At 49.0% G+C, this 55,580-nt stretch carries 66 protein-coding genes (2 of these 66 cut by a window edge); 10 read left to right on the top strand and 56 right to left on the bottom strand.

Going from position 1 to position 55,580, the window contains the following annotated elements; all coding sequences use genetic code 11:
- The 28 genes in view from cobS to ACRYI5_RS09125 are tightly spaced (at most 29 nt apart) and all read right to left on the bottom strand, a layout consistent with a single transcriptional unit that may run on beyond the window.
- A protein-coding gene (gene cobS / locus ACRYI5_RS08990; protein WP_448225029.1) for an adenosylcobinamide-GDP ribazoletransferase crosses the window boundary here: on the bottom strand, window positions 1-103 show its 5' portion. The gene continues 662 nt to the left of window position 1, outside the view; only the first 103 of its 765 coding nucleotides appear in the window; it begins with the start codon at window positions 101-103; the stop codon falls past the left edge of the window.
- 11 nt (window positions 104-114) lie between these two features.
- On the bottom strand, window positions 115-708 hold the full coding sequence (locus ACRYI5_RS08995; protein WP_448225030.1) for a bifunctional adenosylcobinamide kinase/adenosylcobinamide-phosphate guanylyltransferase: 594 nt from the start codon (window positions 706-708) through the stop codon (window positions 115-117).
- Window positions 705-1,454, bottom strand: a complete 750-nt coding sequence (locus tag ACRYI5_RS09000; protein ID WP_448225031.1) for a hypothetical protein — start codon at window positions 1,452-1,454, stop codon at window positions 705-707. Before ACRYI5_RS09000 ends, ACRYI5_RS08995 begins: the two co-directional genes overlap by 4 nt.
- Window positions 1,451-2,752 (bottom strand): glutamate-1-semialdehyde 2,1-aminomutase, encoded by a 1,302-nt coding sequence (gene hemL / locus ACRYI5_RS09005; protein WP_448225032.1) that lies wholly within the window; start codon window positions 2,750-2,752, stop codon window positions 1,451-1,453. The genes ACRYI5_RS09000 and hemL overlap by 4 nt, the downstream gene beginning before the upstream one ends.
- Before the next feature lie 19 nt (window positions 2,753-2,771).
- Window positions 2,772-3,737: a porphobilinogen synthase gene (hemB, locus tag ACRYI5_RS09010; RefSeq protein ID WP_448225033.1), complete on the bottom strand. Its 966-nt coding sequence runs from the start codon at window positions 3,735-3,737 to the stop codon at window positions 2,772-2,774.
- Window positions 3,737-4,660: a hydroxymethylbilane synthase gene (gene hemC / locus ACRYI5_RS09015; RefSeq protein ID WP_448225034.1), complete on the bottom strand. Its 924-nt coding sequence runs from the start codon at window positions 4,658-4,660 to the stop codon at window positions 3,737-3,739. Before hemC ends, hemB begins: the two co-directional genes overlap by 1 nt.
- Window positions 4,650-5,945, bottom strand: coding sequence for a glutamyl-tRNA reductase (gene hemA, locus ACRYI5_RS09020; RefSeq protein ID WP_448225035.1), 1,296 nt, complete (start codon window positions 5,943-5,945; stop codon window positions 4,650-4,652). The genes hemC and hemA overlap by 11 nt, the downstream gene beginning before the upstream one ends.
- 4 nt (window positions 5,946-5,949) lie before the next feature.
- Window positions 5,950-6,393: a precorrin-2 dehydrogenase/sirohydrochlorin ferrochelatase family protein gene (locus tag ACRYI5_RS09025; RefSeq protein WP_448225036.1), complete on the bottom strand. Its 444-nt coding sequence runs from the start codon at window positions 6,391-6,393 to the stop codon at window positions 5,950-5,952.
- Window positions 6,386-7,909, bottom strand: a complete 1,524-nt coding sequence (locus ACRYI5_RS09030) for a cobyric acid synthase (protein ID WP_448225121.1) — start codon at window positions 7,907-7,909, stop codon at window positions 6,386-6,388. The genes ACRYI5_RS09025 and ACRYI5_RS09030 overlap by 8 nt, the downstream gene beginning before the upstream one ends.
- Window positions 7,909-8,739 (bottom strand): energy-coupling factor ABC transporter ATP-binding protein, encoded by an 831-nt coding sequence (locus ACRYI5_RS09035; protein WP_448225037.1) that lies wholly within the window; start codon window positions 8,737-8,739, stop codon window positions 7,909-7,911. Before ACRYI5_RS09035 ends, ACRYI5_RS09030 begins: the two co-directional genes overlap by 1 nt.
- Window positions 8,736-9,428: a cobalt ECF transporter T component CbiQ gene (gene cbiQ, locus ACRYI5_RS09040; RefSeq protein ID WP_448225038.1), complete on the bottom strand. Its 693-nt coding sequence runs from the start codon at window positions 9,426-9,428 to the stop codon at window positions 8,736-8,738. Before cbiQ ends, ACRYI5_RS09035 begins: the two co-directional genes overlap by 4 nt.
- 9 nt (window positions 9,429-9,437) lie before the next feature.
- Entirely contained in the window at window positions 9,438-9,773 is a 336-nt protein-coding gene (locus ACRYI5_RS09045; protein WP_448225039.1) for an energy-coupling factor ABC transporter substrate-binding protein, read from the bottom strand.
- Complete coding sequence (locus ACRYI5_RS09050) at window positions 9,770-10,525, bottom strand: energy-coupling factor ABC transporter permease (protein WP_448225040.1); 756 nt, start codon at window positions 10,523-10,525, stop codon at window positions 9,770-9,772. The genes ACRYI5_RS09045 and ACRYI5_RS09050 overlap by 4 nt, the downstream gene beginning before the upstream one ends.
- Complete coding sequence (gene cobI, locus ACRYI5_RS09055) at window positions 10,522-11,235, bottom strand: precorrin-2 C(20)-methyltransferase (RefSeq protein ID WP_448225041.1); 714 nt, start codon at window positions 11,233-11,235, stop codon at window positions 10,522-10,524. Before cobI ends, ACRYI5_RS09050 begins: the two co-directional genes overlap by 4 nt.
- Window positions 11,228-12,007, bottom strand: a complete 780-nt coding sequence (locus ACRYI5_RS09060; protein ID WP_448225042.1) for a sirohydrochlorin cobaltochelatase — start codon at window positions 12,005-12,007, stop codon at window positions 11,228-11,230. The genes cobI and ACRYI5_RS09060 overlap by 8 nt, the downstream gene beginning before the upstream one ends.
- Complete coding sequence (cobA, locus tag ACRYI5_RS09065; protein ID WP_448225043.1) at window positions 12,004-13,398, bottom strand: uroporphyrinogen-III C-methyltransferase; 1,395 nt, start codon at window positions 13,396-13,398, stop codon at window positions 12,004-12,006. The genes ACRYI5_RS09060 and cobA overlap by 4 nt, the downstream gene beginning before the upstream one ends.
- Window positions 13,383-14,150 (bottom strand): precorrin-6A reductase, encoded by a 768-nt coding sequence (gene cobK / locus ACRYI5_RS09070; RefSeq protein WP_448225044.1) that lies wholly within the window; start codon window positions 14,148-14,150, stop codon window positions 13,383-13,385. Before cobK ends, cobA begins: the two co-directional genes overlap by 16 nt.
- A complete protein-coding gene (cobJ, locus tag ACRYI5_RS09075) occupies window positions 14,147-14,872 on the bottom strand; it encodes a precorrin-3B C(17)-methyltransferase (protein ID WP_407878896.1) in 726 nt (241 codons plus the stop codon). The genes cobK and cobJ overlap by 4 nt, the downstream gene beginning before the upstream one ends.
- Window positions 14,873-15,943 (bottom strand): cobalt-precorrin 5A hydrolase, encoded by a 1,071-nt coding sequence (locus ACRYI5_RS09080; RefSeq protein WP_448225045.1) that lies wholly within the window; start codon window positions 15,941-15,943, stop codon window positions 14,873-14,875.
- Window positions 15,930-16,706: a cobalt-precorrin-4 methyltransferase gene (locus tag ACRYI5_RS09085; RefSeq protein ID WP_407878899.1), complete on the bottom strand. Its 777-nt coding sequence runs from the start codon at window positions 16,704-16,706 to the stop codon at window positions 15,930-15,932. The genes ACRYI5_RS09080 and ACRYI5_RS09085 overlap by 14 nt, the downstream gene beginning before the upstream one ends.
- A 3-nt stretch (window positions 16,707-16,709) precedes the next feature.
- A complete protein-coding gene (locus ACRYI5_RS09090) occupies window positions 16,710-17,282 on the bottom strand; it encodes a decarboxylating cobalt-precorrin-6B (C(15))-methyltransferase (protein WP_407878900.1) in 573 nt (190 codons plus the stop codon).
- Window positions 17,272-17,874 carry a cobalt-precorrin-7 (C(5))-methyltransferase gene (locus ACRYI5_RS09095; protein WP_448225046.1) on the bottom strand — a complete coding sequence of 201 codons (603 nt, stop codon included), beginning with the start codon at window positions 17,872-17,874 and terminating at the stop codon, window positions 17,272-17,274. The genes ACRYI5_RS09090 and ACRYI5_RS09095 overlap by 11 nt, the downstream gene beginning before the upstream one ends.
- Window positions 17,871-18,998, bottom strand: a complete 1,128-nt coding sequence (cbiD, locus tag ACRYI5_RS09100) for a cobalt-precorrin-5B (C(1))-methyltransferase CbiD (RefSeq protein ID WP_448225047.1) — start codon at window positions 18,996-18,998, stop codon at window positions 17,871-17,873. The genes ACRYI5_RS09095 and cbiD overlap by 4 nt, the downstream gene beginning before the upstream one ends.
- A 17-nt stretch (window positions 18,999-19,015) precedes the next feature.
- Complete coding sequence (locus tag ACRYI5_RS09105) at window positions 19,016-19,657, bottom strand: cobalt-precorrin-8 methylmutase (RefSeq protein ID WP_448225048.1); 642 nt, start codon at window positions 19,655-19,657, stop codon at window positions 19,016-19,018.
- Window positions 19,658-19,686: 29 nt separating this feature from the next.
- Complete coding sequence (cbiB, locus tag ACRYI5_RS09110) at window positions 19,687-20,649, bottom strand: adenosylcobinamide-phosphate synthase CbiB (RefSeq protein ID WP_448225049.1); 963 nt, start codon at window positions 20,647-20,649, stop codon at window positions 19,687-19,689.
- Complete coding sequence (locus ACRYI5_RS09115; RefSeq protein ID WP_448225050.1) at window positions 20,639-22,006, bottom strand: cobyrinate a,c-diamide synthase; 1,368 nt, start codon at window positions 22,004-22,006, stop codon at window positions 20,639-20,641. Before ACRYI5_RS09115 ends, cbiB begins: the two co-directional genes overlap by 11 nt.
- Window positions 22,003-23,100, bottom strand: a complete 1,098-nt coding sequence (cobD, locus tag ACRYI5_RS09120; protein ID WP_448225051.1) for a threonine-phosphate decarboxylase CobD — start codon at window positions 23,098-23,100, stop codon at window positions 22,003-22,005. Before cobD ends, ACRYI5_RS09115 begins: the two co-directional genes overlap by 4 nt.
- Window positions 23,097-23,621, bottom strand: a complete 525-nt coding sequence (locus ACRYI5_RS09125) for an ECF transporter S component (protein ID WP_407878909.1) — start codon at window positions 23,619-23,621, stop codon at window positions 23,097-23,099. Before ACRYI5_RS09125 ends, cobD begins: the two co-directional genes overlap by 4 nt.
- 314 nt (window positions 23,622-23,935) lie before the next feature.
- Here ACRYI5_RS09125 and ACRYI5_RS09130 point away from each other — a divergent pair, with 314 nt between their 5' ends.
- On the top strand, window positions 23,936-24,505 hold the full coding sequence (locus ACRYI5_RS09130; protein WP_448225052.1) for a cob(I)yrinic acid a,c-diamide adenosyltransferase: 570 nt from the start codon (window positions 23,936-23,938) through the stop codon (window positions 24,503-24,505).
- 4 nt (window positions 24,506-24,509) lie between these two features.
- On the top strand, window positions 24,510-25,058 hold the full coding sequence (locus ACRYI5_RS09135; RefSeq protein ID WP_448225053.1) for a histidine phosphatase family protein: 549 nt from the start codon (window positions 24,510-24,512) through the stop codon (window positions 25,056-25,058).
- 62 nt (window positions 25,059-25,120) lie between these two features.
- Here the strand turns inward: ACRYI5_RS09135 and ACRYI5_RS09140 are convergent, their stop codons facing one another.
- Window positions 25,121-25,909, bottom strand: coding sequence for an SDR family oxidoreductase (locus ACRYI5_RS09140; protein WP_448225054.1), 789 nt, complete (start codon window positions 25,907-25,909; stop codon window positions 25,121-25,123).
- A 132-nt stretch (window positions 25,910-26,041) separates the two neighbouring features.
- Between ACRYI5_RS09140 and ACRYI5_RS09145 the strand changes: the two genes are divergently transcribed.
- Window positions 26,042-26,596: a TetR/AcrR family transcriptional regulator gene (locus ACRYI5_RS09145; protein ID WP_448225055.1), complete on the top strand. Its 555-nt coding sequence runs from the start codon at window positions 26,042-26,044 to the stop codon at window positions 26,594-26,596.
- A gap of 52 nt (window positions 26,597-26,648) precedes the next feature.
- On the opposite strand, the gene ACRYI5_RS09150 is transcribed toward ACRYI5_RS09145, so the two are convergent.
- The gene (locus ACRYI5_RS09150; RefSeq protein WP_407878917.1) at window positions 26,649-27,098 is read right to left on the bottom strand and encodes a flavodoxin; all 450 of its coding nucleotides are present in this window, start codon (window positions 27,096-27,098) and stop codon (window positions 26,649-26,651) included.
- A gap of 253 nt (window positions 27,099-27,351) precedes the next feature.
- Here ACRYI5_RS09150 and amaP point away from each other — a divergent pair, with 253 nt between their 5' ends.
- The 6 genes from amaP to ACRYI5_RS09180 all read left to right on the top strand — a co-directional run bounded on the left by amaP (window position 27,352) and on the right by ACRYI5_RS09180 (window position 30,851).
- Complete coding sequence (gene amaP, locus ACRYI5_RS09155) at window positions 27,352-27,909, top strand: alkaline shock response membrane anchor protein AmaP (RefSeq protein WP_407878918.1); 558 nt, start codon at window positions 27,352-27,354, stop codon at window positions 27,907-27,909.
- Window positions 27,910-27,927: 18 nt separating this feature from the next.
- On the top strand, window positions 27,928-28,110 hold the full coding sequence (locus tag ACRYI5_RS09160; protein WP_407878919.1) for a DUF2273 domain-containing protein: 183 nt from the start codon (window positions 27,928-27,930) through the stop codon (window positions 28,108-28,110).
- A 29-nt stretch (window positions 28,111-28,139) separates the two neighbouring features.
- A complete protein-coding gene (locus ACRYI5_RS09165) occupies window positions 28,140-28,574 on the top strand; it encodes an Asp23/Gls24 family envelope stress response protein (protein ID WP_407878920.1) in 435 nt (144 codons plus the stop codon).
- Between the two features lie 43 nt (window positions 28,575-28,617).
- Entirely contained in the window at window positions 28,618-29,010 is a 393-nt protein-coding gene (locus tag ACRYI5_RS09170) for an Asp23/Gls24 family envelope stress response protein (RefSeq protein ID WP_407878921.1), read from the top strand.
- 247 nt (window positions 29,011-29,257) lie between these two features.
- Window positions 29,258-29,632 (top strand): hypothetical protein, encoded by a 375-nt coding sequence (locus tag ACRYI5_RS09175; RefSeq protein ID WP_448225056.1) that lies wholly within the window; start codon window positions 29,258-29,260, stop codon window positions 29,630-29,632.
- Window positions 29,577-30,851 (top strand): cation:proton antiporter, encoded by a 1,275-nt coding sequence (locus tag ACRYI5_RS09180; RefSeq protein ID WP_448225057.1) that lies wholly within the window; start codon window positions 29,577-29,579, stop codon window positions 30,849-30,851. Before ACRYI5_RS09175 ends, ACRYI5_RS09180 begins: the two co-directional genes overlap by 56 nt.
- Before the next feature lie 85 nt (window positions 30,852-30,936).
- Here ACRYI5_RS09180 and ACRYI5_RS09185 read toward each other — a convergent pair whose 3' ends face one another.
- From ACRYI5_RS09185 to ACRYI5_RS09270, 18 genes are all read right to left on the bottom strand, one after another.
- A complete protein-coding gene (locus tag ACRYI5_RS09185; protein ID WP_448225058.1) occupies window positions 30,937-31,587 on the bottom strand; it encodes an NAD(P)H-binding protein in 651 nt (216 codons plus the stop codon).
- Window positions 31,588-31,667: 80 nt separating this feature from the next.
- The gene (locus tag ACRYI5_RS09190; protein ID WP_407878923.1) at window positions 31,668-32,111 is read right to left on the bottom strand and encodes a MarR family winged helix-turn-helix transcriptional regulator; all 444 of its coding nucleotides are present in this window, start codon (window positions 32,109-32,111) and stop codon (window positions 31,668-31,670) included.
- 1 nt (window position 32,112) lies between these two features.
- Window positions 32,113-33,465: an MFS transporter gene (locus ACRYI5_RS09195; RefSeq protein WP_448225059.1), complete on the bottom strand. Its 1,353-nt coding sequence runs from the start codon at window positions 33,463-33,465 to the stop codon at window positions 32,113-32,115.
- 337 nt (window positions 33,466-33,802) lie between these two features.
- Window positions 33,803-34,762 (bottom strand): substrate-binding domain-containing protein, encoded by a 960-nt coding sequence (locus tag ACRYI5_RS09200; protein ID WP_448225060.1) that lies wholly within the window; start codon window positions 34,760-34,762, stop codon window positions 33,803-33,805.
- Between the two features lie 13 nt (window positions 34,763-34,775).
- Complete coding sequence (locus ACRYI5_RS09205) at window positions 34,776-35,747, bottom strand: ABC transporter permease (RefSeq protein ID WP_448225061.1); 972 nt, start codon at window positions 35,745-35,747, stop codon at window positions 34,776-34,778.
- Complete coding sequence (locus tag ACRYI5_RS09210) at window positions 35,747-37,231, bottom strand: sugar ABC transporter ATP-binding protein (RefSeq protein ID WP_448225062.1); 1,485 nt, start codon at window positions 37,229-37,231, stop codon at window positions 35,747-35,749. Before ACRYI5_RS09210 ends, ACRYI5_RS09205 begins: the two co-directional genes overlap by 1 nt.
- 18 nt (window positions 37,232-37,249) lie before the next feature.
- Window positions 37,250-37,645: a D-ribose pyranase gene (gene rbsD / locus ACRYI5_RS09215; protein WP_407878930.1), complete on the bottom strand. Its 396-nt coding sequence runs from the start codon at window positions 37,643-37,645 to the stop codon at window positions 37,250-37,252.
- A gap of 431 nt (window positions 37,646-38,076) precedes the next feature.
- Window positions 38,077-38,997 (bottom strand): ribokinase, encoded by a 921-nt coding sequence (gene rbsK, locus ACRYI5_RS09220; protein ID WP_407878931.1) that lies wholly within the window; start codon window positions 38,995-38,997, stop codon window positions 38,077-38,079.
- Between the two features lie 88 nt (window positions 38,998-39,085).
- Window positions 39,086-40,456: an L-fucose:H+ symporter permease gene (fucP, locus tag ACRYI5_RS09225; RefSeq protein ID WP_448225063.1), complete on the bottom strand. Its 1,371-nt coding sequence runs from the start codon at window positions 40,454-40,456 to the stop codon at window positions 39,086-39,088.
- A 43-nt stretch (window positions 40,457-40,499) separates the two neighbouring features.
- On the bottom strand, window positions 40,500-40,895 hold the full coding sequence (gene rbsD, locus ACRYI5_RS09230) for a D-ribose pyranase (RefSeq protein WP_448225064.1): 396 nt from the start codon (window positions 40,893-40,895) through the stop codon (window positions 40,500-40,502).
- Window positions 40,896-41,065: 170 nt separating this feature from the next.
- Window positions 41,066-42,073 (bottom strand): ribose utilization transcriptional repressor RbsR, encoded by a 1,008-nt coding sequence (gene rbsR / locus ACRYI5_RS09235; protein WP_407878935.1) that lies wholly within the window; start codon window positions 42,071-42,073, stop codon window positions 41,066-41,068.
- 231 nt (window positions 42,074-42,304) lie between these two features.
- On the bottom strand, window positions 42,305-43,147 hold the full coding sequence (locus ACRYI5_RS09240) for a hypothetical protein (RefSeq protein ID WP_448225065.1): 843 nt from the start codon (window positions 43,145-43,147) through the stop codon (window positions 42,305-42,307).
- A 65-nt stretch (window positions 43,148-43,212) separates the two neighbouring features.
- Entirely contained in the window at window positions 43,213-44,541 is a 1,329-nt protein-coding gene (locus ACRYI5_RS09245) for a cytosine permease (protein WP_448225066.1), read from the bottom strand.
- A gap of 264 nt (window positions 44,542-44,805) precedes the next feature.
- A complete protein-coding gene (locus ACRYI5_RS09250) occupies window positions 44,806-45,453 on the bottom strand; it encodes a TetR/AcrR family transcriptional regulator (RefSeq protein ID WP_448225067.1) in 648 nt (215 codons plus the stop codon).
- Between the two features lie 15 nt (window positions 45,454-45,468).
- The gene (locus ACRYI5_RS09255; protein ID WP_448225068.1) at window positions 45,469-46,611 is read right to left on the bottom strand and encodes an ABC transporter permease; all 1,143 of its coding nucleotides are present in this window, start codon (window positions 46,609-46,611) and stop codon (window positions 45,469-45,471) included.
- Window positions 46,601-47,329, bottom strand: a complete 729-nt coding sequence (locus tag ACRYI5_RS09260) for an ABC transporter ATP-binding protein (protein WP_448225069.1) — start codon at window positions 47,327-47,329, stop codon at window positions 46,601-46,603. The genes ACRYI5_RS09255 and ACRYI5_RS09260 overlap by 11 nt, the downstream gene beginning before the upstream one ends.
- Window positions 47,330-47,523: 194 nt before the next feature.
- A complete protein-coding gene (locus tag ACRYI5_RS09265) occupies window positions 47,524-47,913 on the bottom strand; it encodes a tautomerase family protein (RefSeq protein ID WP_407878941.1) in 390 nt (129 codons plus the stop codon).
- A 16-nt stretch (window positions 47,914-47,929) separates the two neighbouring features.
- Complete coding sequence (locus ACRYI5_RS09270) at window positions 47,930-48,331, bottom strand: tautomerase family protein (RefSeq protein WP_448225070.1); 402 nt, start codon at window positions 48,329-48,331, stop codon at window positions 47,930-47,932.
- Window positions 48,332-48,442: 111 nt separating this feature from the next.
- On the opposite strand from ACRYI5_RS09270, the gene ACRYI5_RS09275 reads away from it, so the two are divergent.
- Entirely contained in the window at window positions 48,443-49,183 is a 741-nt protein-coding gene (locus tag ACRYI5_RS09275; protein WP_448225071.1) for a LysR family transcriptional regulator, read from the top strand.
- Window positions 49,184-49,435: 252 nt separating this feature from the next.
- Here ACRYI5_RS09275 and ACRYI5_RS09280 read toward each other — a convergent pair whose 3' ends face one another.
- The 8 genes from ACRYI5_RS09280 to deoD all read right to left on the bottom strand — a co-directional run.
- Window positions 49,436-49,750, bottom strand: a complete 315-nt coding sequence (locus ACRYI5_RS09280) for a DUF4176 domain-containing protein (protein ID WP_448225072.1) — start codon at window positions 49,748-49,750, stop codon at window positions 49,436-49,438.
- Window positions 49,751-49,814: 64 nt separating this feature from the next.
- A complete protein-coding gene (locus ACRYI5_RS09285; protein WP_448225073.1) occupies window positions 49,815-50,477 on the bottom strand; it encodes a hypothetical protein in 663 nt (220 codons plus the stop codon).
- A gap of 15 nt (window positions 50,478-50,492) precedes the next feature.
- A complete protein-coding gene (locus ACRYI5_RS09290) occupies window positions 50,493-51,611 on the bottom strand; it encodes a hypothetical protein (RefSeq protein WP_448225074.1) in 1,119 nt (372 codons plus the stop codon).
- A gap of 79 nt (window positions 51,612-51,690) precedes the next feature.
- Window positions 51,691-51,912 carry a hypothetical protein gene (locus ACRYI5_RS09295; protein ID WP_448225075.1) on the bottom strand — a complete coding sequence of 74 codons (222 nt, stop codon included), beginning with the start codon at window positions 51,910-51,912 and terminating at the stop codon, window positions 51,691-51,693.
- Window positions 51,913-51,971: 59 nt separating this feature from the next.
- Complete coding sequence (locus ACRYI5_RS09300) at window positions 51,972-52,364, bottom strand: YwqH-like family protein (RefSeq protein WP_407879826.1); 393 nt, start codon at window positions 52,362-52,364, stop codon at window positions 51,972-51,974.
- Between the two features lie 448 nt (window positions 52,365-52,812).
- Entirely contained in the window at window positions 52,813-54,120 is a 1,308-nt protein-coding gene (locus tag ACRYI5_RS09305; RefSeq protein ID WP_407879828.1) for a pyrimidine-nucleoside phosphorylase, read from the bottom strand.
- 15 nt (window positions 54,121-54,135) lie between these two features.
- Window positions 54,136-55,101 (bottom strand): sugar-binding transcriptional regulator, encoded by a 966-nt coding sequence (locus ACRYI5_RS09310; RefSeq protein WP_407879830.1) that lies wholly within the window; start codon window positions 55,099-55,101, stop codon window positions 54,136-54,138.
- Between the two features lie 82 nt (window positions 55,102-55,183).
- A protein-coding gene (gene deoD / locus ACRYI5_RS09315) for a purine-nucleoside phosphorylase (protein ID WP_448225076.1) crosses the window boundary here: on the bottom strand, window positions 55,184-55,580 show its 3' portion. It continues 314 nt past the right edge of the window; only the last 397 of its 711 coding nucleotides appear in the window; the start codon falls outside the window, past its right edge; its stop codon occupies window positions 55,184-55,186.

The following is a 55,580-nucleotide window of genomic DNA, read 5'->3' on the forward strand; positions in this document are numbered from 1 at the left end:
TGTACTGAACACCCTGACGAAACTTTTTAACGGGTTCATCAATGGCAACGTTCACGGGGATCCGGGTGAAAAATTGCGTAAATAAAATCAACGTCTGAATCATTGCTTATCTCCTCACTTCAACTGCAATGGCAGGCCACTGACCACCATCGTGACGTGGGTGGCCGCCGCCGCAATCTGCTGATTGACCTCACCGTACAGGTCTCGAAGAACCCGTGCCTGTTTGGTTGCTGGCACTAAGCTCAACCCCACTTCATTTGTGACAATAATGACTGGCCCGCTGACAGCGCTTGCCCCACTTAAGACCTGGTGCCATTCAGCCAAGATCATGGTGGTCAGTGCCGTCAGTTCCGTGGCTGTCAGTGCCTCGATCACCACGTCCCAGTCTGCTTCATGACTGGCCTGGGCCCGCTCTTTTATGGCATCGAAAAAGAGGTTTGTCGTCAGCATCGTGGCGTCGTCAATTAAGTAACCGTCAAACGAATTTTCAGTTAACAAGGCCCCCACGTTACGGTACTGTTCACAAGTTGCCCACGTTTTGGAGCGCCGGTCTTGATGACGTTTGATTCGGCGCGCCATTTCCGCGTCATCTTGAAACAACACCCCGGTAGCCACGTAGCCGACCCGCCGAAGCGCTGTGAGTTGGTCTTCCGCATACGCCGATTTACCACTCTTTGCGCCACCAGTTACCATTATCAGTTCTGTCATGCGTTCTCCCCCTGTTTGAGTCGGGCAATTAGCTGAACCGGCTGGCCCACTTCGGCCGCAAACTTTTCCTGTGCCGTGGCCTCAATGGCAATCAGTAAAACCGTCGCCGGCCCAGCAGACGCCGTTAATTGCGCCTCTTCGTGTTGCCCGACTAATTCCACCGTCGCGTGGTGGGTCGTCGCCATTTGCCCCAGTTCATTTTGAATGCCTTTCGACCCCACCGGCAACAAATCAGTCACCATCGGCATGGTTAGCAGGTGGCGAACGTCCTCATACGTAAAAATCTCGGCAAGGTGTATTTTGACCGCCTCACCAACGTACGGTGTGCCCAATTGGTACACAAGCAGGTCGGTTGAATCAGTGGTGACCGGCCGCGTTTTTGCCTGCCCGATAACGGTCACACCAATGGAGCTTGTAATGGTGGTCATGTTATCTTCTGTACTGCCATTGATCGGTAAGTCCGCTAATCCTGCGGCCGCCAATTCCCGCCGTAACCCGGCAATCATCCGCGCCCCGGTGGGCTTCATTTCGTTACCGATCGTGTCCACAACCATCAGCGGCGTCGCGCCGTAGCACATGAGTTCCAATAACGGGACCCTCAGCGAATAAGCAGCCATAATGGCCACGTCAATGGTCACCATGTCTGCTTGTTTTTCACCGATTCCTGCGCTACTATCACATGCCACAACCAACGTTGTTGTGGCCGTTAACGGTAACACCGTTAAATCTCGATAGCGCGTTGTCATTTTGTTGAACCAGCAACCGTCGCCGTTAGTGCTGCATCAAAGGCGGCAATCGTCTTATCAATGTCCGCATCCGTATGCTTCACGGACAGGAAGTTTGTTTCAAACTGCGATGGTGCGGTGTACACACCGTTAGCCAACAATTGTTTGTAGAACGTTGCAAAGAAGTCCTGATTGCTTTCTTGCACATCATCAAAGTTATTGATCGGCCCTTCACTGAAGAAATAACTCCACATGGAGCCCACGTGATGGGTCACTAGTGGCACGTTTAACCGGTTGGCGCTGGCTTCAAAACCAGCCAGTAACCGCGTGACCTTGGCCCCCATGTCAACGTAGTTTTGTTCCGTCAGTTGTGACAACGTCGCGATTCCAGCCGTCATTGCCAGTGGATTCCCAGATAATGTCCCAGCGTGGTACACCGAGCCAGATGGCGTAATGTCAGACATTACGTCCTTACGACCACCAAACACCCCAACGGGAAGTCCCCCACCAACGACCTTACCTAAGGTGGTTAAGTCTGGGGTGACGCCCGTTAAGCCTTGAACACCGTGCAATCCAGCCCGAAAACCGGACATCACTTCATCAAAAATCAACAGTGAGCCGTGGTCAGTGGTCACCTGCCGCAACGTTTCAAGAAAGGCCCGTGTCCCAGGGATCACCCCCATGTTACCGGCAACGGGTTCCACAATCACACACGCGATTTCGTCCCCAAGCCGATCAAACAGGTCAGTGACAGCTGCCACGTCATTATAAGGGACCGTCAACGTGTCGTAAGCCAGTGGATCAGGCACACCAGGTGACTTCTTGATTCCAAACGTGGCCATCCCGGAACCCGCATCAACCAGCAGTGAATCACTGTGACCATGGTAGTTCCCGATAAACTTCACGATCTTATCGCGCCCAGTCCACCCTCTGGCTAACCGAATGGCGCTCATCGTGGCTTCCGTCCCGGATGAGACCATCCGCATCATTTCCATGCTAGGCACTAGGTTTTGCACCATTTCAGCTAGCTGCGTTTCGAGCAACGTGGGCGCTCCGTAACTTGTACCCCGTTCAACGGCAGCCTGTAACGCTTTCACCACGTGATCTTCTGCGTGGCCGAGCACGAGTGGGCCCCATGACAACACGTAGTCGATGTATTCATTGCCATCGATATCAACAATCTTGTCGCCCTTCGCGTGGTCGATGAACAGTGGGTCACCGCCCACCTTATTAAACGCCCGGACGGGGCTGTTGACCCCGCCAGGCATGATCTTACTGGCGGCTTTAAACGCCGCAATGGACTTATCATAAACTGGCATAGTATGTGTTTTCTCCCTTTTAAAGCTTAGCCGCAACGGTCTTAGCAAAGTACGTGATGATCAAATCGGCACCGGCCCGTTTCATTCCGACCAATGTTTCGTTCACGATTTTGTCTTCGTCGATCCACCCGTTTTTTGCAGCTGCTTTAATCATGGCATATTCGCCTGAAACATTGTAGGCCACTAATGGTAATTTTGTGTGGTCACGAACTTCACGCATGACATCCAAAAACGCCATCGTGGGCTTGACCATCACAAAGTCAGCCCCTTCATTTTCGTCACTGATAACTTCACGCATGGCGTCCAATCGGTTAGCAGGGTCCATTTGGTACGACTTCCGGTCACCAAATTGTGGTGCACTATCGGCAGCTTCACGGAACGGGCCGTAAAAGGCAGACGCGTACTTCACTGCGTAAGACATGATCGGCACGTTGATGTAGCCGGCTTCATCCAAGCCAGCCCGAATGGCAGCCACGTACCCGTCCATGGCGTTTGATGGGGCGATGATGTCGGCACCCGCTGCCACTTGGCTCACGGCTGTTTTTGTAATGTACGTCAGTGATTCATCGTTTAACACTTCTTCACCACGTACGACACCACAGTGCCCTGTTGACGTATATTCACACAAACAGGTGTCTGCAATCACCAGTAAGTCTGGGTAGGCTGCTTTAATTAAACGGGTCGCTTGCTGAACGATTCCGTCGTCTTCCCACGCGCCAGAGCCCACTTCATCCTTATGATCTGGAATTCCGAAAAGGATGATTGCCTGCACACCGGCAGCGACAATTTCGGCCACTTCGCTCAACACTGTGTCTAAGCCAAAGTGATAAATTCCGGGCATGGAGGAAATTTCTGTTTTTCCTGTTAACCCCGCTTCCACAAAGACGGGCATGATTAAGTCCGTTTTTGCCAAGTGATTTTCGCGAACCAAATCACGCATTGCTGGTGTCATCCGTAAACGACGGTGCCGATCAAATGTTGTCATTAGTCTTTCTCCTCCATGGCGCCTAGAGCGCCTGCCTCAATTAATGTTGTTGCTGCTTTTTGACCAAGGTGATCATCAAGTGTGCCGTCACGCTGATCCGTAAAGACCTGCGTCCCGTCAATTGACGTGATGAGCCCGTCAAAGTGATACTGATCCGTGCCCGTTTTAACGGCAAAACCACCGATGGGATTGGTACAGTCACCACCCACCGTTCGCAAAAAGTCACGTTCAATGTGCACACACGCATGTGTCTCTGGGTCATCAATGACCGCTAATCGGGATTGAACATCTGGGTCATCTGTCCGACATTCGATCGCCATTGCGCCCTGACCCACGGCTGGCAACATAAAGTCACCAACGGTCACCCGAAATAAGTCCGTCGGGTGAAGATCAAGCCGGTTCAACCCAGCTTCGGCAATCACGATGGCGTCCACTTCCCCCGTCCGAACGAGGTTGACCCGTGTTTCCACGTTTCCGCGAATCGAAACGGGTTGAAGATCTGGGCGGTAGTGTCGCAATTGGCCCATCCGCCGGCTACTACCGGTGCCGACCCGGGCGCCACTTGGCAGCTCGTCGATTCCGCTGACCTTTGTGCGCGTAATTAAACAATCATAGGGGGACTCCCGTTTCGGAATCGCACTGATCATCAGGTTTTCCGGTAACCGTGGCATGACATCCTTTAGACTATGAACCGCAAAGTCAATGTCGCCCGCCAGTAATTGCCGCTCTAATTCCTTGACGAAAATGCCCTTCCCACCAATTTTTTCCAAACTGGTTTTTCGATCAATGTCCCCCTGGGTGGTGATTTCCTTAATGGTAAACGTACACGTTGGCCATGCGGCACGTAACGCTTCGGCCACCATGGTCGTTTGGATCAACGCTAGCCGACTCCCACGCGTGCCAATCACATAATCATTTTTCATGAGTCATTTCCTTTCGTAATTGAACTGCGCGATCAAACCCAAAAATCTCACAGAAAAAGTCGAGGTGTTCCGCCGCGTTTGGTGCCGACGAGGCATCCTTGATGTGCACGATGGGTTCCTTAATCATTTGGTTCACGATACTCTTCATGTGTTTGCTAATGACTTGACGCTCATGTTTATCCAGTTCTGGTAGTTTCCGCAGCAAACTTTCATACGCGTTACTTTCAATGGCCAGTGATGATTCCCGAAGATCACGAATGATTGGGACCACCGGTAATGCCCGCTGCCAGTCCGCAAACGCGTTCACGGCACTGGGCACCTGCATTTCCATGGCCGCTAACCACTGCTGCTTCAACTGCTCGTTTCCGGTCAGGATGGTTGCCAAATCATCCACGTTGGCATAGCGGTTTAACACAGGAACTGCCTCTGGTGCCACGTTTTGAGGCACCCCTAGGTCAACGACGATCCCCGTGGTTGAAACCGGCGCTGCCGTCACCATCGTAGCCGTGACGAGTGGCTCCGTGACGCTCGCCGCCATCACCACTGCATCCGCTTCCTGAAGGAGCTGGATTCTGTGGGCCCATGGTTTCGCCACCACGGTCTCGCTTAGTGACGCCGCTACTTGGTGAGCCGTTTCATCCGTCCGGTTCACCACATTAACGGTGGCAAAGCCCATGGTGCTGGCGTTTCGGGCCACCTGTTGACCAATCATTCCGGCCCCAACAACCAGCAGTTTCTTGCCAGTCAACGTTCCAAAATGACGTTTGATTTCATGCAGTCCCGCCTGGCTACTGGATTGTGACAGTTCACTGACGCGGTACTCCGTGTGCATTCGCTTCGCAAACGTGGTTGCTTCCTTGAATAATTCATTAAAAATCAGTCCGGTCGTGTGCACATCTTGAGCCACCGCAAACGCTGCCTTTAGCTGCCCGAGAATTTGTGGCTCACCGGCAATCATGGAGTCCAATCCAGACGCCACCCGCATGAGGTGACTGATGGCCTCCGTCTCACTACCAATGTTTACCACATCCTCAATGGCGCTAATTTCGACGTTAAACCAGTTTGCCAAAAACCGTTTGAGGTAGTACCGCCCGGTATGTAGTTGGTCGACGACCGCATAAATTTCTGTGCGGTTACACGTCGATAAAATCACGTCTTCAAAAATGCTTTTTTCTGCTTTCAGTTCACGATCTGCCTGTCCCAGTTGGGCCGGCGAAAACGTGAACTGACCACGTTCCTGCACCGTTAAGTCACGGTAGTTTAAACTCGCGTACATGATGTACATTTACTCATCCCTCTGTTCGTAACCATTTTGCTAACCGTTGCTTGAGTTGTTTGGCGGCTCGTGGTGAATGCCCCAACGTGGAAACAGTCACCAAGTATTCTGGGGTTTTGATCTGTGCTACGTTGAAAAAATCGGACGTGTCGTGATCACTGACGTTATTGACCCACTGATCAGGCGCTGCGGCGTCAACAATGGCTTGATTCAACGCGCCGTCATTTGTGGCCGCAAAAATGAGTTGAAACCCGGTCAAGTCCGCTGGTTGGTATGGGCGGTCCCACCACGTTACCTGCGCGACATCAATTATTTCCGCCAGTGTGGGACTGACCACCGTCACCAACGCGTGGGCCTGAACCAACTGGTTGATTTTACGAGCCGCGATGCGACCGCCACCAACCACCAAGACGGGGCGCTGCGCCAAGTTCAGCACAATTGGATAACCATCAATCATGGTCAGCCTCTGCTTCAACCGTAGAATCGGCAAGAATTTGCTCGATCGCAGCTAGATCCACGTTGTCCTTAAACAATTGTGCCAGTTTGTCGTACTGTTCATCTTTGTACTGACTAAGTGAAAATGGCGTTGCCTCCAGTGGTAGCAGCCCCTTTTGCACCCGCAATTGATCTAACTGCTGGCGCGTCCACTTGGTGTTATCAAAAATGCCGTGCAGGTAGGTGCCCCAAACGGCGCCATCCGCTGTTTGAGCACCATCCAACCGGTTCACCGCTTGACCATTATTCTGAACAATCGTTAATAACGGCGTCACCGTTGTGCCAAGGGTCGTGGTCCCCATGTGAATTTCGTAGCCCGTTACCTGCTGCTCACCACTTTGGGCAACCGCCTGGGTGGTTGTTTTCTCCCCTTGGAAGACTGTTTCGGTATCTAACAGGCCCAATCCGGCTTGCTCACTAATGGCAGACTCCACGTGATCAGGGTCACGTAACATTTTTCCCAAAATCTGGTAGCCCCCACAAATGCCAGCAATGGTGGTTCCCGCTTCATGAGCAGCATTAATTGCCGGTTCAAAGTCATCGCGGCGCAGTGCCCGCAAGTCTTCGTTGGTGTTTTTACTCCCCGGAATGATCAACAAATCGGGCGTCCCGAGTGTTGCCGCCTTGGTCACATACCGCAGCGAAACGTCGGGTTGCAGTGCCAAACTGTGAAAATCCGTGAAGTTGGAAATTTTATCAAGGCAAAGCACCGCAACATCCAGGTCTTTTTGCTCATCGTACACTTGCGATTTTTCGCTCAGACCCACGCTGTCCTCTTCGTCTAGATCCACATCACTCATCGGCAAAACGCCCAAAACGGGGACCCCGGTGAGTTCTTCAATCATTTTATTCCCTGATTCAAGGAGTGATTTATCTCCACGAAACTTGTTGATGATGATGCCCTTGATTCGGTGTTGATCTTCTTTTGGCAACAATTTGATTGTCCCGTAAATGGCGGCAAACACGCCGCCTTTATCAATATCAGCGACCAGAATCACCGGCGCATGGGCGACTTTCGCCATTCCCATGTTGACCAAATCATGTTCGTTCAGGTTGATTTCGGCCGGGCTTCCTGCCCCTTCCAAAACCATCACATCGTTTTCAGCAGCCAGTGAGTTGTAAATGTCTCGCACCTTATGCCGCAACTGTGGTTTGAATTCCTGGTAGGCCCGCGCGCCCATGTCGCCATAGACCCGGCCCATGATGATCACCTGTGCATCCTGATCCGTGGAGGGCTTGAGCAAAATTGGGTTCATCCGCACATCCGGCTGGCGGCCAGCGGCTTCAGCCTGAAAGACCTGCGCCCGCCCCATTTCGGCTCCTGTTGCGGTGATAAATGAATTTAACGCCATGTTTTGGGACTTAAACGGGGCTACCCGTTGACCCCGTTGAGACAGCAAACGACATAGGCCAGCTGCGACCCAACTCTTTCCGGCATCAGACGCCGTGCCCTGAAACATAATTGCTTGTGCCACGATTATTCCTCCTGCAGTTTCGTCAGTTGCTGTGTCAAATCAGTGTCAGCAAAAAGTGCGGCTTCATTGTTGTACAGTGGCAACCCCAACCGTTGGTGAAGTTTGATCAACCACGGTTGTTCTAGTGAACACGCTTCTAAGCGTTTTTCATCCGCAAACACCGTTTTTTTATCACCTTCGCCAAGGATTGTCCCCTGCTCCAATAAGTAAAAGTAATCACCGACTTCATACATAAAGTCCATGTCATGACTCGAAATGAGAATTTTTTGACCCTGAGCGGCTAACGATTGAATGAGACTCATCATCCGTTGCTTTCCATCTGGATCAAGACCGGCTGTCGGTTCATCTAATAACAGCCACTCAGAGCGCAACACCAGGATCCCGGCAATTGCGACCCGCTTCTTCTGGCCACCACTCAGGTACTGAACTGGCCGATCCTTCAGATCATAAATCCCCAGTTGCTTCAGCACTTGCCGAACCCGTTGATTAATTTCATCCTGCGGTAACCCCAGGTTATGCAGTGCAAACGCCACATCATCCTTCACGATGCTGTAAAACAGCTGCTGTTCAGAATCCTGAAACACGATCCCGACCTTTTGGCGAAGTGCATTCAAGGACTTCTTGTCATGTTGCAATGCGTCACCATCGACCGTAATCGTGCCCCCCGTCGGCTTCAAAATCCCCACGAGGTTCAAAAACAGGGTCGACTTTCCAGAACCGTTTCGGCCCAGCAAGCCAATCACGTTTTGACCAGGGCGACCAAGTGTCACACTAACATCGTGAAGGACCGGATGATCTTCATAAGCAAAATCAACATTTTTCAATTCAATCATACGTCGTTCTCCCACACACCAAAGTCCCCAGCAAACAACTTTGCGTCCAACGCATACGTCATCTTTTGGTAGTTAATAATGACCTGTTCAAACAACATCTTGGCTAAAATCCCCGCTGAGTGAATGGACAAGCGCATGTTTGCATAACCAAACCGTAACTCCTGCGCTTGATAGATCTGTTCGAAGGACTCAATAAAAATAAAAATAAAGCGATACATCAACAGCGTTTCCTCAATCAATAAAATGGGGAAATGTAACCGCTGGAACAAGACAATCAACTGTTGAAACGGCGTTGTCAGTGCCAGCCAGTAGGTGCACACAATGGCCGTCAAAATTCGGGCACTTAACCGCCCAGCAACGGGCACCATGGTCTTTGCAATGCCGAGGTAATTGCCAAACATGGGAATCCCCCAGTAAACTTCATGGTGATTGGGTGTCACCGTAACCACAATTCCAATAATGCTCAGTGCGATGAATGGTAATAAGGCATAAAACCACTTCACGTATTGGTGAACCGTAATGTGGACGACGTGAACCGTGACCCACATGACGATTGGAAGAACGATCAGTTTTAGCCAAATAATGGGTTGAAACGCAATGACCATTCCAACTAACCACAGCAGCGCTTTCCATTCCGGCCGCCAAGAAGCCAGATCATTGCGGTATGCATATTTATCAATTGTAAGCATCAAAATGCCTCAGTTCGCTGTTTTATCGTCATCCGTTTTTGCCTCGTGCTTTTGGCGTTCCACACGTTTACCGTGGGCATTTCCGATGACATACGCAATAATTCCCGTTCCCAAACTTCCTTGAAGTGTGAATAGCAGACTTTCAATTTCACCCGACGGTGGCGTCCACAATGGGTGGGCCCATGGCTTATACCCGGGATCCAGCTTCTTGATCATGGCCGTTCCCTGATCGTCACTTCCACCGAACTCGCCGCCTTTAGCAACAACAAACGGGACAACGATTAAAATGATGACCAAGATCAGCAAAATAATGTTTTGTTTCGTGCGCGATTTGTTGTTGTTCATGACAGAGCACTTTCCTTCCATAAATCGTTGTTTAAGATCAGGTTGTAAATGATCACCGTCAGGAACCCTTCAGCGATTGCTAACGGAATTTGGGTGATGGCAAAAATCCCCAAGAACTTCACAACGGAACCAAAGATCCCGGTGTGCGGATCAGGGTAAACGACTCCTAGTTGAAACGACGTCGTGATGTACGTGGACCAGTCAGCCAACATGGCACATAAGAACAGTGAAACCGAACGACTGACGTTTAACTTTCGGCATAATTTCCAGACAAGAAAGCCAACAATGGGGCCGACGATCGTCATGGAAAATTCGTTCGCACCCAACGTGGTTAAGCCACCATGCGCTAACAGTAAGGCTTGGAATAAGAGCACAATCACCCCAAGAACGGCCATGACCCCAGGGCCAAACATCACGGTCCCCAGACCCACCCCCGTTGGATGTGAACATGAACCCGTAACGGATGGCATTTTCAGTGATGATAGAACGAACACGAACGCCCCACACAGTGCCAGCATTACCTTGGCATTTTGTTGGCTTGAGGTCACGATGACCTTCATCCGGTACAATCCGTAAATGAAGAATGGCGCACTCACAGCAAACCAGAAGATGCACCACATTGGTGGGAGCATCCCTTCCATGATGTGCATGGCAAATGCGTCAATGTTACTGCCGAACGTAAAGTAGGCGGCAAACAACACGGATAATACTGCCAGCCGAAGTTGCCCCTGACGATTTAACTTGCTGATCATGATGCCACGTCCTTTTTAATTAATAATGTTGTGAAATACGTGAGTTCTTCGGTCCCGGTCATGTCCGTGAGCCGTTGAATGCTTTGATCGGCTAATGACACGTTGGTGACCAGCACCGCGTGATCCAATAAATTCAGTTGTGATAAGAAGGTGTACACATCCGCAAAGGCCACTTTGATTTTCATGATCACAATGTTGTCATGCTGTAAAATGGCTTGCTTGAGTTTGGGAAATCCTGCCGTGGCTGGCATGATGCATAATGATTCTTCGTCACACATCAGTGGTTGGCCGACCGTGGCGGCCAACTGTGAATATGAAGCAACCCCTGCCATTAACGTGACTGGGACCCGCTCGTTTAGTAGCGTCACGATGTAAGAAACCGTGCTGTAAACCGCTGGATCACCCAGGGTCAACATCCCGACGTTGGCTCCGGCGTCAATATCCAGAACCATTTCATCAGCAATGACCGTCAGCGCAGCTGTCCGACGATCGCGATTTCGCGTCATCGGAAACAGCCGTTGTTTAATCGTGATGCCCATTGGTAAGTACGGCTGGGCAATGGATTCTGCCAAGCTCGGTTGATCATCCTTTGCAATCGGAACGTACAAAACATCCAACCGTTTTAGTGCCTTAACCACCTTAATGGTCAGCAAGTCGCTATCACCAGGACCAACACCGATCCCGTAAAACCGTCCCCGTGAATTAGTCATGTGCCACCTCCAGTGCACGCCGTGTGTGCGCGATAAATTGTTCTAAAATGACGGGCTCAGTGGCTAATCCAGTGGTTAGCGGCGTCACGTGAATGCCGGCCGCAGTTAACTGAGACCGCCATGACGCAGGCATTTCGCCGAGCATATCTTCGGCAACGTGGTGCCCAGCGACCATCATGAACGGCCGTAACGTCACCGTTGTCACGTGGTCCCGTTTTAGTGCATTAATGACTTGTTCCAAGCCTGGATAACTTTCCACTGCACCCATGTACGTTTTCGTTGTCTGCAACATGTGATCTAAACACGCATACGCCGTAAACGCCTGGTGCTCCGTCCCGTGGCCCATCATGACCACGCCGCTCATTGGCTCACCATCATCACTCAGCTGCCCTAACCAGTTGGTAACCACTTGGTAATCCGCAAACGAGGTTAGCAATGGTTGCCCCACAACGACCCGAGAAAATGACGGTTCCAGTGGTGCAAGGGCCTGCTTTAACTGCTCAAATTCAATGCCAGGAATCACATGAAGTGACTGGACGGCGAGGTCCGTGACGCCCGCTTCGTGAAGTTTCATCACGGCATCACGTACATCGTCCAGCTGAATCCCCGTTTGTTCGAACACCCGACGGCGAACGATGGTTGATGTGAAGGCGTGGGCGATTACCCGCTCAGGAAACGCCTTATGATAGGCCGCCGTTGTCGCCGTCACTAACGCCTCGCGGGCCGTTGAAACGGTCGTTCCAAAACTAACCAGTAGTAATCCCGCTGTCATCCTGACACCTCCTCCATTAATTTGTCGACTAGTGCAGATGATGATGAAATGGCCTGCACGTTTGTAAAGCCCGCGGCGGCGACTGTTTCAGCTAACTGCTCGCCAAAAACGTACGTTGGTAGGTCAAATAATTCTGCCTGCTGGGCAGTCGTTGTTGCGGCAAGTAGCGCGCGCAGTGACCGGCGGCTCGTAATGACCACCCCGTCAAACGTTTCAACGGCGACACTCAACAACCGTGGCATGTGATCTCGACACGTGACGATGACTTGCTTTGCCGCGGCAATTTCCGTCACGGCCTGTTGTTCACCAACGACCCAGTCGGCCGCTGCGATGGCCGCTGAACTGATTACTGCATCCACGACCAACCCAACGGCCGTTTGCAACCGCGTGGCGAGAAGTGTTGACGTCGCAACTAGTTGCCAACCGGCTAACGCACGAAGATCATGGCCACTGGCCACTAATTGTGCCAACAGCTGTTCAGCACTGCGAACACTTGTAAAGACCAACCGACCGGGATTTCGCCAATCTGGAAGCGTTGCGTCAACTGGAACAGTCTGCGGCATGTGATAATGACCAACACTGACCCCCGCATCCGTTAATTGATGACCTAACTGCGCCTCCGCCGTTGTTGAAATCAGCAGGTGCCGCCCTGCCAATGGCAGGCGTGGCTGCAATGTTTCCGCTAGGTTAACAACTTCACCCACGACAATGAGGGCCGGTGAACCTAAGCCCTGTTCAGCCACCACCGTTTCAATCGTCGCTAACGTCCCAACACCGGTTTGTTGCCGCCACTGACTGGCCCACTGGACCACCGCAACGGGTGTGGTTTCAGCACGGCCATTTTTAATCAGTTCGGCCGTGATCGTTGGTAATTGTGCGACCCCCATCAAAAAGATCAGGGTTCCATCGAGCTTGGCCAGCACCGGCCAGTTCAACGGCTGCCCGGTTTGCTGGTGCGCAGTGATCACGTGAAAACTCGTGGCCACGCCGCGGTGCGTCACCGGAATGCCGGCGGCCGCTAACCCCGCGATGGCACTAGTCAACCCAGGCACCACTTCGCAGTCAACGCCGCGGGCCAACAGATACTGCGCTTCCTCACCACCACGACCAAACACGTAGGGGTCACCAGCTTTTAACCGAACCACTTGATGGCCGGCCAGCGCTTGTTCCACCAATAGATCGTTAATTTCCGTTTGGCTAATGTGGGCTTCGTACGGCCGCTTTCCGACGTCAATTAACGTGGCCGTTGCAGCAACGATCGTCAGTAGGTCTGGATCAACCAAATGATCGTAAACGACCACATCTGCCTCAGCCAATCGCCGTTGGCCAAGGACCGTTAAATACCCCACATTGCCGGGCCCGGCGCCCAGTAACGTTACTCGTCCTGCCATGCGTGTTCCCCCTTCAAGAAATCAGTTAACGCTGCGACATCCGCAACACTTGCTGGATAGGCTAGCGTTGGTGCCTCAATAATCAGAACCGTCATGTTCAACTGTTGTGCGGCGGCGACCTTTTCACTCATCCCGCCACGGTCGCCACTATTCTTCGTTACCAAAATTTTTGCGGCCGCGCGTTCAAACAACGCAACGTTTAATTCAGTGCTAAACGGCCCACAAAGTGCGTCAATTTGATGTGCCGAAAATCCTGCCGTCGTGAGCTTTTCAAGCACACTTGCCGTGGGTAGCACCCTGACCTGTAACCGGTCAACGCCTAACGCGGTCGCGTAATCAGCGGCCGTTTTACTACCCGTTGATAGGTAAACATTCCCATCATGGGCGGCTAAGTACGCTAAGGCTTCAGCCTGCGACGTCACCGTCACAATGTGGTCGCCGGTCAACTGTGGATGGGTTCGTTCGTATCTGACGTATGCCACGGCCGTTTGGGCGGCAATCGTCATGGCCAGTTGGGAGATCACCTGGGCAAACGGATGGGACGCGTCAATGATCACCGTGATGTGGTGGTCTTTGATAAACGTCGTCAACGTTTCCGGGGTAAACATGGTTTCAACCACCGTTTGTGCATGTTGGTGCGCCAGCGTATTGCCGTAACCAGTGGTGACCGACAGCATAAACGGAATGTGTTGTGCCGTGAGCATGTCGGCCACGACAAGACTCTCCGACGTCCCCCCGATCAACAAAATCATAGTGAATAGCCCCGCGGTGTGACCATCCGGCCCTGGTCAACAAAGGTGTTTTTGTTTCCGATGATGACAATGGTGGTCATGTTAATGTCTTCTTCGTCGAGTTCACCGATTGTTGTAATGTGCTCGATTTCCTTTGGCCGGGCAACGTCTTTTCCGTAACCCACGATCGTGTCCGCTGACTTATACTTCAGCACGATGTCTAATGCTTGCCGCAAGTTATCTGGGCGTCCCTTACTCCGGGGGTTATACAGACAGATAACGAAATCCGCTGAAGCGGCGGCGTCGACCCGTTGCGTAATGACGGACCATGGTGTCATCAAATCACTCAGACTAATGTGGCAAAAGTCATTCATTAACGGCGCCCCAAGTGCGGCAGCCGCAGCGATACTTGCTGTCACACCAGGAATCACCTTAACGTCCAGTTGCCGTTTTTGACTGGCTAACATTTCCATGATGAGCCCTGCCATTCCGTAAATACCAGCGTCACCGCTTGAGATTAAGGCAACGTCAGTTCCATCAGCGGCTAGTTCGATCGCTTTTTCACACCGTTCCACTTCACCGCGCATCCCGGTCGAAACGATCTGCTTATCAGCTAACATGTCCTTCACTAAGCGCATGTACGTGGCGTAGCCCACGATGATGGGGCAGTGTTCAATAATTTGAATGGCCTCCGTCGTCATAACGCGTTTGTCACCAGGTCCTAGTCCCACAATGTATAACATTTAGTTTTCCTCATCTTTCCATGGTTGTTGTCGGCTCAAGGCCAACGTGATTTCGTGTGCTGCAAACCGTTCTCCGCTCACCGGCACACCACTTGCAATTTCTGCGGCTGGCTCTGCTACCGCACCAACGCCCACCGTCTTAGTCACAAATGATGACTGCGGGTAGTGATCAGCAACGGTTTGTAAGGTGGCAGCAGAATAAAACGTTACCGGAACGTTCAGCGTTTCCGCCAGGTAGTGGATCCCTGCTTCATGCGCCTTTTTCTCAATGGAGGCCAGCTGTGCGATCGACCGCCAGGCTAAGTGCTGTTCCTGACAAAATTCAGTCAGAGCCGCTTGCATCATGCCCACCGTAACGTCCTTGCGGCAGCCGATGCCTAACACATTGACCCGGGGGATCAGTTGTGTGGCATCCACCAGTTTTGGCAAGTCCGTTCGGTCGGAAATAACGACAAGTGGCACCCCATCTGGTCGTGCCGCGAGCTCATCCACCACGGTAAAGCCCGTCAATGCTGGGTGGTGTGGTCGATAAACGGGGTCGATCCATAACGCTACTGGTTGCCGGGCTGCTAGTCGCCCGTTGATCCGTTTTGTCGTGGTCTTAAACTCTGCGTACCAGCCGTGATACTCCCGGGCTAACACATCGAGCGCCTGAACGCCCTCCGTGTCCGTTGCCGTTGTGATCACGGGGTCACTGGCCAATGCCTCCGCGAGGCGGACCGTCCAGTCGTTTGCCCCACCCATGTGCCCAGCCAAGAGACTGATGACATGGTGAGCTTGCTCATCAACCACTAACACCGCCGGATCACTTAATTTATCCTGTAACAGTGGTGCTAGTTGCCGAACCACAATGCCTGTTGCCATCACACAAATGACACAGTCATACTGCCCAAAGGCCGTGGCAAACGCTGACCGGAAGCCACCCGTTTTAAACGTCACTGCCGCGGAAGCCGCCGCAAATTTTTCCGGCAAAATCAGCGTTACATCGGCTGCTAACGTCGTGTGGATCCGTTCTGCCAACGTGCACCCCGTTGCCGTCAGTGCGAGGACTCCGACCTTAGTTTTGGTCATCGCTAATTTGCTTTTTCCGGTACATGTGGCTGAAGTTTGCGTCGTACAGCCGTGAGTAATGGTATTGCTCACCCAAGAATTCACCCACCATAATGAGGGCTGTCCGCCGAATTCCTGCTTCATGAACCTTCACCGCAATGTCAGCCAACGTCCCGGAAACAGACTGTTCATCTGGCCACGTGGCTTTATAGATCACCGTTGCTGGCGTCGTTTCTGGATACCCACCGGCAAGTAACTCCTTGACGACCTTTTGAATCCCCTGAACGGAAAGGAAAATCACCATCGATGTTTGGTGCTCGGCAAGAGCTCGAAGTGACTCTTTATCTGGCACCGGTGTCCGACCAGCCATCCGCGTGATGATGACGCTTTGAGACACTTCGGGAACCGTGTATTCCACACCAAGTGATGATGCAGCGCCCAAAAACGAACTCACACCCGGAATGCAATCAAAACCGACGTCCTGTTTCTTAAGTTCCTCAACCTGTTCACGAATGGAGCCATAAATGGAAAAGTCCCCCGTTTGTAACCGAACCACGTCTTTACCTGCCCGAACCCCGAGCACCATTTGCTCAATGATTTCTTCTAAAGTCATCTCCGCGCTGTTAAACAACGTTGCGTCTGGCTTACAGTAATCCAGAAGTTCCAGGTTGATCAGTGATCCTGCATAGATCACAACGTCGGCTGCGGCGAGCTTCCGGTACCCCTTCAATGTGATCAAGTCCTTGTCGCCAGGGCCAGCTCCGATAAACGTTACAACTGCCATGTGTTAGTCTTCCTTTCGTGTTGCACTCAAAATGAGCGTTGGGTTATTTGGTTTGAAGTAGTGGCCTTGACCTAGTGCATGCCACGAGGCCACCGTCATGTTGCAAAAGCGAATGTCTGTCAGACCCGCCTGTTGTTCACAAGCCGTTAAGGCCGTTTGCGCATTCTCCATTAAAATGAAGTTCATCACCAGCCGTCCTTGTGGTGCTAAGTGCGCCACGGACCACGCGATGATGGCGGTGAGTTCCTGACCGCTTCCGCCAATAAAGATCCGGTCAAACTGTTGCTCTGGTAAGACAGCTGGTGCTTCCCCTTCGATCAACGTGACGTTTGTGAGCCCAAAGTGGGTCAAATTTTGCGTCATGATGTCAACGGCGGCTGGTGTATGCTCCACCGCAATGACAGAAATAGCCGGGTGCGTTTTCGCAATTTGGATGCTAATGCTCCCCGTTCCGGCGCCAATATCGAGCACCGTTTGTTCACCGACTGGCGCTAGGTCCAGCTCATCAATGCAGAGTGCCCGGACCGCTTGCTTGGTCATTGGCACCTTCGTTCGTAAAAATTCGTCATCCCTCATCGACAATCACCACCACGTTTAATTGATAGTCCCGCTCGGGAACCGTTTGCTCCGTCCATTTCGATAACTGTTCATCTGGGTAACTCAACCGTTCACCAACGTACAGTGTCCGGTGCAGCCCCCGTTCCCGGATGGCTGCGGCAATTTCAGCCGGTCCAATCACGGTATCCGTCACCATGCCAACCTTTTGATGCCGTAACAGGAAGTCAAAGTCTGGCTTACGGCCGTGGCTACTAGTGATGTACACGTCGTTTAGTGATAGACCAAACTGGTGAAAACAGTACTGAATGGCACTGATCCCCGGGATGATCCGGTACTGGGTGGCGTCAAAGTGCTTCACCACCCAGTTGCCAATGCCGTATTGCAACGGATCACCCGAGGCCAGTAGCACCACGTTGTCGGCGTGGTGTTCGTGAAGCCATTGTTCCAGCGTCGCCAGCGGTGGCAGCGTAACCGCCTTTTTTTCCGGCACGGCTAACGTTTCTAACTGCCGCGGCGCGCCAATCACGTAGTCAGCGTTGGTTAACCAGTCGTTTGTCCCGGCCAGTCGTAACGCGGCGGCGCCCGGACCGATGCCTAACACGGTAATCATCGCCACACCTCCGTCACGGTTTTCAACGACTTTGTTGATGCCAGGTAGCCGGTTGCCTTGGAGAAAATCACCGCGTCAATGTGCGTCTTTTGTTCCCCCCGGTTCAGTAGCCGTTCACTCCGCGCCTTGATTTTATCCACCAGCACTTGGTACACCTGCTGGTAACCAGCCGCGTTAATTAACTCGATCATAGAAATGGTCGTTAAACAGTCATTCACTTGTGTTAGTAATGATAACGGGGCACCTAATAACGCCAAATTAGCAACCATGATTTCCGCGCGGGCGTCGGCGTCCTTGCTATGGGTGGAAAAGATCCCCCCAGCAACTTTGATCATCTTGCCCAAGTCACCCACGATCAATACATCCGTGAACCCGAGGCGTTGGGTCTCCTTCAGTACATAGCCCACGAAGTTACTCATCTGGACCTGTTTGGCATTACTAATGTGCAGTTCATCCGTTAAGAAGTCCTCCCCGTAGTTTCCCGGGGTTAGGATGATTTGGTGATCGCCACGCTCTTTGTGGATGTTCATTTCAATGGAAATGGAATGTTTCCAGCTTTCCTCAGACATCGGTGTAACAATGCCGCTGGTTCCTAAAATTGAGATCCCACCAACGATGCCAAGCTTCGGATTGTACGTTAGTTTAGCCACGCGCTCGCCCTCAGGCGCAAAAATCAAAATGTCAGCTCCCCGCTTGGGACCTAAGATCTCCCGGACACTTTGTTTGATCATTTTACGTGGTGTCGGGTTAATGGCGGGCATGCCCGGTTCGTTGGCCAGCCCCTTTTGGGTGACCCGCCCGATGCCTTGCCCGCCTTCCAACGTAATGCTGTCATCCGCGCGAAGCGTCACCGTGGCGTAAATCAACATGCCGTCCGTGGCATCCTGATCGTCACCACCGTCTTTGGTGATGGCAACGGTGGCCTGGTGCTCGTCAAACGTACAGTCCTGAACGTCAAACGTGGCTTGCTGCCCGTTAGCGGCGTTGACCGTCACCCCAACCTGTGGCTGTTGCTGTAAAATGCTTTTCGTTGCTGCAACGGCTGCCGCGGTGGCAGTTGTTCCGGTCGTAAATCCCTTGCGAAGCTTACGGCCATTGTAGTAAACGTAATCGTCTTCACTCATCGTGTTCACCCACTTGGTTACAGATTATATAAAATGGCGTTTGTCAGTGCGGCAGCTAAGTTGCTCCCACCCTTTCGGCCCTGAGCCACAATCGCTGGGATCGTGCTGTGCATCAAGGCGTCCTTACTTTCAGCAGCCTCAACGAAACCAACGGGAACACCAATCACGGCGTCTGGGGTTAACGTTTTTGCCGCCGTCATTTCAAGAATTTTATAAACGGCTGTTGGGGCGTTTCCGATGATAAATAACTTTTCGGTAGGTACCTCAGCGGCCAATTCAATGGCTGCCATTGAGCGGGTAATCTGCTTTTCTTGCGCAATGTCGTAGACCCGTGGGTCAGCAATGAAACAATGGTAATCAACACCCAGTGCATCAAGCTTTCGTTTATTAATGCCGGCCAACGCCATGGTGGTATCCGTAAAAATGGCGCCATGGTGCGTCAAAATGTGCTGAATCTTTGCAATGACATCGTTTGTAAACGCCAGGGTATGTAGATAGTCAAAATCTGCGGTGGTGTGGATGGCCCGTTTGATGATGGCTTCCTCCACCGCGTTATTAAACTGATAATCCGGTTCTAACCGGTCAATTTCATCCTGAATCATGACAAAACTTTTATCCGTGATTTGGTTTGGAATCGTGTTATAGCCCTCATGTTCCATTGTGTCGTGCTCCTTTAATTAAGTGTGTGTTAAGCCAGTAAACTAGTGATCAACCAGGTGATTGCGGTTAACGTGATTGTTGCCAGTGCCGTTGCCATGTACAGTAATCGGCATGTCATCGTGATGTCTTCGGGTGTAATGGCGCGTGCTGTTTCCTCACCAATGTAAGGTTTGATGACCAACTCACCAAAGTAGGTATGGGGCCCACCCAACCGCACGTTTAGCGCACCGGCCACCACTGACTCTGCAAACCCGCTGTTAGGACTCAAATGATGGTTATGGTCGCGGCGGCCAACGGTAATGGCTTCCCGCGTATTAAGACGTAAAGGCCACGTGGCTAACACCAGAAAACACCACGTCAACCGGGCCGGAATGAGATTCACAATGTCATCCAATTTTGCCGACCACCAACCGATGGCGGCATATTGTTCATTCCGGTACCCCACCATGGAGTCCAGCGTGTTCACCGCCTTATAACTCAGCCCCAAAACGGGGCCGCCAATGAACAAACACAGTAGTGGCGCAATCACCCCATCACTCGTATTTTCGGCAATGGTTTCAACGGTGGCTTTCGTCACGTCACTTGCTGATAAATCAGCGGTGTCACGGCCGACGATCATACCAACCTGTTGTCTCGCAACCGCTAAGTTTCCGGCTGTTAATGACCGTTGAATTTTTCGGCCTTCGTGAGCAAGACCCTTGACGGACAAACAGGTGTAAGCAATGTAGGTTCCTAGTAAAAAGTGGAGCCACCAGACCGGACGTGTCAGCCACATAAGACCAGCGGTGACTGCCGCAGTTCCTAAAACGACGATGATCCACAGGAGAACGCCAAGCCACCGTCTGATCTGGTCACTGAATCGTGGCTGGTTGAATGCGTGCTCACACCAGCTGATCAGATGACCAATCAGTTTTACCGGGTGAGGCCACCGCGGGGGATCACCCAAGATCAAGTCCAGAACAAGCCCCAATAAAATCATCTCAATTCGCATGGGCAGCCGACTCCCACTGACGAATTAGGTCCCGATAAAACGTCTTGTTTTGGTAAAAGTGGCCGTGAAGATAACTCGCAAACGTGGCGTTTGTTTGGTACCCTCCGGACCACTCTGCCACCACCTCACCGTCACGAACTTTGCTCATGGCGAGGACTGGCGATAAGCCAGTATCTGCTTCAAACTGGGAGTGGTGAAATTCGTGGCCCGTCAATTGGCTTCCCGGATTTCCAAGCATGGTCGCGGTCGTTGGGGTTGCGTAACAATACCCAAAGCGTTTCAACCGGGCCGTCATCGTGCTTGTACCAGTAAACACCCCAACCATGTCAAAGTACTCATCATTGACCACAAGCTGCCGGCCAAGGTACATCAACCCACCACACTCGGCGTAAATGGGCCGGCCAGCGTCTGAAAAGGCGCGAATGGCGGTCCGCATGGCGGTGTTTTTCGCCAGCTCCGCCGCAAACTCTTCGGGGTAGCCACCCCCAAGCATCAAGACGTCAACTTCTGGCAGCTTGTTATCATGCAGTGGACTAAACGGAACAAGTGTCGCCCCACTTTGGCGGAGCAACGCCAAGTTGTCCGCATAGTAGAAGTTGAACGCTTCATCCTGGGCGATCCCGATTCGCAGGGTTGTTTTAGGAACCGGAAACGGGAGCGAAACGTTCGTTTGTGTTGGTGTCATAAGCTCGACCAACTGATCTAAATCAACGTGAGCGGTAATCTGGTCGGCTAACCGGTTGATCTTGTCGTCAATTTTGGCCACTTCTGCATCCGGCACCAGTCCGAGCTGCCGGGACGGTAACGCCACACTTTTATCATGGGGTAGGTACCCTAACACCGGCACCGTTAAGTACCGGTTGATCGCCGTTTTAATGAGTTGATAGTGATTCTCACTCATGACGTTATTGATGATGACCCCGGCAATTCTCACCGCCGGATCAAAGTTAATGTAGCCTGATAACAGCGCGGCAACCGACGTTGACATCCCGTGCCCATCAACCACAAGGATCACCGGTAAGCCCAGTTGCTTCGCCATGGCCGCGGTGGAACAGGCGTCCTTATCACTGCCCAAGCCGTCATACAGCCCCATCACCCCTTCAACCACGCCAAAGTCGACGGCGGCCGTATTTTGGGTAAACAGGTAAGCCAGGGTTTGTGCATCTGGTGTTAAAAAGCCATCCAGATTCCGCGATGCCCGACCGGTAATACGCGTATGAAATTTTGTGTCAACGTAATCGGGCCCCACCTTATACGGTTGAACCGTTCCCCGTTGACATAATGCCTTCAGCAGGCCAAGCGTCACCGTTGTTTTCCCTGACCCACTGTTTGTCCCTGCGATTAACACTGCCTTCATGCCAGTGCCTCCGTTTCTGATAAAGTTGCAGTAAGCGCCGTTAATAAGTGGTCGTTACACTCGTGATCCTTGACCGCGACCCGGTAAAAATGGTCATCTAAACCCGGGTAATTATCACAGCTTCGAATCATAATTCCGCGTTGCCACAGCCGTTCTTGTAAGTCAGACAGTGGCGCTTTGAATAGGTAGAAGTTCACCCGACTGGGAAACACGGTGACGCCCGGAAGCGTCTGAAGCTGTGCGCCAAGCCACGGCTGCTCTGTTTTGAACCACCGTTTCGTTTCCGCAATGTATGTCGTTTGGTCGTACAATTTACTGCCCATTGTCTGTGCAATGGCGTTGACCGCCCACGTCTCTGTAACCGCTGTCAATTGTTGCTGTAAGAAAGGGTTCTGCGTCAAGCCGTACCCCAACCGCACCCCCGGAATGGCAAAAAACTTTGTGGCCGACCGAATGATCACCACTGGATCTGCCGGTGTTAGCTGACTCAGCAAGCTTAGTTGCTCATCAAACAAAAAATCCATAAACGCCTCATCCACCGCCAACCACAACTGATGGGCCTGACAGTAATCAACCAACGGCCGCAATGTCTTTGGGGTCAACAACTGTCCGGTGGGATTATTGGGATTTCCTAAACACACGACTGCACCAGGTAAAACGTTTTCTCCTAGCCAGGAAATCAATGCCGATACAGATAACGTAAAGCCCGTGGGCTCCGTTAATGCGTAATGCAACACCGTGCTTCCCACTAGCTGAAACACCCGCTCATATTCACTAAATCCTGGTGTCACCACTACGGCCTGCCGTGGCTTCAGGGCAAGTGCAACGTCACGAAGCACCGCTAACGCACCGTTATTGGGAAAGACCGCTTGCGGCGTGACGTGATGATACCGGCCGAGTGCCGCCGTTAACGTTGGGTACCGGGGATCGGGATATGCCGTTAAGTCCGGCGCCGCCTCAGCAAGTACAGTGAGCAATGGTGCTGGCACCCCTAACGGATTAATGTTGGCACTAAAGTCAATTAATGAGGCCGCGGCAACATGAGCTTGTTCACTGACTGCCGCCACGTTCCCGCCGTGCTCGCCCGTTCTCATTTAGAAACCTTAGTTTGAACCTGCAAGAAATCTGCGTCCCGTTGACGCTTAGGAAGGGCAGCATAAATCACTTCACAGACAATTAGGTTCGCGATGGTGGCAAGCGTTAACGGAATAAACAGTGCAAAAATTGCGCCCTTTAATAACGGATATAACACCGGAATTTCCAGTGGCACATTAATGAGGTACCCCACAAGGTCAGAGAGAAGCACGATGCCCACCCGGCTCTTCCCAAACCGCTGCCGAATCCAGCCAAAGACGAACATACAAACGGCCATCCCACACGCAACGATCAAGTGAACCGGCAAGGTTAGCGGAAGCCCTGATAACAGCGCTGAGGTCATGTGACCAAAAAAACCAAGGAACGCACCAAACCACGGTCCTAATAAGATGGCCCCTAAAAAGGCAGGTGCCGAATCAAATGCAATGGAGCCCATGATCTTAACGTTGGCGCCCACGACACAAAGTGCCAGTAATAATGCCGCCAACATTGTCCGTTTTAGTACGCGTGAAGTTCCCATGTGTGTCCTTCTTTCATCCATAAGCTTGCTAATCACCGCCATTTTCGTGACACGATTCACTAACGACGTCTAGCCACGATATGGTGACGGTTAATCAAGCAATTTGTTTAAGTCAATAAAAGTATAGACAGCGACTAATCACCAGGCAATGTCAATAATTAGCGGTCATTAGCATCATTTTGTCATCGAGCATAAACTATGATTTTCTTGCATTGTTTCCTGAGTTTTCCCCATCACAACGCGGATAGCGTTACATTGTGCTCAGAGGATTTTCTTGAACCACCTTTAATCATAGAAAGTGATGTGACTAATTGATGAAAATTTACACAAAGACTGGCGACCACGGCCAAACCCGAATCATTGGTAAGAAAATTGTGACTAAAGACGACATTCGTGTCGCAGCCTACGGAACCATTGATGAATTAAACTCATGGGTTGGCTTGACCATCGCCGACCTAAATGAAGCAACCGCCCCACTGGCTGATGAACTAACGGAAATTCAACAATTGCTATTTGACGCAGGCTCCGACCTTGCCCGGATGGCCGACGATACGCGCCACCCGTTCATTTTTGAACACGAAGGCAAAGCGACTGGCTGGCTTGAAACGCTGATTGATCGGTATACAGAAGCCGTTCCACCCGTTCAGAAGTTTATCCTTCCTGGTGGGACTAAGACTGCTGCCAACCTCCACATGGCACGGACCATCACACGGCGGGCCGAACGGGAAATCGTTGCTTTGCAAAATGAAGCTGAAATCAACCCCGATGTGCTTATCTTTGTTAACCGCCTGTCTGATTATTTCTTTGCTGCTGCCCGGTATGCTAATCTGCTTGAAAAGAAAGAAGACATTCTCTACAGAAACAGCAAGCCGGTTTTTAAATAAGCGTATGGTGACCGTCCACCTTGTTCGCCACGCTCAAACGGTGGCTAACGTTACCGGCGTTCTCCAAGGAACTGTCAATGATGAGCGCACGGCCCTCACTGCCCTAGGCCAGCAGGCTTGTAAACAAATGCGGCCACTTCTGGCGCAAAAGCGCCTTGCTTGTTGCTACATCAGCCCCCTAACCCGGGCCCAAAACACAGCAGCCATCATTCTTCCCGCCGCTGTGCCGCGCATTGTTGATGATCGGCTTCAAGAACTCGACTACGGTGATTGGAATGGTCAACCCTTAACGACCCTCAAGACCACGTTTCCAACGTGCTGGAACCTTCACGATCATGATGTGGCCCAGGGATATGAACAGCTCGCCCACGGTGAATCACTTCACCATCTTGATCACCGGTTGAATGCGTTCTTAACGGAACTTCAGACCACCCCATTTGATGGCGACGTGATGGTCGTAACACATGGCTTAGTGATCCAGCGGTGGCTGACTCTTTTGCACCAGCCAAGCCGCCCCATTGACAACCTCGAATTGATTACCGTAACCATTTAACTCAAAAAGCGTCTGAGCCCCTTCTTATCAAGGGTTCAGACGCTTTTTATGATGATTATTCGTTACTTTACCAAGCCGGCTGGGAAATACTGTGCTAAGCTGGTTTTGGCAAACTGCCATTCCGTCTGGTCTGGTCGTAACTGACCGGCTTTACGGAGCATCTTGGCAGCTCCCGCGTTAACACGGCCCTTATCACCCGCCATACCTTTCAGAGCGGCCTGCACTAAATCAGCCAGTTTCATGTCACCACGGCCACCATGACTGCCGCTTTCCAAGTTCGTTTCAGATACTAATGGTGGCACCAATTCCATAACGTGCACATGGTCAAGCTGTGCAAACCGAAGCTGATCACGCAATGCTGAGGTAAACATGTGCACCCCAGCCTTTGATGCCGAGTACGTTGGGTGGGCGGCTGAGCTCAAGTTCGCCAACCCAGAAGAGACGTTCACGACAAGGCTTTCTTTTTGGTGAATCAGCTGTGGTAATAACAGTTTATCTACCGCAACCGTCCCCTTCAGGTTGATGTCGATATCGGCAAATAAGTCTTCAACCGTCACGTTAGGGTCAAGTAAATCATGGGCCCGCATGACACCAGCCGAGTTGATCACCATGTTTAAGTCTGGATAATGACCCTGGATCCACGCTGGCAACTCCTTCAGTGTTTCAACATCATTCACATCCGCTTGAAACGTCGCAAATGTTGGGTGGCCAGCCTTAACCGCGGCCATTTTATCCGCATTTCGCGCTAAAACAATGATCTGATTGCCCAGTTGATCAAGTGATTGTGCCAAGCCCAAGCCAATGCCTGAAGTTCCACCAGTAATTAAAATTGTGTTATTTGTTAATTTCATGTTAAAGGCCTCTTTTTTTAGTTGGTTACATTTCATTTTTTTGTAACTTGAGAGATACTTTAAACCGTCGAGTTACAAAAGTCAATAAATGTAACTAAATAAATTTTAATCCCGACAATCGAGGACAGCTAAATGGAAAAAATCAGTCAACAGCGCATTCTTGACACGGCGCAACAGCTCGTTGAGCAAAACGGCATTCAAAAGGTGACCCTCACCAAGGTCGGTCAGGCCTTAGGCATCAGCCACGCTGCCCTTTATAAGCACTTCAAAAATAAGGAAGACCTGTGGACGTCACTGGCGCTTTCCTGGTTAGACAAAACGTTGGTAACCCTCTTTCCGTTCAACACCGAGCCCTACACCACCAAGACGGCGATTCTCCACGACTGGCTCTGGACGTTAACCAGCCAAAAAATGGCCGCGCGTGAGGACGACCCTGATATGTTTGCGCTCTACACCACCTACATTGACCAGAATCCAGCCGCGCTCCAAATTCACGTGAACGACCTTGATAACAGTCTGCAACAAGCCATTGGGCCGCTTTCGACCGACCTCGTTACGGCCGTTATGAACGCCTTTTTGACCTTTTCTGCCCCAGCTTACGCAAGTAGTTGGGGACCCTCGACACAAGAACAGTTCGAAAGCGTCTGGCAATTGATGTTACCAGGATTAAAGCAAACACTCGATTAATTGAAAAGCGTTCGGTTGAATCATCATGTGATCTCAACCGAACGCTTTTTAATTATCCTTGTGTTGACGCCTTAACCAGGGCGTCACTAAACTGTTGGAGTGTTTCAACATCCTCTTCGTACGGTTCTAGGTCAATTTTAACGTTCTCAGCACCCTTAGTTGCCCCACTCTGGGCAAAGGCCCCATCAAACTCATCGACTGCCTTGTTGAAGTCATCACCGTAAAAGACGTCACCAGAACCCGCGACCCCGTAAACCTTCCCAGCTAAGTCGGCCTCCTTTAAATCATCAAAGAAGTCCAATCCTTCTTCAGGCAGTGCCCCTTCATCGTATGTGTAAGCACACACAACACAAATATCAGCCTTTTCAAAAGCCGTTAGCTCCGTTTGTGAAATTTCACTCTTCGTAACCTCAACGTTTTTACCACGCAGTGCATCCACCACGATGTCAGCTACTTCTTCGTTATTTCCCGTAATGGTTGCGTACACAACTTGTGCCTTCATTTTCACGATCCCCACTTCTTTTCAGTTAAGGTAAGCGTACTACACACAATCCTCTTTAACTTGTTTTTTTATAAACGTGCAAAATAATCACAGTTATCCGTTGTATTGTCACAGTCTTCACGAACACTTTACTAACAGCTGAAAAACCTGACCATTTATCGCTTAAACTATGTGCCAGCAATAAGCATATTTTTGGAATCCCAGGGCCCCTTTCATTTAGGATTTAGGCAATCAAAAGAAAGGAGGTTTATTAATGCGCTTGCTAACAAAATGGGTGGTAAGTACTGCTGGAATCATCGTTATTCTGACTGGTCTTTTCCTGGTCACTACTAACCAATCAATACCGCCCGTCTCGACTTGGCTTCACGATGGCTTGACCCTTAATGCGCAGGTGACCGCCACCACGCTTATCGTGATCGGCGTTATTGTCACGCTCATCGGCCTCATCATTTTATTGATTGGTCTGCTGAAACCACGAACGGTTACAACCGTCCAGTTTCATGAACAACATGGCACCATTTTTCTGCCCGTTGCCGCAATTGAACGCGACTTAAAGTATCGCATTGAAACCACTGCTGATATTAGTCATGTTGTCATAACCTTGCGAATCCACCATAACAAACGCGCAGACGTTACCGTTCATGGTGTCGCCACCGCACTAGAAGCACAAAATTTTGAAGCTCTCGGGACTGACATTCTTGGAATCATCGAACAGTATTTACACGCCCACCTTGGCTTTACCCTTCGCCACCGAAACGTCAATATCGAACCTGTTGTTAAGTCCCGTGAACATGGTGTCCGCGTCATTTAAGAAAGGAAGTGATCTGTCATGAGACGGTCAATGTTTGGTGCGGTGGTTGGTTTGATCCTCGGTGTAGTCTGGGTCTTTGCCGGATTCTGGAGCATGGTTCTCGTCGCGATTTTGACCATCATTGGTGGCCTTATTGGTCAATATGGTCATATTGATCGAAAGCACATCAAACAAAAAATCAATCAGTTTTTATCTAGTTAGGTCAGTTTTGTTATGGAGGTCATTTGATAATGGAAAACAGTGAAAAAACAACTAAAGTACAGTTAAAAAACGAGTTAAGCTACGACGACGGTGTCATCGAAAAAATTGCTGGATTAGCGGCTCGCAATGTCGACGGGGTTCTATCACTAGATGGTGGCATGTTAAGTGGCATCACAGATCGTTTTCGTAACCAAGCCGATCCAACCCAAGGGATTGAAGCAGAAGTTGGCAAAAAACAAGTCGCCCTTGATATGCACGCAACCGTTGAATACGGCCAAGATATTCGTCACCTGTTCGAACAGGTCACTGAGCGCGTCGTCCGTGACATCAAGAACTTTACCGGATTAGACGTTGTTGAGTTGAACCTTCGAATTAATGACGTTATGAGTAAACGCGACTGGCAAAATCAGGCCAAGGGCAAACCAAATTCATCACATTCAACTGAAACAAAGGACGTTGAGTAACCGCTTATTAGCATAATGACATCAAGAATGGAGGACATTTACAATGGCTGAAGCTGTCACAAAAAAGGAAATTATTTTTAATAACGACGTGTTAGAAAAAATTGCTGGCAAAACTGCCCAGGAAGTCGACGGTGTTTTAGAATTAACCGGGACAATTTTCGATAGCCTCTCGAACCAATTCGGTGTTACTAATCCCGGCCAAGGTGTCTCAGCGGACATTGATGAAGACAAACAAACGGTCGAACTGGAGCTCGAAGGAACGCTTGAATACGGTAAGGACGCCAATGACATCTTTGATAAGATCACTCGGAAAATCACCGCGGCTGTTCGCGCCATGACTGGTTATACAGTCACTTCGATCAAGTTTCACGTTAAAGATCTTCTAACAGCTGATGAATGGCGTGCTCAGCAAAATGACGATCAATCCAAGAAATAGGCTCCGTTTAACCACGGCTGATTTTGACCTTCAGGCAATCAGCCGTTTTCTAATGCACTTTTTGTGTGCAGCCGCACCCGCTCTCCTCACCAATTAAATTAACCCATCACTCTAGTTTACATAATTAAAATTATCAATAGTGATTACTTCGGTTTCAAATGATGGTCAATTCATCGCCCTTAAATTCCTTTGATAAACGGATTTATGGTACGCTTTACTTAATCATTAAACCGTAAGGGAGCGCCTCATGACTCTATTCATTTCCACCCTCACCATTGTGCTGACTGTTGCGATTGCGAACATCATCGCGCAGTTGATACCACAAATTTCCAACGCCTACGTTAACATCCTCATGGGCATGATTTTGGCCCTATTTCCGATCACTAACCACCTTGTTCCGAACTTCGACAACGACGTTTTTATGATCGTCGTGTTGGCACCGCTGCTCTTCTTTGAGGGCCAACGGACAACGGTCGTGATGGTTCGTGACCGGCTGGTCAGCATTCTCGGCACCGCCGGGTTGTTAGCATTTAGCATTGGCTTCTGCCATCGTTACAACCATCATTATGCACAGCCTGATCGGTCTGGCGCTACCGCTCGCCCTCATTATCGTGGCCATTAGCACACCAACTGACGCTACCGCGTTAGAATCGGTCACAACTGGCCGCCAGTTTCCGGGATCCATTAACAACACCCTCAAGATGGAGTCCATGTTTAACGACGCCACCGGGATCATTTTGCTTCAGGCTGGTTTATTGTGGTACCAAAGCGGTCACCTCAACCTCCTGGCTAACAGTGGTGCCCTGCTAATTTCTGCAATTGGTGGCCTCATCGTTGGTAACGTGGTTGCCGGGTTGTTCACCCTGTTTCGGCAGTGGCTGGTGCGGACCAGCGTGAATAACATCACCTCACAAAATGCCCTCTACTTGCTAAGTCCGTTTATCATCTATGCAGTGGCCGAAGCGCTGGGCGTATCAGGCATCATCGCCGTCGTCACCGCCGGCCTCGTCAATAATAGTGAGGCTAACCGGAGCCGGTTTACCGCGCCACGCCAAATGCACTTTGGGATTCAAATGGTGCTCTTTTTCTCCGAATTATTAAAGGGCTTTGTCTTCGTGACCCTCGGATTAAACTTAGTTCGAATTTTCCGTGACCATTACGCGGTCGTAACCGGCTCATTCACTTGGTTAGTCAGCGGATTGGTGGCCTACCTTGGGCTCTTTTTATGCCGGTTCGTGTACGCGCGGTGGTTCATTCACCAGCAAACCACCCGTGACGCCACCCTGTTTGCCCTTGGTGGTGTTCACGGCACCGTCACGTTAGCCATGACCTTTTCGTTATTAGGCAACCACCTCAGCGAAACCACGTTTAACCAAATTATTCTGATTGAAACGGTCGTTATCATTCTCAGCATGCTCCTGCCAACCCTCATCTTCCACTGGTGGCTCCCGGCAGATCAAACAGCGAAGACCCGTACCCGCCAGATGAATCAGCTCCGGCATCAGTTAACCATCATTGGTGTCGAAACGGTCACCGGCATGGATCTACCGCAAGATGTAAAGGACCTGGTGATTTATGACTTAAAGGATCAGGATCGCCATAATACCGTGTGGTCCTTTGTTCGTCAGTGGCGGACAATTGCAGCCGACCACCGCGTCCTCACCACCATGCAGAGTGTTGAGCAGCGTCGGGCGGCCATGACAGCGTTCACTGCGGAGCAAAACCACCTTCATGATTTAGCTCGGCGCGGCCTCGTGGACTCAGACATCGTGTACGACCTCTTTAGTGAAGTCTTACTGGCAGAATCACTGGTGTTAGATCCCCATAACCAGTTAATTTAGAGCGAAATAAAGCGCGTTTACGTCAATTCAAAAAGGTGCTGATGGACAACAAGTCGTTGTCCATCAGCACCTTTTTGACGCTCACTTAATATACTGGCCGGTCTAACCCCTGGGTATCAGGATCAGCCATCCCTAAACTATCATTCGCCCCAAACGTTGGGTCAGCGACGATTCGTAAAACAACATCGGCAACACTCTGCCGGGAACCAGAAACACCAATGTATTGGTCATGCCGGTGCGTGAGAACATACTTCACTTCATCACGATCGTTCAACCACGGTAAGCGCAACGTTGTGTAGGTCACGTCACTATTTTCCAACAGTTGGTCGGCCTTAATGGCACCAGCCATAGCACCGCCGACCCGTTCGCTGTTCCACCGACCAAATTCACCCGGCACTTCATTGTAAAGCCCCAGTAAACTGGTTGAAATCAGTCGACTAACACCAGCGGCCTTCATTGCGGCCACGACATTCTTAGTGATGGCGTTGTCATCATCATGATCAACAACCCCAATGTAAACCATGTCCTGCCCCGCCATAACAGCGGCAACAGAAGCTGCGTCTTCTAAGTCAACTTCAGCCACGGTCACCCGGTCGTTTGTTGCAAGTTCCGCAAGTCGCTCATGATTTCGAAGCCCAAGTGTTAACTGAACGTCCGCAAATGCGGGTTCCGCTAGAATTCGCTGGATAACGATGCGTGCGACCTGACCATTTGCTGCTAAAACGAGTAATTTCATTAGTTGATGCCCTCCATTAGTCATTTGATAAGGCCACTGTACACCTTAGAGGGCACTCTAAGTCAACACATAACTAACACTTATTCACCCGGTGCTTTCAATGCCATCACCGTTCGTAAACCCTTTTGAACCAACCGTTGAAGCTCACGAGTCTCCGTTTCCGTCAGGCCTGTCACGGCAAACTGATCGGCTTGCAGTGCGAGCGCTTTTAACTGGGCATTGGCGGCCTCCCCTTTTTCCGTGCTGTACAGCCGTGAAATCCGGTGATCGTTGGGATCTTTTTCCATCCGCAACCAACCAGAACTCACCAGATATTTGACGGACTTTGCAATGATGCTTTGCTCCCGGTACACTTCGTTGATCAGTTCTTTTTGTGAGATCCCCGGATGATCATGAACAATCAAAACATAGTCAAAGTTCGTTTCGTTTAATTCAGGAAAGTCCTTGAGCGCCGTCGCCAACCAGTTTTGAATTGTCCGGTTGTACATCGCAATCCATTTCCCGAGTCGTTCCATGTCCTGCATGTTAAGCACCCACCTTTTGACTCTTAACGAGGTAATAACCAGTGACGACTGTCAACAGAAGGATCAACCCTAATGTGACCCACATGGATAGTTGGAAGCCGTGAATGGTGGTGGCCGCCGCAGAAACCACCATCATTAAAATGGTGGCTGTCGCTGATCCGCCGACCTGGCGAAGTGTGTTGTTAAACGCCGTCCCGTAGTTCAATTCTGTAGCCTTCAACCCCACCAATGCTTCTGTAAGTGTAACAGCCATGAAAATCGAAACGCCGAGCATCCGCACAACGTACACGATCATCACAAAAATAATGTTTGACGTTTTCGTCATGAACAAAAACGGTACTGCTGAAACCAGTAAAATGATTAGGCCGCTGATCAGCAACCCACGGGCACCCCGCCCATCATAGATCCGGCCAACAAATGGTGAGGCCACCGCGTTGACAATCGCCCCAGGAAACATCAGTAAACCGGCCACTAAACTGGTCCGACCCATGCCAGTTTCAATGTACACCGGCATCAATGTTTCGGTGCCCATTAGCACGGCAAACGCCAGCAGGGCAGCAAGCATCATGGTTGTAAACCGCATGTGTTTAAACAACCGAATGTCTAATAATGGTGTTGTCAACGTTAACTGACGGTGTAAAAAGTCCCCTGTTGCGATCAACCCCACGACAAGCATCACACTCGCAACCGGCACATTTTGCGAAAATTCGGTTAAACTGCTCATGATTAACCCGACCCCAACAATGGAGGTCACAACGGAGCGTAAATCAATGTGCACATTGGTCTCTGCTGGCGATATTTCTGGGACGACCATTAGGGACACCACGAAAATCACTACCATAATTGGCAACACAAGCCAAAAAATCGCGGTCCACGGAAACGCACTCATTAAAAGTCCAGACAACGTTGGTCCCAATGCTGGTCCAGCCGCAATCACTAGCGCAACATACCCCATTACGACACCACGTTGATTTGCCGGGTACATTTCCATCATGCTAACCATCACAAACGTCATCAAAATCCCACCAGCAGTGGCCTGGATTAACCGGGCCAGCAAAATGATGCTAAATTGATTTGTCAGTGGCCCTAGCAGCGTTCCAATGATAAAGACCGCAACCATTGCTAGGTACAATTTCCGACTTGAAAACCGGCTCAGCAATGTTGCTGATATCGGCGTCACCAGACCAATTACCAGTACGTAACCAGATGTTAACCACTGCGCACTTTGCAGTGATACATGCAGTGTCTTTGCCATAATCGGTAGCGCGGTCACCATCATGGTCTGATTCAAAAGCACCATAAACCCGGTCAACAGGAATAGTGCAGAAACAAATAATCGTTTTGAGTTACTCATTCAATCTTCTCCTTAATAAATGCAAGTGCATTTATATTACATGCAGTTGCATTTAAAGTCAAACCTTTTCCGTAATCATTGCCACTTACTTTTGCTGCGCAAACGCGAAACCGCATGCAGGCCCCGTCTCATCTAACAAGAATAGCGCCCCATGGACGAAGTGCTGTCCATGGGGCTACCACTTGTCCATGCGATGCTACTTACTTTTGCTGACGCAAACGCGAAACCGCATGCAGGCCCCGTCTCATCTAACAGAAATAGCGCCCCATGGACGAGGTGCTGTCCATGGGGCGCTATTTCTGTTACCTGAGCAGACCTAACCGCATGCGGTTTCGCTCTACTTTTGTTTATTCACGTTTTCCTTTGTTACCAAGTGGATTGGTGAATCAATGTGTTTTGGTACCGTCTTACCCTCGTAATGCTTATAGGCCGCCTTAATGGCCAGTTCCCCTTCAACCTTTGGTGATTGGGCAATAATTCCTGAAATCTTCCCCTGCTTAACAGCTGTTAAGCCTTGTGGTTCCCCATCAATGGAAACCACGATCAGGTTTGGATTATTGATGGCTTTCACAGCCCCCAACGCCATTTCATCGTTTTGAGAGAAGACCCCCTGAATGGATGAATGGGCCTGAAGGATGTTTTCCATTGTGGATAAGCCCTTCGCCCGGTCAAAGTCAGCGCTTTGCTTAGACACGATCTTAAGCTTGCCCTTAGCAGCGTCATTGAACCCACGCCCACGTTGAATGGCCGCATCGGCACCAGGTGTTCCTTCTAATTCGGCCACTTGCGCACCTGCTGGTAATTTACTCATCATGTAGTCAGCAGCCATCTTTCCGGCCTTCACGTTATCGGAGGCCACGGTCGTTAGTAGCTTCCCACCGTTTGAGCCCCGGTCACAGGCAATCACTGGAATCCCAGCATTATTGGCGTCCTTCACAGCCGGTGCGATCGCGTCAGAATCCACGGGGTTAATGATGATGACATCAACCTTCTTTTGGATCAAATCTTCAACGTCACTAGACTGTTTTGAACTGTCATTTTGTGCGTCGAACACTTCAGTTTTACTACCGTTCTTCTTTGCTACATCGTTGATTCCATCCCGAACGGAGACAAAGAATGGGTTACTCAACGTTGACAGTGAAACCCCAACTTTTAACTGGCTCTTGGACTTTTTGGTGGTTTCCTTGTTACCGAATGAAGGTGGTGTTAACGAAACAGCCTTACAACCGGTCAGAATTACCGTACATAAGACGAATAATGCCACTAAACTTAAGACATAACGACGATTATGCTTCATGATACTTCCCCCTTTAGGCCTTGGCCTGTTTACGATCTAACAGGACGGCAACCAGAATCACGATCCCCTTAACGATCTGTTGATAGAAACTGGAAATTCCGAGCAAGTTCATCCCGTTATTCAAGACACCGATAATCAGGGCACCAATTAATGTCCCAAACATCTTCCCTTTACCACCGGCTAGACTCGTGCCCCCTAGGACAACGGCGGCAATGGCGTCCATTTCGTAGGCAACCCCGGCATCTGGTTGTGCTGATGCTAACCGTGATGTCAAAATCATCCCAGCAGTCGCAGAAAGAAAACCAGCTAAGGTGTAGATCCAGATAATCATTTTGTTATTCTTAACCCCAGCAACAAACGCTGCCCGTGGGTTCCCACCCAAAGCGTATGTTTTCCGACCAAACGTTGTCCGGTGAAGTAAAATGTAGGCGAGAATGTAGAACAGAACCATGATGTAAACTGGGAACGGAATCCCGAAGAGGTACCCCTGGCCGAAGAATTGGAAGCTAAAGTTGTTGCTCATCTTGGCACCCGTGATCGGGTTCCCCTTGGTGAAGACATAGGTTGCACCACGGAAAATCGTCTGGGTTGCTAACGTTGCGATAAATGGGGCTGCCTTTCCGTAAGCAATCAGAACCCCGTTTAAAGCCCCAAAGATTCCCCCAGTAACCATCCCGATCAGGAAGGCAAAGAATGGTGGAACGCCCATCAAAACAAGTTGTGCAGTAAAGGCACCGCTCAGCGCCAAAATAGACCCAACGGATAAATCAATCCCACCCGTTAAAATAACAAATTCCATCCCGAAGGCAATTAGGGCATTAATCGAAACTTGGCGTAATAAGTTCAGTAAGTTCAGTGGATCTAAGAATGAAAAGTTTAAAATTGACACTAAAACAACCAAAATAACTAACGCAACCAGCGGGCCTAACTTTGCGTAAAACTCGCCAAAATTGAATTTATGTTTCGTTTCCGTTTGGTTCTCCATTAGTGTTTCCCTCCCGTAGCTGACGTTATGATACTCTCTTGGGTTGCCGTCTTTGTTGGCACGATGTCCATCAACTGCCCTTCATACACAACGGCAATGTTATCTGAAAAGCCGAGAACTTCGTCAAGATCACTGGAAACCATGATAATGGCCGTGCCGCGATCCGTCAGTTCGTTCATCAACTCGTAAATTTCCCGTTTGGCCCCAACATCGACCCCACGCGTTGGTTCATCCAGGATCAATACCTGTGATCCAGAACCAACCCACTTGGCCAAAACAACCTTCTGCTGATTCCCACCGGATAAACTACCCGCCTCGGCATCCGCACTGGTTGCCTTAACCGTTAACCGTTTCATCAGCATTTCCACAAAATCACGATCCGCTTTTGTATCGATCAAACCATGTTTGGTAAACCCATCAATACTTGGCAGGTCAATGTTATCTGCAATCGTGTTATCAAGAATCAGACCCTCAGACTTTCGATCTTCCGTCAGAAAACCGATGTTATGACTGATGGCGTCACTCGGATTGCTGATGTGCACCGCTTCACCATGAATCATGATCGTGCCCTCATCAAGCTTGTCGATTCCGAAGATGGCCCGCATGATTTCCGTGCGACCTGCACCCATCAACCCTGAAAAGGCTAAAACTTCACCGGCACGAACAGAAAAGCTAATGTCATGAAAGACACCGGCACGAGACAAGTTTTTGACTTCCATCAGCGGTTCACCAAATTTTGGCGTTCTGTCTGGATAAAAGTCACCCATGTCCCGACCAACCATGTCATGCACAATTTGCTGAACGGTCGTGGCCTGTGTTTCATACGTATTAATGGTCAAACCATCCCGCATAACGGTCACACGATCGGCAATTTCAAACAGTTCTTCCATTCGGTGAGAGATATAAATGATCCCAACACCCTGTGCCTTTAGGGAACGCACCACTTCAAACAAACTCTGAATTTCTGTTGCCGTTAAGGCCGCCGTGGGTTCGTCCATGATGATAATTTTAGCGTTTGTCATTAATGACTTCGCAATTTCAATCATCTGTTGTTGACCCACAGACAGATTGCCGATTGGCTGGCTCAGATCGATCTTAATGTTTAGCCGTTCCAATGCCGTTTCGGCAAGCGCTTTCATTTTATCGTTATCAATAAAGCCCCAGCGGGTCTTCAACTCCTTGTTCAAGAACATGTTGTCCAGAACAGGCATCTCCACAAAGTTGTTCATTTCTTGATGGATAAAACTAATTCCGTGTTGTTCCGCCTCTAGCGCATTGTTAAAGTGTGTGGGTTGTCCGTCAACCAGAATGTCACCACCATTGGGCGTTAATAATCCGGTCAGAATATTCATCATCGTTGACTTTCCGGCCCCGTTTTCACCCATTAACGCGTGCACTTCACCGCCCTTGACCGAAAAGTTAACGTCCTTTAAGACGACGTTTTGGCCAAAGGATTTTGAAATGTGCTGCATGTCAATCTCCATGTGTGTTTGCCCCCTTCGCTAGAATGTGACGCCACTCTCCAAAATCACGTTTGAATACGGCGTCATTTCGCCTGTTCGAACAAACGCATGTGTCTTACTTAAATCAGCTTTCATCTGTTCATGTGGGATGAACACAACGTCAACATCAGGTAATAATTGCTTAACCGCGGTGAGTTGTTCAGGATTTTGAACCTTCATCTCCTCCGCTAAATAAATGCGCTGAACCTGTAATTCGCTCACAATGTTTGCTAAAACATCGATGAAACTTGGCAACTGACGGCTTACCGCCAGGTCGATCTTCTCGGTCCCCATCGGAACCGGCATCCCTGCATCGCCCACACCAAGTGTGTCAAAGTGACCCATTTGTGCGATCACCCGGGATAAATCTGAATTGATTACCGTTGTCTTTTTCATCAGAAACGCTAACCTGCCCTTCTCCATAGATTTATGCGTGAAAAATCATAAAGTAAAACGCTTTACAATCTCCCTCCTCTAGTAGGATAGCAATTTTTGAAACCGGTTTCAATAGTGATTGAAACAATTTTGTTCGTTTAACTATTAGATTCCGCTAAACGCAATAATCATTAAACAAGTTAAACAGTCTGCCGCTAACTCTTTTCAGCTGGTGAAAACGCGAAACCGAATGCAGACCCTTCCTCATCTAACGCAAACAGCGCACTCATGGACAAAAATCGTCCCGCACAACTTTTATTCTGGTGAAAACGCGAAACGAGACGCAGGCTTCGACTCATCTAACGCAAAGCAGGCCCTCATGGACAAAAATCGTCCATGAGGGCCTGCTTTGCGTTACCTGAGGGAGCCTAAACGCGTCTCGTTTCGCTCTCTTATTTGTATTCGGCCTTGATTTCAGCCAACTGTGGAATTGATGGTTGTGCACCCAAGCGTTGCACCGTCAATGATGATGCGTGGTTTGCAAACGTAATTGCTTCCCGCATGTTACTGAAGTCTGTCTTCAGTTGGGAGCTCAAAGCACCCAAGAATGTGTCCCCAGCTGCCGTTGTATCCACAGCCTTAACCTTGAACGCATCCACGAAGCCACTTCCCATTTGGTTTGCGTAGAATGCACCACGTGAACCGACCGTGATGATCAGTTCCTTAACACCCATCTGAGCAAACTTAGCAGCGTTCAAAATCATGGACGTTGTGTCCGTCACTTCGATTCCTGTAATCGTTGCGGCTTCCGTTTCGTTTGGGCACACCATGTCCGTTGCTCTCAGCAAGTCTGCTGGTAACGTTGGAATGGCTGGTGCTGGGTTCAAAATGGTTGTTACACCAACTGACTGCGCATATTCGAACGCGTATGTCGTTGTTTCAATTGGTGTTTCAAATTGTGCAATCAGGAAGTCAGCGTCTTTGATGACATCTTTAGCAGCGTCAACATCAGCCGTTGTTAAGCCTTGGTTTGATCCACCATAGACCAAGATCGAGTTTTGACCGCTTTCTTGCAACAGGATAAATGCCTGACCAGAACCACGGTTTTCATCCGTTGTGACATGCTTCGTGCTGATTCCGTCTGCTTCTAAGGCATCACGTAACACTTCAGCAGCGTCATCGGCCCCAACCTTACCAATGAAGGCTGTGTCAGCACCGGCACGAGCAGCAGCAACCGCTTGGTTAGCACCCTTCCCACCAGGTGCAGAACTCTTATCGTTCATTTCCATGGTTTCACCAGGTAATGGTAACCGTGCAATCCGCAGAATGGAATCCACGTTCAAACTCCCCAAAACAACAACTTTATTAGCCATATTTGTCCCCTTTAACGATTGAATAATGAATGTGTTTAAATTCGTCTAAAACCAATTTACCATAAAATCAGATAATCGGTTTAACTTTTTAATGCTCAGCGACTGTTTCTGGATGTGCCACCTCGTAACGGTGTTCAAAGAAGAAGTACCCCGTTACGATTACAAAACAAATCACTGGAACGATGAATGAAAATTGCATCGTAGTCAAATCTGAAACGGCCCCTTGTAACAGTGGCATAACGGCACCACCAATAATGGCCATAACCAACACGGCACCAGCTGTTTCCGTGTACTTCTTTTCTGTCACAGTGTCCAACGTGTGGGCATAAATTGTTGGCCATTCTGGCCCGAAGAAGAAACTTGCAAGGATGGCGGTGTATACGGCCGTCATGTTTGGAATCAAGAACGTTGCCAATAATGAAATTGTCCCCAACAGTGAGTAGATCGTCAAGACACGCGTGATCGAGAACCGGTTCATCAACCAATTGGCAACCACTTTTCCAAAGAACCACATTGCATAACTGAAAATCATGAACGTTGATGCGGCAGAATCACTAATGGAGTGGTTCAAGTTCAGTGCCAACCGAATGGTAAATGACCAAACCGTCGTCTGCATCCCCACGTAGAAGAACTGGGCCATAACCCCGCGTTGGTAGCGCCGGTTGTGGGCAAGGTACTTCAGTGTTTCACCAAGTGTCACCTTTTCTTCCGCAGCCTTAGCGTCCGCTTCATCCGTCACTTCGGCAGCTGGTGCCGTTGTGGCCTTTGCACTTGGCATCTTGGTAAACGCAATGATAACAAAGATGATCAACAATACACCAAGAATGTACTTGTATGGTTGCAACGTTAATTGCAACATCTTTTCACCATAAGCTTGGCGAGCAGCTGGTGCCATATGGGCCATCTTATCCGATAAGTTACCGCCGTTCCCAAAGATCAGGTACTTTCCTAAAACGATCCCCAGCATGTCACCAAGTGGGACCAACGTTTGTGAAAAGTTTAACCGCGCGTTGGCCGTCTTCTTCGGTCCGAGCATTGACGAATACGTGTCACACGCTGTTTCCAAGAAACTTAACCCGATCGCAATCGCAAAAATGGCAACTAAGAACATGCTGTATGTCGCCATGTGAGACGCTGGGAAGAACATTCCACACCCAACGATGTAGGCCAATAATCCCGTCATAATGGCAAACTTGTATGAATTCTTTTTAATGACAAGTGACGCTGGGATGGCAATCAAAAAGTAACCACCGTAAAAGGCACTTTGAACAAAGGCCGTGGCTAAATCGTTCAATTGGAACACCGTTTTAAACTGGGTGATCAAAATATCATTTAAACTGGCTGCGGCACCCCACAGCGGAAAAATCAGTGAAACCAATAAAAATGTGAAAATCGGTGTCTTAGATAGGTAGCCGTCCGATAACTGCTCGACGGGATTGCGTTTCGCTGTCTGTTCCATGATAAACTCCTGTATTCTCTCTTAATGTCAATGATAATAATGGCTAGAACGTAACGCCGCTTTCCAAAATAATGTTGGAATAGGCGGTCATTTCACCCGTCCGAACAAATGCATGGGTCTTCTTTAGATCCTGCTTTAACTCACTGTGTGGCACAAACGTAATTGGCATGTCAGGCATTAATGCCTTAATGGCGGTCAATTGCTCAGGGTTAACCGTTTTAATTTCTTCGGCTAAGTAAATGTGCTGCACTTCCATCTCGGTCAAAATGTTTTTCAACACGTCAATGAAACTTGGTAATTGCTTTGTGACGGCGAGATCAATCTTTTCCGTTCCCATTGGTACCGGCATCCCGGCGTCACCGATGGCTAACCAGTCCATGTGGCCCATGTTGGCAACCACACGGGATAAATCTGAATTGATCATTGCTGTTTTCTTCATGTTTGTCCTGTCCCCTTTGTCGGCATTGTTTTTGTTTAGTAAAACGTTTTACGGTCATTAAGGAACGCCATGCACCATTGTCATGGTCATGACGTTTCCGTGTTCATCAATATTAGTAAAACGTTTTATTAAATAACCAATGTGAAAAAGATATCACAGTTTGGAAAGGCTTACAAGGGGTTTACAGAATTTCTTTCAACTAAATTGACGTCGACAATTTTCATTTGTGCCTCAATTTCTGGTTCACGTAAACGACGCATAATCATTTGACTGGCCCACACACCCATCTCGTAAACGGGCTGGTGAATGGTCGTTAACCGCGGTGTCATGTAGTCATCAAGGTCAATATCGTCATATCCAATGATGGATACGTCCTCTGGGACTTTGATCCCCTTTTCATTAAGTCCCCGAATGAGGCCAACCGCCAACTCATCGTTTGCACTGAAAACGGCTGTTGCGCCTGACGCAATCACTGCGTCAGCGACATCTTCACCGCCTTGCTTTGATAGCTCCGTTTCAAACACCAGGTTCTCATCAAATGCGATGTGGTGCCGCACAAGTGCACTTCGGTAACCAGCGAGCCGCATCTGCACATTTTGCGACGGACCTGTTGGCAAAACCATCGCGATTCGTTCATGGTGAGCGGCTAGTAAATGGTTCACGGCCAGTTCGCCCCCACGTTCGTCGTCGACGATGATGCGATCCCCTTCATTTTGGGGATCATTTTGATCAAACAGCAAGTACGGAATGTGGTTTGGTTTTAACAGTTCATTTAAATCGTCATTACTGATCGCCGAGCTGGCGATGATTGCGCCGTCGACGCCCCGTTCAACCAGGGTTCGTAGATAATACTGTTCAAGCTTTTTGTCACGGTCAGCGCTCAAAATAATCGGCACACACTCGTGCTCATACATCGCATCCTGAATGCCCCGAAGAAACATACTAAAGAATGGATTCACAAGGTTGGGGACAATGATCCCGACCGTTTGCATGGAATGATTGATCAGATTACGGGCGTTGAAGTTCGGAACGTAGCCCAGTTGATCACGCAGTTGAAAGACCTTGGCCCTCGTGGTTTCCGGAAACCGGTCACCCTTGCCGTTTAGAATTTGCGATACTGTCGTAATGGATAAATCTGCCGCCTTGGCGACATCCTTAATGGTTACACGTTTTGCCATGGGCCTCTCCAAAATTAATGTTATGTAAGCGATTTACTTCCCTTTTATGATAGCATACATCTTTCATGAAGCCGTTAGAAAGCTGAGTTGAAACAAAAAAAGAATCAGGTGATTTCCCTGACTCCCTCCTAATTGGAAAACTTCTTACATTAATCAAGTTATTTCGGCAAAACAAAAACGACTGCCCGCCCAAATTTTTGAGAAAGCAGTCATTTCATCATCAAAACTAGCCTAACCAACATGGTCCGTCATTGACGCAAAGTGGCGCTTTTTGGGAACCAGATACCGCCCCCGCTCATGCAGGTAGCCACGCACATCCGCCGCCAATTCCACACGATCTAACTTTAACGTATCCCCGTAACCGGTCATGAGAAAATCCTCGACTGCCGCCGTCATCAGGGCCTCAATGGCATGCCCATAAAAGTCACGGGGCGCGGATAGTTCATGGCGGGGATGAACCGTCAATAATTCGGCCAGCCGGTTAGGCAACTTAGGACACCGCCGGTTAAACCCGGACTGTTCAACCACCGCCTGTAAATAGTCGCACTGTAACTGTGTCATTGTTGCCGCTTCAACCAATCGTTGACGAAGAAAGTAGAGACTCGTGGGCATGACGACCTTTAACTCGTTTCGAAAGACAAGCACCGCTGCCGTTTCGTATGCCTGAAGGTCCGTCAATTGCGCAAAACCAACCCAGCCAGCATGACTTGTCGTTGGTCCAGCAGTGGGAACAAATCCTGCCGATCCTTGAACGTACGGCACATAATGCTGCTGACCCAAGAATTGGTGCGAAATGGTCATTTGTTGAAACGTTAACCATTGGTGCTCACGCAACCCGCGCAGTAGTGTCGCTGGTGTTTTCCGCGTTAATAATAGACCAAGGTGGCGATCAATCACCAACGTGAAGTGCTGCTTGCCCACTGTCACTGGCAAAAGTAACAGTGTTTCGGTTAGTCGCAGTTCGTAGGAATGGTTGATCCGCTGTTCCGTTAACAATCGGTCCGCTAGTGCTGAATTTCGTAAATCCACCGTTCGATCATTGAGCCAGTGACTAGAAAAATCGACGATTACCATTTGTTAGGGGTCCTTTCTACGTCATTGGACAAGGGACAACGTTAGGATCAGGCCATTAGTTTCGCTTAGTCATTCAGTGTTATACGTGATTTTGACGTCGCCGTGACCAGTACCTGACTCAGACTGCCGTACACAACGGCGGTAATTAACATCGCCACTCCGGTTGCACCAACCGTCTCTGTAATCATGGTTGCCCGTTGCAACCCAAAGTAAGCGGCGATCCCAATGGCCCAGCTGAGGTAGGCAATCCAGTTCACCCGTGGTGCTTGGTCAAAATCATGATTCGTGTACGCGCCCCGGTGACCGATAAAGTAATCAACCAGTAAGATGGCAATTTCTGGTCCAAGGATCATCCCAACGTAGTCTAAAAATACCGTGAAAACGGCTAAGAAACTGCTGGACCATAGCGGAATTAGCGTCATGAGCGTCGCTAGCACCGTGACGATCCACAGTGCTGGTGTGAGCCGTAACCGTTTAAACATGTTCGTTAATGCAGATCCGGCGGCCATAAGGTTCACCGCGTTTGCTGTGGTACTGGTCAAGATGATGACAACCATGGCTAAGATTCCAAGACCCAACCGTGATGCCACCGTACTCGGATCGGACGCATTCGGATCAAACGTATTTAACGTCACCGCTGCCCCAATTGTCGCAATAACCCCAACAAAGGCGAACCACATTAGCCCCACGGTGCCACCAATAAACGGTGCAACGGTTCCGGCGGCCTTATTTTTCGCAAACTTCGTGAAATCTGCTCCGGCAGTCACCCACGCCAAGTTGAAGGCGGCTAACGTATCAACGGCTGTTCCCATGGGCAACCGAAACTTAACGGGTACACGCCATTGTGCCAATTGGTGCAAGGAGACACTCTGGAACACCGCCCATGTTTCCCATAAGACCAATAAGATCACGAGAACGATACCGACCCGTTCAATGATGCGGACGGAGCGCTGGCCAAGGGAAATACTAATTAAGTGCAAAACGGACATTAATAAAATGCCGAAAATAATGCCCTTGAGACCACCGCGGTGACCAAAGACCGGCCAACCTAATAAATCGTGCAATAAATAGCTGATCGAACTGGCCGCAATGAAGGTGTTTACTGCTGCCCAGCCCATAAATTGAATGACATTGACTAGGGACGGTCCAAAGCTCCCCCACCGTCCAAACGAAACCTGGGTCAACGTCATCGTTGATTTCCGCGTTTGGAACCCCATGTACCCAACGAGTGCCAGTAAAATGTAAGCTAATGGCCCCGTAATGGCTAAGACTTTCATCGCGCCGCCCAGTCCCAAAGCAGCGAGCACACCACCAATGTACCAGGTCCCGTTATTGGCATTGGCACCAATCCACGTTGCTGTTTGGTCCCAAAAGCTCATGTTATGTTCTTCCATTCCGTCGTCCTCCGTGTCTGTTCAGTCAAAAAAAGCGCCACCAACAGAAAAACTGTCAGTTGCGCAATGTTTTAACAAGATTAGTTGAAAATGACTGAAACGACACGCCACCCGTCACGTAAGCTAGCTTTGTTGCCGTACTTTGCCCACTTCTTAGTTGCATGTTGATTCCTCCAAAAAGGTCCGCTCACTGTCGGACAGTTATTTTCTTAGGAATTAGTGTAGCAGGGAATGGCTTCGACGACAAGCGTCCCTTTGTCTTTTTTAAGCGCGCAAGCCACGAACTAAAAATTCCGTGCACTCTGAAACGGTCGCCGCAACATCTAATTCAGCCAACTGGTTGGTGACAAGTAACGGCGCAGCATAGCTAATGGCAGCCCCAAAGATGTAGCGAATGATCCGCACATCTGACCAATCGACCAGTTCACCCCGCCTTCTTAGCGATTGAAAAATCGGTGCAAGTCGTTTTTGCACCATCGGCAAGGCATTGGTCATTATGCTGTTGACTAAATCTGCTCGAACAAACGCTTGTTGAACAAAGATTTTAATCGTCGGCGCATTGACAACAAAATAATTTAAGCGATCCGTTAAAAAGTAGTGGATAAAGTCGGCCAACGTTTCAAACGTTTCTGCCCCCACCTCATCGGAAAATTCCTTCGCCATTTGCGGCACCACAACGTTCGCAAATGGTTTTAAAATAACGTCCAAAATCATGGCTTTCGTTTTAAAGTGTTTATACACAGTCCCCTCTGCCACGCCCGCCAACTGGGCAATGTCACTAGTTGAGGTCGCGTCAAACCCCTTCTCTGAAAAGAGCTGCATGCTTGCCATCAAGACTGCCTTTTGTTTGGCGCTTAGCTTTTCGTTATCCAAGCTTTGACTTAACAGTGTTTGTGGATCATTTAATGTCATTTTGAACTCCTCTCACTAAACCTTCCGGTAACGCCGAAGTCCCACTACATTCAGATATCCTAACACAATGGTAAAGATGATTAAGACTGCGACATCTCCCCACAGATTAATTAAATTCTCGCCGTGGAAAATGATGCCTTCTTGCGCATCCGCTGCATACCGTAACGGGAGAACGTAAGAAATTGCATCAAGCCATTTTGGTAGTGAATCTAACGGCACTAAGCCCGACAAAAAGATCTGGGGCACCACGACAATTGGAATAAACTGAATCATCTGGAATTCAGAACTTGCCAGCGTTGATAGCAAAATTCCGGCTGCCAGTGCAACAAACGCGACCAACATATTAATAATGATTAAGTTAATAATATTACCGACAATTTCAACTTTTAGCAACCACACCGTGACCAACACGATGATGATGGTCTGAAAGAATGCCAAGATTCCGTAACTTCCCAGGTACCCCAAAACGATTTCCGTTCGTTTGACCGGGGTGGATAACACCCGGTCCAGTGTGCCGGTGGTTCGCTCCTTCAACAAGCCCATGCCTGAGACCAGGAACACAAATAAAAAGACAAAGAACGCCATCAAAATCGGCATCAACTTATTAAAAAAGTTGGTATCTGCATTCCCATATGCGTAATGGTTGTGAATGGTGACAGCACCGTTTGTGGGAATTGCCGTTTGTGCCGCTTGTTCGCCAGTCGCAACGCCACCAGATCGGGCCATGAGTTGCTGGTTTGCTTTCGCTAAGGTCGTCACCGTTGTCGCTAACTTTGTGATGGTCATTTTGGTGATGCTACTTTGCAACCCCATCTTCGTGGCCGCAGTCTTCCCTGAATCCGTATTTGCATACGTGACATCAAATCGATCGTCCTTTTGTTTAATGAAGGCATCAACGTGTTGCTTGGTCAGTGCGTGGCGTGCTGCCGTTTCTGAATCATAATGCTTGACGCTGACATGGTTAACATCCTTTAATTCCCGCGTAATGGTCGTGTTGACGTTGACCACACCGATCGTTACGTTTGTATCGGAGTTCGTGTTAAACACAACACTCATTAACCACATGACAAGGATTGGGGCCAAAAAGACCAGCGCCAGTGTCCGCTTGTCCCGCACCAGTTCCGTTAAAATTCGTTTGATGATTTGACTAACCCGCATGATGGTCACCCTCTGCTTTCAAAAAGACTTCTTCAATGGTCGTTACGTCGTACTGCGCCTTTAACGTTGCTGGTTTATCAAACGCCACCACGTGTCCATCCAGCAATAGGGCCACCCGATCGACCTTCTCCGCTTCGTCCATAACGTGCGTCGTAATGAGCACGCTGGCACCGGCTGCCGTTACCCGGCAAAGTTCTTCCCAAATTTGGATCCGTAACGCCGGATCGATGCCCACCGTTGGCTCATCCAACACCAGTAGTTCCGGTTGACCGAGGAGGGCAATTGCGAGTGATAACCGCCGCATCATCCCACCAGAATAGCCAGAGACAGCTTTTCCTAAGGCGTCCTTGAGGTCAACAACCGCTGCCACCCGGTCAATTTCCGTTGTTCGTTCGGGTTGTTTTAACCCCTTCATTGCAGCGAAGAAAGCTAAGTTCTCCCGACCAGATAATGTCTCGTACAGTGCATCCGATTGTGCCATGTAACCAATTCGGGCCAGTAATTCCCGATTCGGCATCTGCTGGCCAAAAACGGCTGCCGTTCCGTCATCGACAACTTCCATTCCCAACGTGGTCTTAATGACCGTTGATTTCCCAGCACCAGATGGGCCAATCAAACCAACGATTTCGCCAGGTTGAACATCCATGTCGATTCCCTTTAGCACTTGTTGCTTGCCAAACCGTTTCTTGACGCCCTTTAGTAAGATTACATCCGTCATTTAAATCATCTCCAAAAGTGAGTGAGTATTCATTTCTTTTACGAGCTTAGCTTACCAGTTTATTTTTTTCTGTCAACACAAATGAATAAATTCATTTAATCATCGTGTGCTTTCAGTGAAGAAATACGTCTCTACAACGCAAAAAGGCGCCTTCCGTAGTGACAGAAAGCGCCTGATTAATATGCTTTTAGCGATTACAGCTCGCCGGTTAAGAATTGTGCTTCCCCTTTACCAAAGCTCCAATCATCATCGTTATTTGGCGATAGACTCACCATCACATCTTCGGGCCGGATTCCTAACTCTTGATGCAAACGGTCCACCAATGTTTTGTAGAACGCTTGCTTTGCCTTTGTTGCCCGTGGCCGGGTGGTCAAGTGAAAGACCACAACATCCTTGGTTCGACTAAAGCCCAGCCCCGTATCTAAAATCTGCATTTCAAACGGTTCGTGTTGTGTTAATAGCTGATAACGATCACCAACTGGTGTGTTTAATGTTTTTAATTGAACCTCATACGCAATCGTCAGTAACCGTTCCAAATAGGCCTCATCGTGACCCTTGATAACATCAATTCTCATTAATGGCATTATTTTTCCTCCTAAATTAATTCAATTGTGATTGAATGTAACGAAATTCTTGTGTTTGACCACCAAAGCCCCACGAATTTCCGTTAACGTCTTGAATAACAACGTAGCTTGCCTCATTCAGATCGCCAAGAATGGTGGTCATTCTTGAATACACTTCGGTCAGAAACTGTGCCTTTTGCTCCCGTGTATTGGTGCCCTCGGTTAGCTTAATTTCTAAGAAAAAAGTCGGCTTATCTGTGTCGGCAACGGCCTGCCCACCAATGTACCAGTGAGCCGCCGGGACAAACGCCAGGTCAATCGCCACAACGGGACGCGCTTTTTTCAAAACGGTTACCGTTAGATTTGTCAACATTTTTGCAATTTCATCCGCTTGTCCTTGGTGTTGTTCACCAACGACCCGAACCCTTAAATATGGCATTCAACGACCTCCTTACCTTTGATAATTAGAATTATACCCAGCTAAATGATTGAACGATATTACCAAAATGTGGTAGGGTTATCGAAAATATCGATTACCCGGAGGCCCGCCATGTTTCACGACTTAGAGATTCTTGAACACCTATACGCCACCAGGTCGATCAACAAGACAGCACAAGCGCTTGGTTACGCCCAGTCAAGCATCAGCGCGATTCTCAAAAAGGTTGAAACTGACTTTAACGTCACGTTATTCAACCGGACTCATGCAGGGTTGATCCCGACACGCGCCGGTGAAATTTTCTACGAATACATGCTGGAGGTGTTGTCCGCGACGAAAACAACACGAGCAACACTACAACAATTGCAGGTAAAGCCCAAGGTTTTACTTTCAACGTTTTTATTTAATTTCCTGCTTCGAAACGGTGAACTTCCCGCTGTGAGCGACACAACCTTTGACATTAAGTCATCTACGTTTATTAGTAAAAGTCATGATTCAAGTTATAACACGGTCATCACGTACGTTAACGCCTATCAAAATTCTAATTACAAACAAGTAAAGACCGGGATCATGCCCAGTTTCTTTGCCGTCAACAAAACGGCGGCGCCCAATTTCAGCTCGCTCCCCTACCTTGTCAACAGTGACCACGTCTGTCCGTTTACTAAGGAAACCTACCGCAAGCTTCCTGGCAACATCATTGAAATCGATTCCTGGGATAGCATCATCAACCTTGTTGCACAGGGCAAAGGGATCGCGCTGTTGCCAAATTACATTAACAATGACCATCATTTTGATCGGTTACCGGGCACACCAGAACTTCAGGTTCAGTACCAGTGGCTAGAGAAAAAAAGTTAGTAAAGGTGACCTTTACCCCGAAAGTTGAAACAAACTTTCGGGGTTTTCTTATGACTAAAATTTCTATTGAAACTAAAATCATTGCTGTTGAAGCGTATCTAACAGGAACGTGACACTTACCCCGAAAATTGAAATAGCCTTTAGGCTAAGGATCATCAAAGAAATTAATTGACATGCATATTTTGTCACCTGCTAAAATTCGAGATTTCGGTTATCCACAACGTTAGACAACCAAAATCTCGAATTTTATTACTAGGCATCTGCCTCATGAACATCCGGCACTTTACCACGGACTTTTTCTAAATCGGTCTGGTTCTTGGTAACCCACTCAGTCATTTCATTATCCTGTGTAACTTCAGCGTCATTTTTTAATCCTTCAAAAACAATGTTCTCAACGTCTCCCTGATTAAAATAATAGATTTGATCAGGATCTAATCCCTCGGGATACATACAACTTCCGTAATCAAAGAATAACGTTTTGTCCGCCGTAGAAAAAACGTTTTTTGTAATAATCATTAAGTCATGATCACCATGTTTTACCTGTACAACTGAACCAATTGGCAACATTTTTTTGCCTCCCTAACCCAATATTTTCAAACCAAAGTTGCTGACACAACCAAACTTGCATAATTCATGAAACTCGATATCTAAAATAGGCAGCCGTAAAAGGAATATCAATTTTTATCAAATATTTAAAAATAATCAACCATTCTGTGACAACCATGCAAATTGCTGCAATCATAAAAAGAAGCAATGATTGTGTTAGTGCCACCGTAAATGCGCTTCCCCAAAAGAGAATTGCAATGATCCCTTTTCTGACATTGAACGTCTTTAAAAAATAGTGAAAAGTTACTTTAGGAATCCACATAACTCGAATACTATCATTTTGGCCAATTTCAACGCCTGCCTTCTTAAGTTGATTACTGGATTTAAAATAAGCATAACCATAAATACTAATCAACAAGCCACATACAATGCCTGTGGTCCAAAAATAATAGGGACGGTGCGCATTCAAAAGAAGTACTGTTGGCAGTAACGTATAAAGGCCAAGCGTATTAGTATCCTCAACACCATGAAATTTTCCTGGAACAACTTTTTTATCCGCTTTTTGGTGGATTAGCCAACCTGTCTGTTGACAGTTCCAATCCATGAAGAAAAAAATTACTGCTGAAGTTAACGCAATGATATTTGTCACAAGTAAGTCATCTTCGACCTGAAAAACAAGATAGAACCCATACCGCCGAACCAATTTCATCGAGTACTCTTTACCCTTAATTCTCTCTACGTCATCCATAAATTATGTTCTCCATCATTTTTGATAATGCCCGCTGTATGCCGCAGCATATGTACCGGCCACGCTACGTTTTTTAGGAGTTGCCGATTTAAGATGTCCACTCTCAAAAGCACCCAATTTTTTATAATCCACTTTTTTTGCTTCTTTAGTAGTCTTTTCCATTGACTTCTTGACCTCTTTTGGATTCTCAATAATGTAAGATGCCTCAACCGATAACCCTGTACCAAGCATAGTTATCAAAAATAATCCTGGAAGAGAATTAGTTGCTATCCCTAAAGCGGCCACTCCCTTTTGTAAAACATTACCTGCTGCCAAATCAAATACAGTATCTCTTAATGCCCCACCAGCTTCGGACCAGCTTGGCGAATGCTTACCACCATTTGTACGCAACAAAATATCAATTGCAAATCCTATTCCTATTGTCATATTGTCATGCACACCATTATGTTCTAGTAAGGCCAAAACGCTGCTAACCGATAGATTAATAAATGACTCATTTTTGTCTTCATGATGAACCGCACGATGATTTACGCTTCTTACCGTTACCCGCTGATTCTTCTTTCCATGTTTAACCTTGGCCTTAGTTGTTTGTCCGAGCCCGCCCATGAAGACATTATCACCTTTATGATCTAACGACACCTTGATGTGACTCGCAACTTTGGCTGCACTATCTGACAAGTTGCTGATTCGTTGTGGGGTCCTAATTCCATTGAATTCTGCTAACCGTTGTTGTGTTTGCATGATACTGCGCTCAGAATCCTCAAGCTCAGTCAACGCTGTTGTCCGTAACCGAATGACGGTTGCCAATCCGCTCGCTTGGGTACAACCCTCGTTTCCTTTATGAATCCCCTGATCTAATTCACGGTACAGGGATTCCAATTTCTGCCGCTGTTCCTGCAAATAATCCGTATCAAGAATGGCGTCATCCCGACTATCAACGCCGCTTCGAAACATGGTAATCAGCTGCTCAAACTCCCGTGATAAATCGGTAACATTACCAGCTAACGTTTCAGCCGCATTATCGTGCACTTGGCGAACATAGATGCCCATGCTCCGCTGAGCCGCTCCCTGAAATCCCTCTGAATGAGGAACCTGGCCCATGGTCACCTTCACCCGGTTTAACTGATTGACCATGTGACGCCCCTAGGCGTGTAACTGTTGCGCGGCGTTTATGACCTGCCGCATATCAACCCTTACCATAATGATTCACCCCCTAGTGACTTTTAAACCCAATTGCGCTTGCTTGGTCGGCCGCCTGCATTTGCGTCCCAACATGACTAAACTGGCCTGTGTCGCGTTCTGCTAAACTCGCATACTTGTTAATAATTCCGTTCAACCGTTGCTCCAACTGCCCAATTTCAACAAATGGCCGGGCATTGGTCCGCCCAAGGTTTAACGGTTGTAGATGCGTTCCGGCCAAATCCTGCTGTTCCAATATTTGCTTGTAATGCACCACGATTAACTGCGATTTTCCCCATGATCAACACACCCTTTCTATTCCATGGCACTCTCTAAACTGCTAATTACCCGTTCAACATCGGTTGCTCGGCTTTCAAGTTCACTGATTTTTCGCTGCACAGTAGCTTTATTTTCCTTGTTCTGCTCAACGTCTCGCTTAATTGCCCGCGTCACACTGTCAAAGCGCTCATCAAACATTTGTCGCCGCTGACCACGCCAACGGCTGTCGTCTAGTCCACGGCCAAATGAGTTGGCACGACTTTCAACCTGCTCTAACGTTGCCATGGCCGCCACCATGGTTATTTTTGCATGTTTCAACCGCGTTAGCTTTCGATGTAAAGATTCTAATTGTTCATGGTGCTCCGCAATCTCTCGTCGACGCCGTGAATTACGGGCTTGTTTAGCCGCCTTTTCTTGTGCATCACTCATTAACAACATCCTCCATTGATAAATCAATTTTTTCGTAAAATGGCGGCAAAAATCGCTATCCATCTCAAACATTTCTTATCATAAATCAATAACACCTTATATTTACACATCAGTAATTAACCGTCAATCACAAAAAAATCTTTTCACAATGACACATTTTGTTTCATGTTCGTAAAACGGTATTAAACCGGTAATTGCACTCAATTAAGGCAGACAAAGCTTTTTTATTTTTCACTGATATTTGTGCTCATTATTAGTGCTAGTTACCCCCAATCTTTCCGGTCACGCTTAACACGCCTAGGCCTTTTTAGGTAGTTACCGCCATTATTATATGGAAAACAAGCGTTTATCATTTCGTGAATTTAAACACATGATCGCTCTTACAGTGCATAAAAAAAGGAAAGCCTCCCCATCAGATTGGCTTTCCTTTTGATTATCAAAATTATTTCTATGACAATACTTTATGAATCAACGTCAATGGTTCAACAACTGTACCGGGCTTATCAATTGTCACGTTATCCCGAATCAACTGTTCAACTTCACTGATGTCCTCCTGATTACTATACACTGTCATCAGCGATTCACCGGCAGCAACGTCATCGCCGACCTTCTTGTTCAGCATAATGCCGACCGCATAATCCAGCTTGTCATCCTTAGTTTGGCGGCCACCACCAAGGAGCATGGCGGCGATTCCCATTTCATCCGCCTTCATGCCAGTGATAACACCGGCCGTCGTGGCCTTGATCTCAATTTGATGAGCTGCTTGTGGCATCAATTCAGGGTGTTCAATCACGTTTCCATCACCACCCTGCGCTTCGATCATGGCCCGGAATTTTTCTAGGGCGGACCCGTCATCAATCTTCGCCTGCAACTGTTGCCGTGCCGCCGCTAAGTCTGGTGCCAAGCCGGCCATCACTACCATCTGACTTCCAATCGTCAACACGAGGTCCGTCAAATCAGCGGGACCTTGCCCCTTTAGCAGGTCAATGGATTCCTTGATTTCCAGGGCGTTCCCAATGGCCAAACCGAGTGGTTGATTCATATCTGAGATGACTGCCATGGCATTCATGCCAACGCCCTTCCCGATTTCAACAAGCGCCGTTGCCAAGTTAACGGCTTCAGCTTCCGTTTTCATAAACGCACCAGAACCGGTCTTCACGTCCAAGACCAACGCGTCGGTGCCACTGGCAATCTTCTTACTCATAATGGAACCCGCAATCAACGGAATTGAATCCACGGTGTCCGTCACGTCACGCAGGGCATAAATCTTTTTATCGGCAGGCGCAATGTTCCCGGTGGCCCCCACGATGGCACAACCAACGTCACGAACCTGTTGTTTAAATGCAGCTTCACTGATTTCAACGTTTAATCCGGGAATTGCTTCCAGTTTATCCAGCGTTCCACCAGTGTGGCCCAGGCCCCGACCAGAAATCATTGGGACCGGAATTCCCATGGCTGCCACTAGCGGGGCCAACGGAATGCTCGTTTTATCCCCAACCCCACCGGTTGAGTGCTTATCGACCTTCATTCCAGGAATGTCGCTTAGATCCAGCACATCGCCAGAGTGCAGCATTGCCATGGTCATAGCCGTCGTTTCTTCCTTAGTCATGCCCTTCAGGTAAATGGCCATGAGAAGCGCGCTCACTTGGTAATCCGGAATATCACCGGCTGTATATCCGTCAATAAAGAACTGAATTTGTTCCTGGCTTAATGTGCCACCGTTTCGTTTTACATCAATTACATCGACCATCCGCATGGGTTGGTTCCTCCTTTAATCTGCGTCGGGACTGCCAAACGCAAGTAATTCTGCCGCACTTTCTTGATCAATGATCAGCGTGTTGGCATATTGGGCCTGTAGCGCGCCATGAACCGCCGGCACCTTCGCCGGGTTGGCCGCCACTAAAATACTGTGTGGTTTTGTCGTCAGGTCGGTTAACGCCACCCCAATGGTGCGTTGGTCAATATCTGGTGCCACCACCTGACCGTTCACATCAATAAACCGAGAAAAGACGTCCCCGACCGCGCGTTCTTGCAACCGTTCCTGCTCCTCATGGGTGAAATACCCCAGTTTAAACAGAAGTGCTGAGTCACGGACCGTTCCCACGGTAAAGACCGCAATGCTTGCCTGTTTACCGAGTTCAATGATGTGCTTGATGTGTGTATCTTGTTCCACGAGTTCTTTGGTCTGTTGATGATCAAAAATGACCGGCAGGGGTAAATATTCAGGCAGCGTGTGAAACGCATTCGCAAACGTATTGACACTTTCAAACGCGTAATTGTTACTTTGCGTGTTGGCAACGCTCCCCTTCATTTGGACAACCTGCACGCCACTGACATCCTTTGGATCTAGATGATTGGCCACCTGGTGCAAGGTCTTGCCCCAACCAATTCCGATAATGTCATCGTTTTGAACAATTTGCTCGATGTAACCAGCGGCCGCATTACCCACGCGTTCCAACAGATCCGTTGAGGTTGAGGCCTGCGCCGGAACCACCAGTAAATGGCGTAATTTCGGGTACTTGGCCTGAAGTGCATCCGTTAGTTGCGCCACCGAGGCCACCGGATTAACAATTTCAATTTTCACGAGCCCCGTCTCCCGCGCGTGTTGCAGTAGCCGGGAAACGGTCGCCCGTGAACTACCAATTTCAGTTGCAATTTCGCCCTGGCTCCAATTGTTTTGATAATACAATTTGGCCACCTTCAGGCTAGCAGCTAACCGTGCTTCCTCCGCTTCCATGCTGATCACTTCCCATTATGTTGATAAACCAATAAACGGCCGGTCGGAACAGATCCGGCCGGCCGTTAGATGGTTACTTGACTTATTTTCCTGCAATTGCTGTTTCCAGCGAGATCTTGATCATATCGTTAAACGTCTTTTCACGTTCTTCAGCTGTCGTCTTTTCCTCGCCAAAGATCAAATCACTGACCGTCAAAACAGACAGTGCGCGGAAGTGCAGTTTAGCACCCAGGAGGTACAGCCCCGCTGATTCCATTTCCGTTCCGATGACACCGTAGTCGGCCAATTTTTGCATGTCCAGTTCGTCGTTATAGAACCGGTCTGCCGCAAAAATGTCACCAACCTTTGGCGTGATCCCGAGGTCCTTTGCTGCATGGTACGCCGTGTCTAACAATTCAAAGTTTGCTAATGGCGCGTAGTGGATTCCAGGGCCAAACGTGTTCGCCGTAACGGCTGAGTCCGTGGTCGAACCAGACGCC

The sequence above is a fragment of the Furfurilactobacillus sp. WILCCON 0119 genome (genome assembly GCF_053471565.1).

Bases quoted from the DNA above. Each gene is read 5' to 3' on its own strand.
- rbsD (WP_448225064.1), bottom strand. From the start codon at position 40,895: ATGAAGAAAACAGCAATGATCAATTCAGATTTATCCCGTGTGGTTGCC.
- ACRYI5_RS09300 (WP_407879826.1), bottom strand. From the start codon at position 52,364: ATGAGTGATGCACAAGAAAAGGCGGCTAAACAAGCCCGTAATTCACGG.
- ACRYI5_RS09165 (WP_407878920.1), top strand. From the start codon at position 28,140: ATGGAAAACAGTGAAAAAACAACTAAAGTACAGTTAAAAAACGAGTTA.
- hemA (WP_448225035.1), bottom strand. From the start codon at position 5,945: ATGTACATCATGTACGCGAGTTTAAACTACCGTGACTTAACGGTGCAG.
- amaP (WP_407878918.1), top strand. From the start codon at position 27,352: ATGCGCTTGCTAACAAAATGGGTGGTAAGTACTGCTGGAATCATCGTT.
- ACRYI5_RS09125 (WP_407878909.1), bottom strand. From the start codon at position 23,621: ATGGGAACTTCACGCGTACTAAAACGGACAATGTTGGCGGCATTATTA.
- ACRYI5_RS09195 (WP_448225059.1), bottom strand. From the start codon at position 33,465: ATGAGTAACTCAAAACGATTATTTGTTTCTGCACTATTCCTGTTGACC.
- rbsD (WP_407878930.1), bottom strand. From the start codon at position 37,645: ATGAAAAAGACAACGGTAATCAATTCAGATTTATCCCGGGTGATCGCA.
- ACRYI5_RS09150 (WP_407878917.1), bottom strand. From the start codon at position 27,098: ATGAAGGCACAAGTTGTGTACGCAACCATTACGGGAAATAACGAAGAA.
- cbiQ (WP_448225038.1), bottom strand. From the start codon at position 9,428: ATGCTTACAATTGATAAATATGCATACCGCAATGATCTGGCTTCTTGG.
- ACRYI5_RS09245 (WP_448225066.1), bottom strand. From the start codon at position 44,541: ATGGAAGAACATAACATGAGCTTTTGGGACCAAACAGCAACGTGGATT.
- ACRYI5_RS09270 (WP_448225070.1), bottom strand. From the start codon at position 48,331: ATGCCATATTTAAGGGTTCGGGTCGTTGGTGAACAACACCAAGGACAA.
- ACRYI5_RS09190 (WP_407878923.1), bottom strand. From the start codon at position 32,111: ATGCAGGACATGGAACGACTCGGGAAATGGATTGCGATGTACAACCGG.
- ACRYI5_RS09095 (WP_448225046.1), bottom strand. From the start codon at position 17,874: ATGATTACCGTGTTAGGCATCGGTCCGGGCGCCGCCGCGTTACGACTG.
- cobA (WP_448225043.1), bottom strand. From the start codon at position 13,398: ATGGCAGGACGAGTAACGTTACTGGGCGCCGGGCCCGGCAATGTGGGG.
- ACRYI5_RS09285 (WP_448225073.1), bottom strand. From the start codon at position 50,477: ATGGATGACGTAGAGAGAATTAAGGGTAAAGAGTACTCGATGAAATTG.
- ACRYI5_RS09115 (WP_448225050.1), bottom strand. From the start codon at position 22,006: ATGAAGGCAGTGTTAATCGCAGGGACAAACAGTGGGTCAGGGAAAACA.
- ACRYI5_RS09280 (WP_448225072.1), bottom strand. From the start codon at position 49,750: ATGTTGCCAATTGGTTCAGTTGTACAGGTAAAACATGGTGATCATGAC.
- ACRYI5_RS09255 (WP_448225068.1), bottom strand. From the start codon at position 46,611: ATGCGGGTTAGTCAAATCATCAAACGAATTTTAACGGAACTGGTGCGG.
- ACRYI5_RS09240 (WP_448225065.1), bottom strand. From the start codon at position 43,147: ATGGTAATCGTCGATTTTTCTAGTCACTGGCTCAATGATCGAACGGTG.
- ACRYI5_RS09205 (WP_448225061.1), bottom strand. From the start codon at position 35,747: ATGGAGAACCAAACGGAAACGAAACATAAATTCAATTTTGGCGAGTTT.
- ACRYI5_RS09145 (WP_448225055.1), top strand. From the start codon at position 26,042: ATGGAAAAAATCAGTCAACAGCGCATTCTTGACACGGCGCAACAGCTC.
- rbsR (WP_407878935.1), bottom strand. From the start codon at position 42,073: ATGGCAAAACGTGTAACCATTAAGGATGTCGCCAAGGCGGCAGATTTA.
- ACRYI5_RS09060 (WP_448225042.1), bottom strand. From the start codon at position 12,007: ATGACAGCGGGATTACTACTGGTTAGTTTTGGAACGACCGTTTCAACG.
- ACRYI5_RS09210 (WP_448225062.1), bottom strand. From the start codon at position 37,231: ATGGAGATTGACATGCAGCACATTTCAAAATCCTTTGGCCAAAACGTC.
- ACRYI5_RS09160 (WP_407878919.1), top strand. From the start codon at position 27,928: ATGAGACGGTCAATGTTTGGTGCGGTGGTTGGTTTGATCCTCGGTGTA.
- ACRYI5_RS09260 (WP_448225069.1), bottom strand. From the start codon at position 47,329: ATGACGGATGTAATCTTACTAAAGGGCGTCAAGAAACGGTTTGGCAAG.
- ACRYI5_RS09050 (WP_448225040.1), bottom strand. From the start codon at position 10,525: ATGATCAGCAAGTTAAATCGTCAGGGGCAACTTCGGCTGGCAGTATTA.
- cobJ (WP_407878896.1), bottom strand. From the start codon at position 14,872: ATGTTATACATTGTGGGACTAGGACCTGGTGACAAACGCGTTATGACG.
- ACRYI5_RS09000 (WP_448225031.1), bottom strand. From the start codon at position 1,454: ATGACAACGCGCTATCGAGATTTAACGGTGTTACCGTTAACGGCCACA.
- hemC (WP_448225034.1), bottom strand. From the start codon at position 4,660: ATGAAAAATGATTATGTGATTGGCACGCGTGGGAGTCGGCTAGCGTTG.
- ACRYI5_RS09305 (WP_407879828.1), bottom strand. From the start codon at position 54,120: ATGCGGATGGTCGATGTAATTGATGTAAAACGAAACGGTGGCACATTA.
- ACRYI5_RS09080 (WP_448225045.1), bottom strand. From the start codon at position 15,943: ATGACCAAAACTAAGGTCGGAGTCCTCGCACTGACGGCAACGGGGTGC.
- ACRYI5_RS09045 (WP_448225039.1), bottom strand. From the start codon at position 9,773: ATGAACAACAACAAATCGCGCACGAAACAAAACATTATTTTGCTGATC.
- ACRYI5_RS09200 (WP_448225060.1), bottom strand. From the start codon at position 34,762: ATGAAGCATAATCGTCGTTATGTCTTAAGTTTAGTGGCATTATTCGTC.
- ACRYI5_RS09140 (WP_448225054.1), bottom strand. From the start codon at position 25,909: ATGAAATTAACAAATAACACAATTTTAATTACTGGTGGAACTTCAGGC.
- ACRYI5_RS09265 (WP_407878941.1), bottom strand. From the start codon at position 47,913: ATGCCATTAATGAGAATTGATGTTATCAAGGGTCACGATGAGGCCTAT.
- ACRYI5_RS08995 (WP_448225030.1), bottom strand. From the start codon at position 708: ATGACAGAACTGATAATGGTAACTGGTGGCGCAAAGAGTGGTAAATCG.
- rbsK (WP_407878931.1), bottom strand. From the start codon at position 38,997: ATGGCTAATAAAGTTGTTGTTTTGGGGAGTTTGAACGTGGATTCCATT.
- hemB (WP_448225033.1), bottom strand. From the start codon at position 3,737: ATGACAACATTTGATCGGCACCGTCGTTTACGGATGACACCAGCAATG.
- ACRYI5_RS09135 (WP_448225053.1), top strand. From the start codon at position 24,510: ATGGTGACCGTCCACCTTGTTCGCCACGCTCAAACGGTGGCTAACGTT.
- ACRYI5_RS09035 (WP_448225037.1), bottom strand. From the start codon at position 8,739: ATGATTGAATTGAAAAATGTTGATTTTGCTTATGAAGATCATCCGGTC.
- ACRYI5_RS09170 (WP_407878921.1), top strand. From the start codon at position 28,618: ATGGCTGAAGCTGTCACAAAAAAGGAAATTATTTTTAATAACGACGTG.
- ACRYI5_RS09105 (WP_448225048.1), bottom strand. From the start codon at position 19,657: ATGGAACATGAGGGCTATAACACGATTCCAAACCAAATCACGGATAAA.
- cbiD (WP_448225047.1), bottom strand. From the start codon at position 18,998: ATGAGTGAAGACGATTACGTTTACTACAATGGCCGTAAGCTTCGCAAG.
- cobD (WP_448225051.1), bottom strand. From the start codon at position 23,100: ATGAGAACGGGCGAGCACGGCGGGAACGTGGCGGCAGTCAGTGAACAA.
- ACRYI5_RS09090 (WP_407878900.1), bottom strand. From the start codon at position 17,282: ATGAGGGATGACGAATTTTTACGAACGAAGGTGCCAATGACCAAGCAA.
- ACRYI5_RS09185 (WP_448225058.1), bottom strand. From the start codon at position 31,587: ATGAAATTACTCGTTTTAGCAGCAAATGGTCAGGTCGCACGCATCGTT.
- ACRYI5_RS09025 (WP_448225036.1), bottom strand. From the start codon at position 6,393: ATGATTGATGGTTATCCAATTGTGCTGAACTTGGCGCAGCGCCCCGTC.
- ACRYI5_RS09275 (WP_448225071.1), top strand. From the start codon at position 48,443: ATGTTTCACGACTTAGAGATTCTTGAACACCTATACGCCACCAGGTCG.
- cbiB (WP_448225049.1), bottom strand. From the start codon at position 20,649: ATGCGAATTGAGATGATTTTATTGGGGCTTGTTCTGGACTTGATCTTG.
- ACRYI5_RS09180 (WP_448225057.1), top strand. From the start codon at position 29,577: ATGCACAGCCTGATCGGTCTGGCGCTACCGCTCGCCCTCATTATCGTG.
- ACRYI5_RS09130 (WP_448225052.1), top strand. From the start codon at position 23,936: ATGAAAATTTACACAAAGACTGGCGACCACGGCCAAACCCGAATCATT.
- cobK (WP_448225044.1), bottom strand. From the start codon at position 14,150: ATGATTTTGTTGATCGGGGGGACGTCGGAGAGTCTTGTCGTGGCCGAC.
- ACRYI5_RS09250 (WP_448225067.1), bottom strand. From the start codon at position 45,453: ATGACATTAAATGATCCACAAACACTGTTAAGTCAAAGCTTGGATAAC.
- ACRYI5_RS09290 (WP_448225074.1), bottom strand. From the start codon at position 51,611: ATGGTCAATCAGTTAAACCGGGTGAAGGTGACCATGGGCCAGGTTCCT.
- cobI (WP_448225041.1), bottom strand. From the start codon at position 11,235: ATGACTAATTCACGGGGACGGTTTTACGGGATCGGTGTTGGTCCTGGT.
- hemL (WP_448225032.1), bottom strand. From the start codon at position 2,752: ATGCCAGTTTATGATAAGTCCATTGCGGCGTTTAAAGCCGCCAGTAAG.
- ACRYI5_RS09310 (WP_407879830.1), bottom strand. From the start codon at position 55,101: ATGGAAGCGGAGGAAGCACGGTTAGCTGCTAGCCTGAAGGTGGCCAAA.
- ACRYI5_RS09085 (WP_407878899.1), bottom strand. From the start codon at position 16,706: ATGGCAGTTGTAACGTTTATCGGAGCTGGCCCTGGCGACAAGGACTTG.
- fucP (WP_448225063.1), bottom strand. From the start codon at position 40,456: ATGGAACAGACAGCGAAACGCAATCCCGTCGAGCAGTTATCGGACGGC.
- ACRYI5_RS09175 (WP_448225056.1), top strand. From the start codon at position 29,258: ATGACTCTATTCATTTCCACCCTCACCATTGTGCTGACTGTTGCGATT.